Raw genomic sequence first — 57,671 nt, 5'->3', positions numbered from 1 at the left:
ACGGCGACTTAACTGCGTTCCAGCAACATGGCATCGCCATAGCTGAAAAAGCGGTATTCCTGCATCACCGCATGCGCATAAGCCGCCTTCATGCGCTCATGGCCCATAAAGGCCGACACCAGCATCAACAGGGTGGATTTGGGCAGATGGAAGTTGGTGATCAGTGCATCCACCGCCTTGAAGGCATAGCCCGGCGTGATGAAGATATCGGTATCCCCCTGCGGGGCCGCGAACAGACCTTGCTGGCAGGAAGCCTCAAGCGCACGCAGGCTGGTCGTGCCGACGGCAACGACGCGCCCACCATTGGCACGCGTGTTCTGGATCGCCGCCAGGGTTTCCGGCGGGATGACGTAACGCTCATGGTGCATGCGGTGCTCGGACAGGTCCTCCACCCGCACCGGCTGGAAGGTGCCCGCCCCCACATGCAGCGTCAGCCTGGCATGCTTCACGCCCCGGGCGGCAAGCGCCTCGAACATGGCATCGGTAAAGTGCAGGCCGGCGGTGGGTGCCGCCACGGCGCCCGGTTCACGCGCAAAGACAGTCTGGTAACGCTCGGCATCCTCGGCGTCAGGCTGGTGTTCTATATAGGGCGGCAGCGGCAAACGTCCGGCTTCTTCCAGTACCGTCATGACCGGCGCGTCAAAGCGAAGACGGAAAAACTCTCCCTGCCGCTCGACCATCTCGGCACGCCAACGCTCACCGAACAGCAAAAAGGTACCCGGCTTGGGCGATTTGCTCGCCCGCACCATGGCCAGCGCTTCGAATTCGCTCAGCACCCGCTCCACCATGGCCTCAATCTGCCCACCGCTGTCTTTCTGGCCCAGAAGACGCGCCTTGATGACGCGCGTATCGTTCAGGATCAACAAGTCCCCCTCGCGCAGCAGCTGCGGCAGGTCGGCAAATTGCCTATCCTGCAGGCCCCCATCTGCCGGCAGATGCAGCAAACGGCTGCCGCCGCGCGTGGCTGGCGGAAACTGGGCGATCAGGTGTTCAGGAAGGAAGTAATCGAAGTCGGTAAGTTGCATGAGCGAAAGAAAAGTCGGCATCGACCGGGAAAACACGCCATTATAACAGCCGGCCGACATGACCCCTCGTCGGTTCGTCGGTCAGAACCCTCACGGCGCCAAGCCGCATGCCACTTGCATTTTCGCAACATCCCGGACAAAAATTTCAAGCAGGCGCTTGACCGAATTTTCGGCGATCGGTAGACAACGTGCGCGCATCTGCGGCAAACTCGCCGCCATGACTCAGCCGACACCGCACAATTTGGCTGGACAGCCCCGCAGTATTTTGGTACTCCACGGCCCGAATCTGAACATGCTCGGACGCCGGGAACCGCAGTACTACGGCGCTGATTCCCTCGCCAGCATCGACGCTCGTCTCGTCGAGGCTGCGCGTGCGGCCGGCTATGCCTGCAATACTTTTCAAAGCAACAGCGAAGCCGGGCTCATTGAGCGCATCCATGCCGCCTTCGACGACGGCACCGGCTTCGTCATCATCAACCCGGCCGCTTACACGCACACCAGCGTCGCGCTGCGCGATGCGCTGGCAGCGGTCAAGTTGCCTTTCGTCGAAGTCCATCTGTCCAACGTCCACGCTCGCGAGCCTTTCAGGCACCACTCCTACTTTTCGGACCTCGCGGTGGGCGTTATCTGCGGACTGGGCGCAGCCGGCTACGGTTATGCGCTGCAGCACGCCATTGACTATCTGAGTCGCCAGAACTCGGCCTGACACTGTTCAGCCTGGCACATCGAAATACCAATACCTACATAAAAAGGGAACGGGCATGGATCTACGCAAGCTCAAAAAGCTGATCGACCTCGTTGAAGAGTCCGGCATCGCTGAAATCGAAGTCACCGAAGGTGAAGAAAAAGTTCGCATCACCCGCGTGTCGCAAAACGCACCAGTCATGTATGCGCAGGCACCCATGCAGCATTACATGCCAGCTGGCGCCCCCGCCGCTGCCGCGCCGGTTGCGACCGATGTCGCCGCCCCTGCCGCCAGCGGGCTGCCCGAAGGCACTATCCTCAAATCCCCCATGGTCGGTACCTTCTACCGCGCCTCGAGCCCAGGCGCCAAAGCCTTTGTCGAAGTCGGCCAGCAGGTCACCGCCGGTGACACGCTGTGCATCATCGAGGCCATGAAGCTGCTCAACGAGATCGAAGCCGAAACCAGCGGCGTAGTGAAGGCCATCCTGGTCGATAACGGCTCGCCGGTCGAATACGGCGAACCGCTGTTTGTCATTGGTTAAACCAGTGAACAAGTGAACGGGTGCACAGTGGGCCAGCGCCTTCCATGGCGGCTCGATCGCTGTCCGCCCGTTTGCTTTTCACTTGCTCACTAGGAACAACCATGTTCGAAAAAGTCCTGATCGCAAACCGCGGCGAGATCGCACTCAGAATCCAGCGCGCCTGCCGTGAGATGGGCATCAAAACCGTGGTCGTCCACTCCGAGGTCGACCGCGAAGCCAAATACGTCAAGCTGGCCGACGAGTCGGTCTGCATCGGCCCGGCACCCAGCCCCCTGTCCTACCTCAATATTCCGGCCATCATCGCCGCCGCGGAAGTCACCGACGCCCAGGCCATCCATCCTGGCTACGGCTTCCTGAGCGAAAACGCCGACTTCGCCGAACGCGTCGAACAAAGCGGTTTCGTCTTTATCGGCCCGCGCCCCGATTCGATCCGCATGATGGGTGACAAGGTAAGTGCCAAGGACGCCATGAAGGCCTCCGGCGTGCCTTGCGTACCCGGCTCCGACGGTGCATTGCCGGAAGATACCGATGAAATGCTGAAGATCGGCCGCAAGGTTGGCTACCCGGTCATCATCAAGGCTGCCGGCGGTGGCGGCGGCCGCGGCATGCGCGTAGTGCGCAGCGAAGAAGAGCTGATCAAGGCCGTGGAAATGACCCGGACCGAAGCCGGCGCCGCTTTCGGCAATCCCACGGTCTACATGGAGAAGTTCCTCGAGAACCCGCGCCATATCGAGATCCAGATCCTGGCCGACGAGTACGGCAACGCGGTCTACCTGGGTGAGCGCGACTGCTCCATGCAGCGCCGCCACCAGAAGGTGATCGAAGAGGCACCCGCTCCCGGCATTACCGACAAGCAGCGCAAGAAGGTCGGCGAAGCCTGCGCCGAAGCCTGCCGCCGCATCGGCTACCGCGGCGCCGGCACCTTCGAGTTCCTGTTCGAGAACGGTGAGTTCTATTTCATTGAAATGAACACGCGGGTCCAGGTGGAGCACCCCGTCACCGAGCAGATCACCGGCATTGATATTGTCCAGGAACAGATCCGCATCGCCGCAGGCGAGAAGCTGCGGTTCGCGCAGAAGGACATCGTGCTCAAGGGCCACGCGATGGAATGCCGCATCAACGCGGAAGACCCGTTCAAGTTCATCCCCAGCCCCGGCAAGATCACGACCTACCATCCGCCTGGCGGCCCCGGCATCCGGGTCGACTCGCACATCTACCAGGGCTACACCGTACCGCCCAACTACGACTCCATGGTTGGCAAGGTCATCGCCTTTGGCGACAGCCGTGAACAGGCCATGGCGCGCATGCGTATTGCGCTGTCCGAAATGGCGGTCGAAGGCATCAAGACCAACATCCCCTTGCACCAGGTCCTGTTCAACGACAAGGGCTTCATCAAGGGTGGCACCTCTATCCATTACCTCGAGCACCTGCTTGCGGAATCCAAGGGATAAAGCGCTTCGGTGCTAAACTATGCGGCGGCCGGGCTTTCCCGGCCGCCGTTTTTTCATGTTTTGGAGTCCGCCATGCCCTGGCAAGAACTGCGCATCCACGCTCAATCCACCCACGCCGAAGCTTTGTCCGACGCGCTGTTCGACCTGGGCGCGCTCAGCGTCAGCATCGAGGATGCCGCCGCCGGCACCGAAGCCGAGAAGCCGATCTTCGGTGAGCCTGGCATGCCGCTTGAGCAGCTTTGGGACGAAAGCGTGGTCGTGGTCCTGCTGGAAGAGGACAGTGACCCCGAACTGATGGTGACTGCCGCCGCCAACGTGGTCGGCATCCCGCAGCCCCGGCATAGCGTGAGCCGGGTCGAAGAGCAGGATTGGGTGCGGCTGACCCAGTCGCAGTTCGAGCCGATCCAGGTTTCGAACCGCCTGTGGATCACGCCGACCTGGCATGAGGCGACGCCGAACGCAATCAACATCGCGCTGGATCCGGGCCTCGCCTTCGGCACTGGCAGCCACCCCACCACCTGGCTTTGCCTGCAATGGCTCGATGGTGAGGTCAAGGCAGGCGAAAGCGTGCTCGACTATGGCTGCGGCTCCGGCATCCTTGCCATCGCGGCCAAGCTGCTGGGCGCCGGCGAAACCCATGGCGTCGATATCGACGAGCAGGCCATGACCGCCAGCCGCCAGAATGCCGAACAGAACCACGTCAGCGCCGACTTCTTCCTGCCCGATGCCGCGCCCGAGCGGACCTACGACCTTGTCGTCGCCAACATCCTGACCAACCCGCTGAAAATGCTGATGCCCCTGCTGGCCAGCCGCTGCCGCTCCGGTGGCCGCCTGGTACTGTCGGGCATCCTCGCCGAACAGGCCGAGGACATCATCGCCATCTATGGCCCGGAATTCGCCCTCGCCGTCTCGGCCGAGCGGGAAGGCTGGGTCCGTATCGCCGGTACCCGCCGCTGATCCACCGGGGCTTTGCCCCGGTGTGACCGCTTTTTTGCTGCAATCGCCCACTCAAGTCAGCGATTTGCAACGCCAGCGCGGATGAATTGGCAGAGAAACGCGATCCGCGACACAAAGTTTCGTAGAACCTAGCTAGAATCGCAGCCATGTACCACATCACGCGCTGCCCCAACTGCCGCACCAGCTTTCGCGTCACGGACGCCCACCTTGCCGCTTTCGAAGGCAAGGTGCGGTGCGGTCGCTGCGCCTTCGTCTTCGATGCCTTGCAGCATCTGCTAGGCGACGCGCCGGCTAACCTGGCCAACAAGCAGCCTGCCGCCGAACAGGTCACCACGACAGCAAGCAGCAGCGCAGCACCGGCAGCCCCCGCCTACACGGCGACCGTCGCCGAAGCAGCGCCCGCGCCCATTCCCTCCGCAGCAAGGACGAGCGACGCCACAGCCCAGCACCGTCGGGAAGAAAACCTGTACGGCCTGGACAGCATGGCGAGCCAGCTGGAAGCGGCGGCCGAAGCCGAACGGGATGATGCAGACGACACGCTGGCAAGCCAGAGCCTACAGCAACTGGCCAGTGCCCTGGCGCTGGCCGAACCCGCCAAGACACCGGCAGCCAGCGGCGGCATGCTCGAACTCGACCTGGACGAGATCCATCGCCGGCTCGAGCACGATGACCTGCCGCACACACCGCAGGCCAGCGAGATCGAAGTCATCGAGATTCCGCCTGTCGCCGACGATGGTGACCTGGCTCACGAGCACTTCGAAGCCTGGGCGCGTGAACAGGTTGAGGCCACGCCCAGTGAGCCCTTATTAGAGTACGCAGGCGAGACGCAACCCTCACCAGACGTCCATGAAACGCCTGCGGCCCGTGCGGTGGCAGAGGCCGGCACCGGCAGCTACCGGCCCATCCTGACGGCGCAGGACGAGGCCATGCTGCGCGTGCCTGACCGCCCTTCGCCATGGCGTTGGCTGTGGAGCATCCCTACCCTGCTGGCAGTGATTGCCCTGACCGGGCAGCTGACCTATCAGTACCGCACCGAGGTCGCCATACAGCTGCCCGGCATCGAACCCAAGCTGCAGCGCTTCTGTGCCATGGTCGGCTGCGAGTTGTCCCTGCCCGCTCGCGCCGGCTATCTGCGTACCGAATGGAACGAACTGGTTTCCCTGCCTGAGCACCCCAGCCTGATCCAGCTCAATGCCACGCTGCGCAACCAGGCAGGCTTCGCCCAGGCCCTGCCCTTGCTGGAACTGACCCTGACGGACGATGCCGACCGCGTGGTCGCCCGCAAGGTATTTGCCCCGCGTGATTACCTGGCACCGCTGGCGGACGGTACGGCCGCCCCGCTACCCAAGAGCCTGGCAGCCAACGGCGAGCTGCGGGCCTACCTGCAGATCGACCTGGGTGAACTGCATTCCAGCGGCTACTCGCTCAACTGGTTCTACCCCGAGAGCAACTGAGCCGGCCGAAGGGGGCCGACCCACTCAGGTCGGCTTGCTTTCAGTCTGGGTGCCGTCAATACTGAAGCTGCCACTATCAGGAGGACAACAGACATGGCCACGGTGCTACTCAATGGCGAGCCGATCGGTATCGGCGGACGCTTCCCACGTGTGGGAGACACTGCCCACAGCTTCATGCTGGTCGATACCAGCCTGGGCGACGTACCGCTCTCCAAGTTCATCGGCAAACGCAAGATCATCGCCGTGGTGCCGAGCGTCGATACGGAGATCGGCCTACGCATCACGCGCCGGCTGGAATCCATCGCCGATGGCTTTCCCAATACCAAGTCCTTTGTTGTATCGGTCGATACCCCCTACGCCATGGCCCGAACGGCCAACACCGAAGGCATACGCAAGGTACAGCTGCTTTCCACGCTGCGCGGCCGTGATTTCCACAAAGATTATGGCGTGATGATCACGGACGTACCGCTATCAGGCATGATGGCGACAGCCTTGTTCGGCCTCGACGAAGACGACAATATCGTGTTTGCCGAACTGGCCCAGGATATCAATGCGGAACCGAATTACGACAAGCTGGCCGAAGCCATGTTGGTCACCGAGTCCTGATCTGCCAGCAAGCAGGCCGCCATCGCTCGATACCGCTCCCGCTTAGGCGGGAGTGGCATTTCTGGGGCTTGCCATACCTGCTGCGAGCCCCTCACTTCCAAGACCTGTAAAGGAACAACCATGTCTACCGTTACCCTGCGTGGCAACCCCATCCCCGTCAATGGCACCTTCCCGGCAGTCGGCAGCACTGCACCTGCGTTCAAGCTGGTTGGCGTCGACCTGGCCGATGTAACGCTGGAAAACTACGCCGGCAAGCGCAAGGTGCTGAACATTTTCCCCAGCATCGACACCCCGACCTGTGCCATGTCCACCCGCCGCTTCAATAGCGAGGCCGACAAGGTCAGCAACACCGTCGTACTGTGCATCTCGGCCGACCTGCCCTTCGCCCAGAAGCGCTTCTGCGGTGCAGAAGGCCTGAGCAATGTCGTCACCCTGTCGACCATGCGCGGTCGCGAATTCATCAAGGACTACGGTGTCGAGATGGCCGGCGGCCCGCTGGCCGGCGTAACCGCCCGCGCGGTAGTCGTGCTGGATGAATCCAACAAGGTCATCCACGCCGAACTGGTGGGCGAGATCGCCGACGAGCCGAACTATGAGGCCGCACTGGCAGTCCTGAAGTAAGCACTCGCCGGGGATCAAACCCTCGGCAAGCGGACACAAGGCCGCCTTACTGGCGGCCTTGTGCTTTTTATCGCGACGCCGACAAGCGGATCAGCCGCTCGCCACTACTGCATAGCGGCCACTTTCGACGATCCGGTCCCGACCGGTCTGCTTGGCGTGATACAGCGCCGCATCAGCACTGGCCAGGAGTTGTGAGGCCAGCTCACTTCCGGCGCGGACCGCGATACCCGCACTGAAGGTACAGACAATGACCTGCGCCTCATACAGGCAGGGATGCGTCTGCAACTGCGCGCGAAGGCGCTGCAATACGCACTGCGCCGCATCGCGATCCGCGTGGCGCAGCAAGATGGCGAACTCCTCGCCCCCAAGGCGACCAAGGCTATCGCCATGGCGCAGCACGGCCTTGGCCTGGCTGGCGAACTGGCACAGCACGGCATCCCCTGCGGCATGTCCGTAGCGGTCATTGATACGCTTGAAGAAATCAATATCCAGGATCGCCACCGTCAATGGTGATCCGGCGCGAAGTTCGCCGTCGAGCGCCTGCATCCAGGCCCGGCGCGACAAGACGCCGGTCAGGAAGTCGTGATTGGCGATCCCCTCCAGGGCTGCCGCAATACGGTCATGCACCATCATGATCATGCCCACCGAGATCGCCGGTGTCAGCAGCGTGCCGATAACCAGGAAAACCATACTCGACACGGTAGCTTCGGCGACATCCCTATTGCTGGAGAGCATGAGCACATGCAGACCACCACGCAGCAGGTGAAGCATGGCGCAGAGCAGCGCCAGGCTGCCCGTAAAGACATAGCTGTACCGAGGCCGGCCCGCAGGGATGTGGCGCAGCACCGTCCAGCCTACGCAGGAACAGGTCAGGGCACAGAACACGGAGCCGATCAGGACACGGAACGGATAGTTCTCTTCACCGTAGTAGTAATAGCTCAGCAGCGTGCTGGCCAGGCCCCAAGGCAGCAACCACCAGCCTGCGTACAAGGGCAGACCAAAATAGCGGCGACACCCCAGCACCAGCAGCAGGTTGGCGACGAAATACAGCGTATTGGCCACGACAATGGAGACGAAGGCCGGGGCAGCCTGCCGAAGGCAATAACCAACAATGGCCAGCAGCAGTACGCCATTGGCGACCAGGAAATAGCGCACGCTCTCGTCTCGACGGATCAGTGAACCCAGGGTCAACAGATTGAGCAGGCTGAAAAGGCCGGTAATGCTGAGTAGTACCAATGGATCCGTCATGACTTGCTACACTTTGGCCTGTGCGTAGGCGCGGAGGGGCAGACAGTGAGGCGCGGTGGTTGGCATGTCGCCAGCCTCGTCAAGCCATGACGTTCGCCTAGGCCGCGCAAATTCCAGTACAAACAAACACTTGCCATCGCGATACCTAGGGTATCCCCCACCCCTGATCACCGCTTATCCATGCCTGATTGGCCCCTTCCCTACCTCCAGCAGTCCCCCTGGTTCCAGGCACTCCAACCCACCTTGCAGCAACTGGGCTGGCAACGATTCCCGGATGAAGCAGCTTGGGCAGACCTGCCCGGCAAGCTACGCCCGCAGACGGAGAGCGGGCTGGCGGTTCGCTTCTGCGCACCGCCGCCCGACGAGCTCGGTTACGAGGCGCGTATCGCCCATACGGGTCTCGTTGCGACCCGGCCCGACAACTGGCATGACGCCCTCAACGCCCTGTGCTGGCTCAGCTGGCCGCGCAGCAAGGCGGCGCTCAACGCCCTGCACCTGAGGGAGCTGGCCAACCAGACCAGCCGGCAACGCAGCCGCCGACGCGATCTGGCCACCTTGTTCGACGAGTCGGGGCTGGTCCTGGCCTGCGCGGACCCAAGCCTGGTCACCGCCCTGGTCACGCACGACTGGACTACCCTGTTTGTCGAGCGGGCTGCCGCCTGGGGGCAGCTGATACAGCCGTTCAGCTTTGGGCATGCCTTGCTGGAAAAAGGCCTGAGCCCCTTCATCGGCATCGTTGCCAAGATCATGGTCCTGGAGGTGGAGCCCGACTGGTTCCGGCAAGATCCCGAAACCCGGCTGGCAGAACTGGACCAGCGTGTCGCAGCCTTGATCAACAGCGGCGAGCAACCCGAACACGGGCAACTCTGGCCGCTGCCAGTACTGGGCATACCAGGCTGGTGGCCGCAGCAGCATGCGGCCTTCTATGCCGACCAGACCCACTTTCGCCCCAGGCGGGGCGTCATTCATCCTGGCTGAACGCGGTTCAACCCGCTACGCGACAACTCGTCGCACGGCCCTCACGCCGGGCGCGGCATACGGGTAAGTTACGCTCCGCCAACCGGTCATCCCGGTGCAAAGGGGAGAGAAAATGTTCAGTCCGTTTACCTTGGGTCGCCGCCAGCCTACCCAGCAACTTGCCAGCCCGGGCAAGCTCGTGCCCTTGCGTCCCCCTCAGCCCAGCCAGCCACCGCGTGACCCGTCGATACGAATCACCTAAGCTCGCGGCATGAACCCTGCCATACATGCCCCTCCCCCCGTCGGCCAGGTGAAACGAGCACTCTGGCGCAACCTGCTGGTGACGCTCTGCATCAGCACGCTCGCGGGTGCCTTCCTGTCCCTGGCCAGCCAATCTCCGCCATGGCGGGTGATGCTGACCATCCATACCGTCGGGCTCAGCGTTTTCGTGGCCATCACGCTGATCTTCAGCGTCATCAAGCCATCGCCACGGCGCGAACCCATCTATTTCATCGGTGCCATCACCATCGCCGCCGTCCTGGGGCTGGCACTGAACTGGTTGCTGCGTTTCCAGTTCGAAGAGCTGCTGAAGATCGTCCGGGAGTATCCCGCGGAGCTGCTGGCCAGCCTCTTGCTGATGATGCTGTCTGCCGCCGTGACCGCCAGCATCCTGTGGGGCCGCGAAAAGGCTGGTCGGCTGGAAGCGGCCTACCATGCGGAACAGGCCAAGCGCGGTGAGCAGGACAAGCAGCTCATGCAGGCGCAGCTGCGCATGTTGCAGGCACAGATCGAACCGCACTTCCTGTTCAATACGCTCGCCAGCGTGCAAAGCCTGATCGATGTCTCCCCTGGCATGGCCAAGCAGATGCTGGGGCTATTCAACGACTACCTGCGTGCCTCGCTGGCGCGCACGCGGCATGCCGATGGCACGGTCAGGCAGGAGCTGGACCTGCTGCGTGCCTACCTGGGTATTTTGCAGATACGCATGGGCGAGCGCCTGCGCTATCAGATCGACTGTCCCGAAAGCCTGCTCGACACCGCACTCCCGCCGATGCTGCTGCAACCGCTGGTCGAAAATGCGGTCCGGCACGGATTGGAGCCCAAGGTAGAGGGTGGTACGGTGCGCATACAATTAGCGGAGGTAGCGCATAGGCTGCAAGCCACCGTCTGCGACGACGGCCTGGGCCTGCCTGAAGGCGTGCACGGCCAAGGCGTGGGCCTTAACAACGTAAGGACACGCCTTGCCACGCTCTACGGCGATAGTGCGAAACTCACGCTCTGCGCCAATCCGGACGGCGGCGTCACCGCCCGAATAGAACTTCCGTTCCAGATACAACCATGATGACCCCGACCGCACTGATCGCCGACGACGAGCCGCTGCTCGCCGACTATCTGAAAGCCAAGCTGGCACTGCTGTGGCCGGAACTGGAAATCGTCGCGCAGGCACGCAATGGCCCGGAAGCCTCGGCAGCGCTGCATGAGTTCGAACCGGATGTCGCTTTTCTCGATATCAAGATGCCGGGCATGAGCGGCCTGGACGTTGCCCGTGGCGCCGAGCACTGCCATTGCGTCTTCGTAACGGCGTTTGACCAGTATGCGGTAGAGGCTTTCGAACGCGACGCGATCGACTACCTGCTCAAGCCCTTCAGCGACGAACGACTCAAGCGTGCCATCGACAAATTACGCGAGAAACTGGCCAGCCGCCAGCAGCCCAGCAGCAACGGCGCCTTGCTCGATACCCTGCGCGCAGCACTGGGCAATGGTCATCCGGCGCTGGCCGGCAGCCACCGCCTGACCTGGATACGCGCCGGCCAGGGCAATGAGGTCAAGCTGATCGCGGTCGACGACGTCTGCTACTTCCACGCCGCCGACAAGTACACCACGGTGCTGACCCGCGAAGGCGAATACCTGATCCGTACCTCGCTCAAGGAGTTACTCGAGCAGCTGGACAGCGACCAGTTCTGGCAGGTCCACCGCGCCACGCTCGTCAATGTGCGCGATATCGCCGAAGCAAGCCGCGACTTCACCGGCAAGGTCACCCTCAGCCTCAAGTCCCGGCCTGAGAAGGTGTCGGTCAGCCGCGCCTACGCGCACCTGTTCAAGCAGATGTGAACCTCCCGCCCAAACAAAAGGCCGCTCTTCGAAAAGCGGCCTTCTGCTGGGTGGTACTTGCCGGTATCAAACAGTCTGCGGCAAAGAGAATTGCTGCCGCAATGCAGCCAGCTGGCGATCCTTCTCCAGCCAGAGTTCATGCACCCAGGCCTGGACCCGCGCCCGAAATACCGCATCGCCGCTGTAGTCACCATGGACAAAATCGCGCGGGATCGGCAACTCGTTGACCTGCACCACCACCTGCCGGACACGTCCGGCCAGGAAGTCCCAGAAGCTGGGGATGCCTTCCGGATAGAAGATCGTGACATCCAGCAGGGACTGGAAGCGTTCCCCCATCGCGTTCATCGCCAGCGCGATACCACCTGCCTTGGGGCGCAACAAGTACTGGTAGGGTGAGCCCTGCTGGTCATGCTTGGCGCGCGTAAAACGGGTGCCTTCGAGGAAATTGATGACCGAGGTTGGCACCAGCGAGAATTTCTCACAGGCACGACGGGTCGTCGCCTGATCCTGACCACGCTTTTCCGGATGCTTCTTCAGGAAAGCCTCGGTATGGCGCTTCATGAAGGGGAAGTCCAGCGCCCACCACACCAGCCCGATGATCGGCACAAAGATCAGTTCCTTCTTGAGAAAGAACTTCAGGAAAGGAATACGACCACGCAGCGAGCGCTGCAGGACGATGATATCGACCCAGCTCTGGTGGTTGGACGCCACCAGATACCAGCCGCGCGGATTGAGCTTTTCCAGCCCCTCCACCTGCCAGCGCACACGCTGCGCCAGCGAGATCCACAAACTGTTGGCATGTACCCACGCCTGGCCGAAGGTATTGAGCAGGCTATCCAACGGCCGGCGCGCCGCCGTAAACGGCAGGATCAATTTGAGCACGGCAAAGGTCAGGATCAGGGCACCGAAAAACAGCACGTTCAGCACCAGGAACAGCATCGAAGCTACGCCCAGCAAGGGCGCAGGCAGGAAATTCAGCATGAAGTACTCATCGCGGCGGGGGAATTGGCCGGCATTGTATAGGCCGACCCGGGCTTTAACAGCATAGACGACGAACGGGCGGAACCGTCGGCTCAGCTCTCCTGATGGGCGCGCATGAGGCGGATATAGTGCTGCGCCGAGTAGGCGAAATGCGCGATCTCCTCCGCCGTCAGCGGCCGCACCTCCTTGACCGGCCGGCCAAGGTACAGATGGCCGGACTTGAGTACCTTGCCCGGCGGCACCAGGCTGCCGGCACCGATCATGACCTGCGACTCGATCACAGCCCGGTCCAGCACGATGGTGCCAATCCCGATCAGGCATTCGTCACCGATCGTACAGCCATGCAAGGTCACCTGATGACCGATCGTCACCCGCTCGCCGATGATCAGCGGCGCACCCAGCGGGTCCTCGGGGCGCTTGTGGCTGACATGCAGGCAAGCCAGATCCTGCACGTTGGAATCCTTGCCGATATGGATATGGTTGACGTCGCCACGCACGATGGCGCCGGGCCAGATCGAGGCATTCTCGCCCAGCACCACCTCACCCACCACCACGGCAGATTCATCGACATAGGCGGAAGCCGGCACCACGGGAGCAATGCCCTTGAAGGGACGAACAGCCATGCGGGAAACTCCATTGAAATCAGGCGGTCGAGTATAGCTGAGCTGCCCCAACTTGGCCCCAAACGCTAAACTGCCGTTATTGCACCACCACCGCCTTGCTTTGGCCCGTCCCGCCCCCCAGATTCAATGACAGGCCAGAACCACGCACTCAAGAAAGCGATCCCGATGAACAATCCCCTACTCGACTTCTCCGGCCTGCCACGTTTTGCCGAGATACAGCCAGAACACATCACCCCGGCCATCGACAGCCTGCTCGACATCGCCCGTGCGGCGGTCCGGGATGCCGAGACCGTCAACCCGGTCAGCTGGGCCAACTTCGTGCAGCTTCTGGACGATACCGGCGAGAAGCTGGGTCGGGCCTGGGGTCAGGTCAGCCACCTCAATGCCGTGGTCAATACGCCTGCCATTCGCGAGGCATACAACGCCAACCTGCCCAAGCTGAGCCAGTTCGGTGCAGAGGTCGGTCAGAACCTGAAGCTGTTTGAGCAATACAAGCGCCTGGCGCAAAGTGCCGAGTACGCAGGCTACGATGCAGCCCAGCAACGCGTCGTCGAGAATTCCCTACGTGATTTCCGCCTCGGCGGGGCAGAGCTGCCGGAATCACAAAAACCGCGCTTCAGCGCTATCAAGGAAGAACTAGCCAACCTGTCGGCCAAGTTCGAACAGAACCTGCTCGATGCCACCGATGCCTTTGCCCTCTATATCGAGGATGAAGCCGAACTCTCGGGTCTACCCGCCGATGTACTGGCCATGTGCCGCGCCCAGGCCGAGAAAGACGGCAAGGCCGGCTACAAGCTCAGCCTGCACATGCCGGTCTATCTGCCGGTGCAGAACTACGCCGACAACCGCGCGCTGCGTGAGCAACTGTACCGAGCCTACAGCACCCGGGCGGCCGAGTTCGGCCCTGCGGAGTGGGACAACACCGCCGCGATCGAACGTATCCTGGCCCTGCGCGGTGAACTGGCACAACTCCTGGGCTTTGCCAGCTACGCCGCCTATTCGGTCGAAACCAAGATGGCCGAAACGCCGGATGAGGTACTCACATTCCTGCGCGATCTGGCTCGGCGTGCCAAACCCCACGCGCAAAAAGACAGGGCAGAGCTGGAAGCCTATGCCCGCGAGCATTTGGCACTGCCCAGTGTCGAGAGCTGGGATCTCGCCTACGTCAGTGAGAAACTCAAGGAGGCTCGCTATAGCTTCTCCGAGCAGGTCGTGAAGCAATACTTCACCGAGCCGAAAGTCCTGAGCGGGCTGTTCAGCGTGATCGAGACGCTGTACGGGCTCAAGGCCGAACTCGACCAGGCGCCGCTGTGGCACCCGGATGTACGCTTCTACCGCCTGGTTAATGGCGCCGGCCAACTGGTCGGCCAGTTCTACCTCGACCTCTACGCGCGCGAAGGCAAGCGCGGCGGTGCCTGGATGGACGACTGCCGCAACCGCCGCGACAAGGCGGAGGGGGTGCAGACTCCGCTGGTCTACCTGACCTGCAACTTTGGCGCCGGCGTGGCGGGCAAGCCCGCGACCTTCAGCCACGATGAAGTCATCACCCTGTTCCACGAAATGGGCCACGGCCTGCATCAGTTACTGACCGAGGTCGGCGAACTTGGCGTCGCTGGCATCAATGGCGTGGAATGGGATGCAGTCGAGCTGCCCAGCCAGTTCATGGAGAACTTCTGCTGGGAGTGGGAACGCCTGCAGGCCATGACCGCCCATGTCGATAGCGGCGAACCGCTGCCACGGGCGCTGTTCGACAAGATGCTGGCCGCCAGGAACTACCAGGCGGGCATGATCACGGTGCGCCAGCTGGAGTTCGGCCTGTTCGACATGGAGCTGCACAGCCGCTACGACCCCAGCCAGGATACGGTGCTGCAACTGCTGGCCCGGGTGCGGGCCGAAGTCGCAGTCAACCAGCCGCCGGCCTGGAACCGCTTTCCCAACCTGTTCAGCCATATCTTTGCCGGTGGCTACGCCGCCGGCTACTACAGCTACAAGTGGGCCGAAGTCCTCAGCGCCGATGCTTACGCCGCGTTCGAGGAAGCACCGGAACAGATCAAGCTGACCGGCGAGCGTTTCCGCCGTGAAATCCTGGCCGTCGGCGGCAGCCGTCCTGCCATGGAGAGCTTCAAGGCCTTCCGTGGGCGCGCACCACAGATCGATGCCCTGCTACGGCATAGCGGCATGGCTGGCTGATTCCGTGCGACAGCGCAACAAAAAACCCGGCACTGGCCGGGTTTTTTGTTGCTGATCGACAAGCGACCGTTTTGCTTAGAAGGCGGCTTGCAGGCCTACCGAGACGGCGTCGCGCTTCTCGTCGCCAGCGCCGGTCACCTTGCTGTAGCTCAGGTAGGTGCTGAGCGTCTTGCTGACCTGGGCACGTGCACCGATGTTGAACACGGCGTAGCTGCTATCCGGCGTGTAGACCTCGGTGTCAAAGGTAGCGGCCTGACCGACCAGGGCAGCACGAACATGGCGATCCTTGTCCTTGCTGTCGTTGTAGAACATGACCGAGCCGAAAGGCTTGAACATGCCCAGGTCCGCATCCAGCTTGGCGCCTGCGCCAACCAGCAGCGAATCAACCCGCTGCTTTTCATAGCGCATGGAGGTGCTGCAGCTGGTCGCGCCCACGACATCGGCACAGTTTTCCGAGTAGCCGCCCACCTTGTTCTCACGATAGGCCAGGCTCACCGTCGGGGAGACGCTGAACTTGCCGAGCGAGACCAGGTAACTGCCGGCCACACGCAGACCAATCTGGTTACCACGTGCATCCGCGCTTTCGACGCGGTTCAGCGCGCCAAGTTGAACATTGCGATGTACATCGTTGAAACGAGTAGAACCGAAGAACACATCGCTGGCGACGGTGATCGCACCGATTTCATAGCGGCCGAACACCGACAGCAGGTGGTTATCCGCCTTGAAGCCGCCAACATTGCCGGAGAAATCGGTTTTGTTCTTGACGTAGGTGTAAGCCACGCCCAGCGAGGTATTGCCGTTGGCCTGGTAGTCCAGACCCACGGTGGCGGCGGTGTTGCTGCCATCGCTGGCCAGCGCGCCGACATTGGCGTCCTGGTCATTGTTCAAGCGACTGACGCGGGCAAAGCTGTCCAGCGTACCGACCGAACGTGCCTGACCGGAACGCTCATCGAGTGCAGCCTGGGCGGCATTGACGGCCAGCGGTTGGTTGTTGATCAGTTGGGCCGAGTAGTAAGGCGCGTCCAGCGTCTGGGTGATCAACTGAGCCACGATCGCGTGGGTCTGCGGGGTGGGGTGGAAACCATCGGCGAAGAAGAAGTTCTTGCTGCCATCGAAGCCCGCTGCGCCGGCGACACAGGCATTCGCGCCTGCCGGACAGGCAGTACCGGTCACGTTGTCATAGCCAAAAGCCTTAGGGTTGGCGAGCACTTCTGCCATCAACTTGTTCATGTCGATGGCAACCACGTCGCCGACCTGGCCGAGTGCACCGTTGAGTATGCTATTGAACACGGAGCTCGCCAAAGCCGAAGCCGAGGCCGAGGCGGGCGCCCAGGTACCGTAGACCTTGTCCTTGATACCGGCGGCCAGCGTCGGAGTGAGTGCGAGCGGAACACCCGCCTTCAACTGGGCTGCCTGGGTCGCATTGATCACGCCGGCGGCAACCAGCGCATCCACGGCGGCAATGGTGGCGGTTGTGGCGTAGCTCTTGGCAATGGCGTTCTCGGCACCGGTACCTGCTGCGACATAAGCGGCGGTCTGGGCGGCGGTATCAGCACCACCCGCGTTGAGCGCAGTGCGTACTGCGGCAGTACCGGCCGTCTTCATACTGTTCAAGGTGCTGGCCTGGCCGCTCGCGGTCTGGATCGCGCCGCTCATCAAACCGATCAAGGCGGCATTACTGCCTTGGCCGATCTGCTGGGCAATCGCACCTGCCACGGTATTGGCGGTCGTGGCGTTGTTCACGCCCGCATAGAAGGCCGTCGCCACACCGTCCGAAACGGTATTGAACAGCGTGGGAGTTCGGCCGATATCGACCGCATTGCCCACGATGATGTGCTTGGCACCAGCAGCCTTGAGCGCAGCCACCTGCTGTACAACCACACCTGCGGCCTGACCGGCTACAGCCTGGGCGGTCGCAGGGTTGGTCAAAGCGGCAGCCAGGTCGTTGTTACCGCCCCAGACCATGTACAGTGCATTAGGGTCGGCCTTGCCGGCATTCGCGCCGAGGTAGGTAGCGATCTGGTACGGGACCAGTTTGCCATTGCGCAGGGGATCGGCGGCGTCCAGGCTGCTCGAGAGCATAACACCACCACCCTCGGCGAAATCATTGGCGCCAGCGGTGACCTTACCAGCCAGCAGTTCGCCTGCCAGGGCCGGGGTAAGCTTGTAGCCATACTTGCGAGCCAGGATATCTGCGTACAGATCACTGACGGAGCCATCCGCCTTGCGCGTCGTCCAGCGATTACCCTGCGGTACACCCGGCAGGCCGAAAAAGGCGCCGCTGTCGGTCAGGCTATCGCCAAAGAAGTATACGTTCGAGTAAGCACCGGCAGCCTGGGCGACCGGCGCAAAAGCGGCTGCGACCAGCGCAGAGGTGATGATGGAGCGTGCAAGGCCAAAGCGTTTCATAAGATGTCTCTCTCCGGAGGGGGTTCAAGCTTTAGAATTTGTATTGCCCGAGGCAGCGCATTGGTCGAGCGCTTGGCCGGTTTGCCGGACACAGGTCGGGTTTCTGGCCGCAACCCGCATGGGGCTTGGTCTGGCGGGCAATGGACCGACGCCACTATATGCCATTTCAGAGTTATTACACTAGATGCAAAAACAAGACATAGACGTGGTCGTGATCGGTGCCGGCGCTGCCGGCATGATGGCTGCAGCGAGTGCAAGCCAGCGTGGACGCGGGGTTGCACTGATCGACCATAGCGAGCGCTTGGCCGAGAAAATTCGCATCTCCGGCGGCGGACGTTGCAATTTCACCAATACCCAGTGCGCAGCAGACCGCTACCTGTCGCGCAACCCGCACTTCAGCAAGTCGGCGCTGGCTCAGTACAGCCAGCACGATTTCATCGATCTGGTGAACCGCTACGGCATCGCCTGGCATGAAAAGAAGCTGGGTCAGCTGTTTTGCGACGATTCGGCCCAGGACATCATCGACATGCTCAAGGCCGAGTGCGACCTGATCGGCATCGAATGGCGGATGGGCACCCGGATCGAGCAGATTGAAGCGCTGGATACCGGTTTTCGGGTACAGACCAGTCGCGAGACCTGGCACTGCCAGAGCCTGGTCATCGCCACCGGCGGGCTGTCCATTCCCCCGATCGGTGCCACCGGCTTCGGCTATGACGTGGCCAAGCAATTCGATTTGCCGCTCACCCCGCTGGCCGCAGGCCTGGTACCGCTGACCTTCGAGCCCAAGGACCTGTATGGCGAGCTGGCCGGTGTCTCGCTCGATTGCGATGCGCATGGTGGTGACGGCCCGCACTTCCGCGAGAATGTGTTGTTCACCCATCGGGGCGTATCCGGACCGGCCATCCTGCAGATCTCGTCCTATTGGACGCCCGGCAAGGAGATCAGCCTGGACCTGCTGCCTGGACGCGACGCCGCACAGTTGTTCGAGGAAGCGCGCCGCTCCGACATGCTGCTGCCCAATGTCCTGGCAGACTGGCTGCCCAAGCGCTTTGCCCAGGCGTTTTGCGCCGCCCACGGCGAGATCAAGCCCATGAAGCAGTACAGCCCGGCCGAGCTGAACCAGATCGCCAGCCATCTGCATGGCTGGCGAGTCAAACCCAGCGGCAGCGAGGGTTACAAGAAGGCCGAAGTCACCCGTGGCGGGGTAGATACCGACGCGTTATCGAGCAAGACCATGATGGCCCGCAAGGTGCCAGGCCTGTATTTTGTCGGCGAAGTCGTCGACGTCACCGGCTGGCTGGGCGGCTACAACTTCCAGTGGGCCTGGGCCTCCGGCTGGGTTGCCGGCCAGAACGCCTGACCGGCCCCGTCACTGTTTGGGTACTCACCTAGTCCTTGGGTGCCGCCGGTGCTTTGGGCGGTGCAGGGGGTTCCGGTGGCTTGGGCAAGGACGCCAGCACATCGCGGACCTTGAAATCGGCCGGCACCTTGAACAGACTGGCATCCGGCTCACCCCGCTTGAGCTTGCCCAACTTGTAGGACGACACGCCGCTACGCGGATCGCGGGTGGTCGTCGACAGCACCAGCTTCAGGTCCGGGGAATACCAGCGTTCGGTCACGATCTGGATGGGTTTCTCATTGCCAACCTGACCCGCCGCGATGGTACGGGTCAACTGGGTGCCCTCGGCCTTGATGCCTTCGATATCCTTGCTGCCCAAGGACTGGTTGGCCACTGACCGGCTGGCCGTGCTGGTGTCCTTCACCTCCGCACCATCGACGACGATCACACGCTTTCCCTGAGCCTGAGCGCCATCCAGCTGGATGCGCTGCTCATGCGTACTGAGCTTGCCGTCCTTGTCGGTGGTAACGGTACGGTTGACGATCATCCGCTTGCCCTCCACCTTGCCAAACGGCAGCTTGGTCGCACTCTTGCGCACAGGATTGATCAGGTAGTGCACACCGGCGACCGGATCGAAGATAAACACGTTCTGCAAGCTGCCATCCTCCGCCAATATCTCCTGCCGGGTGCGGCCCTGCTCGTCACGATACAGGCGGGTCACCGACTTCTTGACCAGCCGGTTTCCATCCAGCAGCGTCTGCACCCGCTCACTCACGGCCTCGGCACTGTAGGGCGCGCCGCTGACCACGCCGCCATCGGCGGTGAATTCCTGGCCAATAAAGGCGTTGGCGCCATCCATCAGTCCGGAAAGATTGGGCAACTGCAGGTTGATCACCTCGGGCAGCGGCGGTAACGGTGGTAAGGGCGGAAGGGGCGGTAGCGGGGGCAAGGCAATCCCATCCTCGCCCACCCGGGTAATCACGATGCGCTTCTCGATCACATTGCTGCGTTCCACAGCCTTGGTCGCCTTGGGCGCCGGGCTCGACTCGGCGGCTACCTGGATGAGTGGCTCATTCCCCTGCCCTGCCAAGGCCGAGGTCGACAGACCCAGTGCCAGCAACAGGGGTAATGGTTTGACGGTGGAAATCATGGTGCGTCCTCTTACATCAGGTGATGATTGCTGCGCACGAAACGCAGCGCCAAGGTGGTGCCATCGTCGGCAACCAGCAGGTCGGCATCGATCGTCTGATCGGCCAACGCGGGATTCACAGGCAGGCCATAGCTGACCAGTGCGGCGCGCGGCAGGCTTACCCTGACCATGCGGGCGTGCTCGGCGAACTGGATACGAGCAGGGTCGCCGACCGGAAAGAACGCCGTCGCCAGCTCGTCGGTCCGCGCCTGTAGGGGAGCAGCTTCGATCGCGCTCGGCGCCAGGGGGCCGCGCTGCAGCAATACCGGGCGCAACCACAGCACGGCCGCGAGCGCCACCACGCATGCTCCCCCCAGTGGCAGCAGGAAGGATCGATCCTGCAGCACGCTGGCCAGCAGGCGGCGATGCCAGGACGGCGCAGCATGTTGCTCGCGGAACGCCGTGATCAGTGCGGCTTCCAGCGCCACAGGTGCCTGCTCGCGGGCCAAGGCCTGCCGTAAGGGTGAGTAGGCGGTGTCGAGATCGGTTTCGGGATAGTTCATGGGGTAGTCTCCAGGCCGGCGGGAGCATGCAGGGCCAGTGCCTCGGCCAGGCGGGCTCGTGCCCGGTTGAGCCGCGAACGGACAGTGCCGACAGGGCAGCCCACGATCACTGCCACGTCCAGATAAGGCAGTTCCTGCAGATCGCACAGCACCAGCGTCTCGCGGTAGGCAAAAGGCAGCGCCTGTATGGCGGCTTGCAACTGGGTCAACGTTTCGCCGGCCAGCAATAGCGACAAGGGCGTGATGTCATGCGCCGATGACGCCGCATCCTCGTCTTCGTCATCGGAACCGGAACTGCCCAGCGGTACATCCTGCTGGCCTCGCCGCACATGGTTGCGTGCCACCCCCATAAGGAAAGCAGACAGGCTGGCGCGCGCCGGGTCGTAACGATCCGGTTGGCGGATGAGGAAGAGGAAGGTTTCCTGAGTCGCATCGGCCGCCAGGCCGCTGGCCCCGGACAACATCAGGGCAAAACGGTAGACCGCGTCCTTGTGCCGACGATAGAGCACGGTGAACGCCGCCTCATCACCTTGCTTCAGGCGGGCATGCAACTCAGTGTCGGTAGGAAGTAAGGGCTGGGTCACGAACCGGGTCCAAGGGCGCCAGATGGCGCGATCAATTACCCGTATTCAGCCGAGCGAGGAAGAAAGTTCCAGCTACACCGAAAAAAACGGTGGATCAGCTTGCCGCCTCGGCCGTTCCCGGCTCCGGCGCGCCCATCTGCTTGGCCAGGCGCTGCGCCAGCATGTCATCGGCCGGTACCATGCGGGCGAGGCAGGACTCCGCCTGCGCCTTGAACGCCGGCTCCTTATGGGCCAGGAAAGCCTTGCAGGCCGCATTGGCTGCCGCTGCGAGCAGACGGTTGTTACGGGTGCGTTCGCCTTCCCGGGTCAGCCGCTCGACTGCCGCCCGGAAATTGCTGTCCACCACCATCTGCGCCGCCTGGTTGGTGATCTGCGAGACAAACTCGCTGGCCTTGCTGACCACCTCGGTCAGGCGGGTGCGGCGCGCCAGCGGCTGGATCAACAGTTCTTCCGCCTGCCGGCCGGTGACAAAGCGCACCGCGATAGGCTGCACCCACTCCACCAGCGTGCCGACGATATCCTCGGCATACAGCCTGTCCACCACCGTCAGGTAGTCCAGTGCAAAGGTAAAGGTGAAGTCCGGCGCGCTCCAGTGCGCCGCCAGATTGCGCAGGATATCGATGGCCGCCAGTGGCTCGCGCTTGGCGATCGCCTCCGTCGCCATGGCCAACTGGCCGTACCACTCCCCCTGATGATCATTGCCGTTGCCATCATCGTTCTTGTGCTTGGCCGCCAGTTGCTTGACCAGGCTGGCAGCATCGGGTGACTGACCCTTGTCGAACTGCAGCAGCACCAGATGGAAGATGCTCCGGTAATCGAGGTCGATAGCCTTTCCATTGATGCGTATGGCGCGGCCGAAATACTCGGCCGCCTTGGTCGGATCGCCAAGGCTATAGGCAAGCTGCCCGGCACGTTGCAACCGCTTGAGATTGTTGGGTGTGATCTTGATCGCCTGCTCGGTGATCTCCAACGCCTCGGCATAACGCTCATCGGCCAGGTAGAAATCCACCAGCTGGTTGTAGACCGGCAGATAGCGGAAATGCTGGTTCACGATATCCAGCATCGCGCTCTCAGCGGTCTCCTTGTCACCCTGCCGCAAGGCCACCTTGGCCAGACCCAGCTTGGCCCAGGCCGGATTACGCGTTTCGAGGATCCGCTTGTACATCGCAACGGATTCTTCGTAGCGCCCCAACTGATACAGGATATTGGCCGCCAGCCGCACGATGTCCGCCAGGTACGGCGTCTTCATCTGCATCATCTGCTGAGCCGTCTTCAGCGCCTTGTTATAGTGCTTCTCGTTGAGCGCCTCGTAGATCTCCATCAGGGCCTGCCGGCGCAGGAACGCCCGCTCTATCCGCTCAGCCAGCTCACCAGCCTGCACCGGCTTGAGCATGTAGTCGTCCGGCGTTTCCTCCGCCACATTGATCACCCGGCCATAGCTCGCCTCGGCGGTCACCATGATGAACAGCGTCGTCAGCGGCAAGGCCTTGCGCGCGCGCATGTCCTCCAGCAGGTCCTGTCCGGTGTCTTCAGAGTCGAAATGGTATTCGCACAGTACGACATCGTACTTGCCGTCGATCAGTCGCCGACGCGCCTCGCTCAGGGTGGAGGCCGTATCGATACGTCCGATGTCGCACCCCTGCAAGATGGCGCGCAGCGACAGGCGTACGGTGGAAGACGGGTCGGCAACCAGCGCCGAAAGCGTGCGTTGCTGCATGGTCTGGCCCAGGAAGCTGCAAATAACTGCAGCTTAGCAAAGATGCCGCCACCGGACCGGCTATATGCCGGTCCGGTCAGACAAATAAATCAGCGTTTGACGACCAGTACCCGGGCGTCGAGCGCCTGACCGAGCGAGAACTCGAACTTGCCTCCCGCCGGCAGACCCGCCAACGGCAAGCGGGCACTGCCACCCTTGAGACCCAGCGACAACACGGTACGTTCGCTACCCACATGGGTCACTGCGAGGCGTGGGAAGGCCGCAGCATTCCAGCTCAGTTGCAGCTCGCCGTCCACTTCACGCCAGTCGATGGAAGGCGCGCTATGACCGGTCGCTACCTGGTCGGCCTGCATCGGTGCGGTCTGCGGCAGTACACGGCCATCCTTGAGCACCTCCAGCTTGGCCAGTGCACCCGGATAAGGCAATGCGACGCGGAAAGTCACGATGCCGGTATCCGGTGCCGGCAAAGTGCGCATGATCTGTTCACGCACCGTACCGTCCGCCAGAGTCAGCCGCAGCACATGGCTGCCACCGGCATATAGCTCCGGCTGGCCACGACTGGCTTGCAATGGCGAGAAATGCACTGTGCCAGCGGCATCGATATAGCCGCGGATGCGCAGCAGGTCGGTTTCTGCCACGGCACCGGCGACCAGCGGATAGCCATTGCTCTCCAGCCAGGTCTGGGCGCCGCGGTAGTTGTAGTCGGAGAACCAGGTCCCGCTGCAATAACCCATCACATCGGTTTCACCGCTGGGGCTGGACAGCACGCCGGTATTGATGTCGTACAGCGGGGTACTACTCAGGGCGCCATTGGCATAGGGATAGCTGGTATCCACCGAGCTGGCACCACCGCATGGCGCATGGCCGCGACTGAAGTTGTGACCCAACTCATGCACCATGGTGCGCTCCCACTGCGGATAGCTCGTCTCCAGGCCCACCGCCGAGTCGGACCGGCTGTACTGGGGCGCATTCTGGTACCCCAGGCCCACGGTCTGGGCGCCCGTCAGTGACGGCCGCGGCACGAAGCCATAGTAATGACGCGTTGACGCTTCCTGGCTACGCAGGTCTTCCAACTCAGTCAGGATCGCGCTCCAGTCGGTACCGTCGAGCGGCGGCGCGGTGACCGAACTCAGCGTGTACTTGGCGCGCGTCTGAATCTGTATGCTGGCATCGGCAAACGGCAGGGTGCGCAGCAGGGCCTGACGCACCGTAGTGGTATTCGGCACGGCAGCGAGGCTGCTGCCGGCCTGCAGGGGAACCAGCACCAGCTTCAGGTTCGTGGCGGCACCCATCACCGGGGTTGCGTCCAGGCTGCCACCTGCGGCCTGGTTGATCTGTACCGAGACATTCAGGCCACTGACAACCTGGCTGCCAGTCAGCGTGGCATTGTAGGTCTGTGCCAGCGCGTAAGGTTGCTGCGTGCTGGGCAACTGAGCGGGCCCGCTCATGGGCAAACTGGCCACGACCGTGCTGCCGTTACGCACGACCAAGGTGACACCAGGTGCCGCGCCAGTGCCGAGAACGTAAGCGCGTACCACTGCAGGTTTGCCAGGTAGCAAGCGTTGATAGTTCTCACCGGCCTGCTGAGAATAGGTTTGTACGAAATCGATACGTCCTATGGTCGCAGGTACCGCGCTGGTCACCGCGAAAGTACCGGCAGATACCGCGGTCTGCGACGTCGACAGCAACTTGACCTCACCGCTGGCGGCGCCGGCCGGCACCGTGAACTGCAGTTGGGTATTGCTACGGCTGCTGATCGATACCGTCACGCCGCCCAAGGTAACGGTCGAAACCTCGGTAAAACCTGTACCGGACACGGTGACGGTACTACCCGCCAGGCCGGTCGTCGGACTCATGCCAGACACCGTGATCGTCGGCGCAACCTGGAAACTCTGACCGGTCGTGAAGTCACTATCGGATGCCACCAGGCGCAACGGACCGGATGTCGCCCCATTGGGCACCACCACCGTCAGCTGGTTGTTCTGCCGGCTGCTGGGCGCGGCCGTGGCATTGCCGAAGAACACCTGGTTGACGCGATCCAGGCCGTTGCCCGTCAAGGTCAGGGTCGTACCGACGATGCCCACAGCAGGGGCAATACTGCTGACCGCGAGCGGCTGCAACACCACCACCGCCACCGCACTCAGACGCTCGCTACCATCCGCCATCACCAGTACCGGAAAGCCACTGAGGGCAGTCGTCGGCACATCCACCACCAACGTGGCTGGCAGCTTGCTGACGATGGGCAGGTTGACCGTCGCCAGCCGTACGCTGCTGACGCGATCCAGGAAACTACCACTCAGCGTGATACGCCCACCCGGGGCAACGCTGCTGGGGGTGATGCTGCTGACGAGCGGCGCCTCGACGGTAATCGTCTGCGTCGACTGCACGGCAGAGCCGTTGCCGGACAATTCCAGCACGCCCGTGACCGCTGTCGCCGGAATCACTACCATCAGGCTGGTATCTGATTGCACGGTAAAGCTGGCGGTCGTACCACCCAGGCGCGCACTGGTCACCTTCGACAGGCCGCTACCCGTCACCGTCAGGCTTGCGCCCGGCGCCGCCGAAAGCGGGGTGATGCCGGTGATAACGATCGGGACGACTGGCGTCGTCGTGCCGCCCCCCCCACCTCCTCCGCCGCCACAACCAGACAAGAGGAAGACGAGACCCACCAGAACAAGGAAGATAGAGTAGAGGCGCCGCATAATCAGAACGTACCCGATAATTGATAAATTGGTTTCTTACTTCAGAGCTGCGGCGCTGCGCTGGCCTGAAGGCGACCCGGCCATCGCGCTGGATACCGGACAACCCCATGCCATCGCCGCCGACCGGCATGATTGAGCTTAGTTGATGAACCTGGTACGAACAGCCTGTCGTAGCCAGTTTACTAGGAGGAGCATCGGCATGCTTTACATTAGCCGAGATAACGGCGGACAGATTCAATCCATCTCCAGAGAGATGCGCCCGGGCGATGAACCCGCCGACCCGGATTCCCCCGAGGTAAGACGCTTTCTCGCCCAGCCTGAGCCTGCATTTGACCATCTCGATGCCGAATTCGTGCGCGTGATCGAAGACGTCATCGATACGCTGATCAAGAACAATGTCATAAAACTGACAGATTTACCAGCCCCGGCGCAGCGCAAGCTGATGGCGCGCAAGGGCATGCGGAACAAGCTGCAAGAGGCCCTGAACCTGCTGGGTGACGACCGGATGATCATCTGAGCCATCAGGCCACCATGTGGATAAGCCTGATGCGTGCCGCGAGCGCCGTCAACGACCGGAACGCAAAGCTTGGCAATGGCGGGCCGGGGCTATTACCCTTCGCATCATGATTGCCAAAACGCAGCGTCCCAGCGCGTTCCGACCAGTCCAGTCCAACAGGAAAACAGTTGCCGGTCATGCCGCCTACCCAGCCTAGTGATGCCGATGTGGCCGACTCCTTTGCCTGGCGAGTCGGCGAGCACCAGACCCGCTACGACCCCCTGCTCGATTGCGTCGTCATGGTCGCCCGTATCTTTGGCATCCATACCACCCACGAAGCGCTTTCCGCCGGCCTGCCGCTTGAAAACAACCTGCTGACCCCTGCCCTGCTGCCACGCGCGGCAGCCCGGGCCGGCTTGACCGCCCGCGTCGTCAGCCGCTCGCTCGACGAAATACGCCCCGGCCTGCTGCCGGCCGTACTGCTGCTCCGCGGCAAGCTCGCCTGCATCCTGCTGGAATGGCTACCTACCGGCGAAGCCCGCGTCCGCTACCCCGAGGGCGGCCAATCCGCCGACATACTGAGCCGCGAAGAACTGGAAGCGCTCTACACCGGCGTGGTGTTCTTCATCCGCCCGGTCTTTCACTTCGACCAGCGCACGCCCGAGACCGACCAAGTACGTAACCGACACTGGTTCTGGGGCGTCGTATTCCAGAACTGGCGGCTGTACCGCGACAGCCTGATCGCCGCCATGCTGATCAACCTGTTCGCGCTCGCCACTCCGCTGTTCTCCATGAATGTGTACGACCGGGTGGTGCCCAATCGCGCCGAGGAAACCCTATGGGTACTGGCCCTGGGCGTCTTCCTGATGATGGGTTTCGATCTGGCCCTGCGCATTCTGCGTGGCTACATCCTCGATACCGCTGGCAAGCGCATCGACGTCACGCTGTCTGCCCGCATCATGGAACGGGTGATGGGCCTTCGGCTGTCGGACCGTCCGGCCTCGGTCGGCTCCTTTGCCGCCAACCTGCGCGCCTTCGAATCGGTACGCGATTTCATCGCCTCGGCCACGGTCACCGCGCTGGTCGACCTGCCCTTCGTGCTGATCTTCATGCTGGTACTGGTGTGGATCTCCCCCTGGCTGCTGTTGCCGCCCCTGGTCGGCATCCTGCTGCTGATCGTGACCGCCATGGTGGCCCAGCAGAAGATGCATGAACTGGTCGACCTGACCGCCCGCGCCTCCGCCCAGCGCAACGCTACCCTGGTCGAGAGCCTGGTTGGCCTCGAAACCATCAAGTTCATGGTGGCCGAAGGCAGTTTCCAGCGTAAATGGGAGCGCGCCACAATCTTTCTGGCGCAGAAGGGCTCGCACCTCAAGCTGCTCTCCTCCAGCACGATCAACATCGTCAGCACCCTGCAGCAACTGGTGACCACCGTGGTCGTCATCACCGGCGTCTACCTGCTGTTCGACCGCCAGGTCAGCATGGGCGGCATCATTGCCGCCTCCATGCTGGCGGGTCGGGTCATGGGGCCGTTCGGCCAGGTCGCCGGCCTGATGATGCAGTACCAGGGTGCACGCAATGGTCTGGCCTCGATCGAAGAGCACATGAAGACGCCGACCGAACGGCCAGACGATTCCGCCTTCCTGCACCGCAGCGGCTTCCAGGGCCGGATAGAATTCAAGAACGTCAGCTTCAACTACCCGGGGCGCGAAGACCAGGCCCTGCGCGATGTCTCGTTCAAGATACGGGCCGGCGAGAAGGTCGGCATCATTGGCCGGGTCGGTTCCGGCAAGTCCACCGTGCAACGGCTGATGCTGGGTCTCTACCAACCCAGCGGCGGCGCCGTGCTGATCGATGGTATCGACGCCCGCCAGATCGATCCGGCCGAGTTGCGCCGGGCCATCGGCTTCGTCCCGCAGGACATCAACCTGTTCTACGGCTCGCTCAAGGAAAACATCGCCCTGGGCGCCCCGTTCGCCGACGACCAGAAAATCCTTGCCGCCGCAGAGATCGCCGGCGTCAGCGAATTTGCGGACCGCCACCCGCAAGGCTTCGACATGCCGATCGGCGAGCGCGGCGAGTCGCTGTCCGGTGGTCAGCGCCAGGCGGTCGGCATTGCCCGTGCCCTGCTCAACGACCCGCCCATGCTGCTGCTGGACGAACCCTCCAGCGCCATGGACTTCATGAGCGAAGACGCCCTCAAGGCCAGGCTGCGGCAGTACGCAACCGCCAAGACCCTGATCCTCGTGACCCACCGGACCTCGCTGCTCGACCTGGTGGACCGCCTGATCGTGATCGACAACGGCAAGATCATGGCCGACGGCCCCAAGGAACAAGTGGTCGAGGCCTTGCAGCATGGCCGCATAGGGAGGGCACCATGAGCCAGGGCTCCCGCTTCCGCGCCCGCTGGGACCGTTTCTATCAGCGCTGTTCCCGACTTCTGGACAAGATGTTCTCCGCCCTGGCGCCGGACCATTCCGAAGCCGATGCCGACTTCGACACCAACGCCCACTGGGCGATTGCCGAGCAGACGCCGCACGGTGCCCGCGTGGTGGTCTGGCTCAGCGCCGTCGCCTTCTTTGTCCTGCTGCTGTGGGCTGCGATCGCCCGGATCGACGAAACCACCCGCGGCGAAGGCAAAGTGATCCCCTCTCGCCAGGTCCAGGTCCTGCAGAGCCTGGATGGCGGCATGGTGTCGCAGATCCTGGTGCGTGAAGGGCAGTCGGTGAAAGCCGGCCAGTTGCTGCTCAAGGTCGACCCGACCCGCATGGAATCCTCACTACGGGAAAATCAGGTGCAATACTTGGCCCTGTTGGCCAAGGCCGCCCGGCTGCGGGCGCTTTCGGACGGCAGTCCCTTCATCACGCCACCCGAAGTCGAACGGGAGGCGCCGGAGATCGTCGCCCAGGAGCGCGCGCTGTACGAGTCGCGCCGGGCCGAGCTTGATGCCTCCGTCGGTGTCGCCCGCCAGCAGGCCACCCAGCGCAGCCAGGAACTGAACAGCGTCCGCGCGCGCAGCGAGCAGGCGGCCCGCAGCTACGACCTGACCCGCCAGGAACTGGAACTGACCCGCCCACTGACCAAGACCGGTGCCGTCTCCGATGTGGAACTGCTACGACTGGAACGCGATGTGGCCCGCTATCGCGGCGAACGCGACAGCGCCAACGCCGACATTCCCCGCCTGCAATCGGCCATTGCCGAGGCCAACCGCAAGATCCAGGAGGTGGAGCTCGCCTTCCGCAACCAGGGCAGCGCCGAACTCAGCGAGACCAATGCCAAGCTCAGCACGCTGTCGGAAGGCAGCCTGGCCCTGAAGGACAAGGTCAAGCAGACGGAGATACGCTCGCCGGTACGCGGCACGATCAAGCAGCTGCTGGTCAACACCGTCGGCGGCGTGGTGCAGCCCGGCAAGGACCTGGTCCAGGTGGTACCGACGGACGACGCCCTGTTGCTGGAGGCACGTATCCTGCCCAAGGACATTGCCTTCCTGCGGCCCGGCCAGCGTGCGCTGGTCAAGTTCACCGCCTACGATTTTTCCACCTATGGCGGCCTGGAAGCGACGCTGGAGCACATCAGCGCCGATACCGTCACCGACGAGAAAGGCAATGCCTTCTTCCTGGTCAGGGTGCGCACCGCCTCCAGCAATCTCGGCCCGCAAAAGTTGCCCATCATCCCCGGCATGGTGGCCGAGGTGGATATCCTGACCGGCAAGAAAACCATCCTGTCCTACCTGCTCAAACCCATACTGCGGGCGAAAGCCAATTCCCTGACCGAGCGATGAGTCCACCTGCCGTCCTTCTTGCCAGCCACGATACCGGACTGCTGCAGCATTGGCAGCACAGCCTGCCTGACACGCCCCTCCTCTCTACGGGGGCCTTTGCCGGTGTGCTGGCAGGCAACTGGCCTGTCGGCAGCCTGGTCTGGCTCGACGGTGTCCTGCCCGATCTGCCCGGCTGGGCCGATCCGTGCTGGAAAGCCCTGTCGGGTCGTTACCGGCTCATCTTCACCCACTCTCGCCCCGATCAGGCGCAGGCCAAACTGGCCTTCGAGGCCGGCTGCATGGCTTACTGTCATGCCTATGCCGACAGCCTGACCCTGCAGCAGGTGCAGGAAGTCGTCCTGGCCGGCAACGTCTGGGTCGGCCGGGAGCTGATGCAGCAGATGCTGGGTACGGTACAACGGGTTCCAGCCCCACCGTCGCCCCCGGATTGGGCTGTCTCGCTGACCGAACGGGAGCGGGAAGTCGCCCTGCTGGCAGCCAATGCCGCTTCCAATCGTGATATCGCCCTGCGCTGCGCGATCACCGAGCGCACCGTCAAGGCTCATCTGGCGGCGATCTTCCACAAGCTCAATGTCAGCGATCGCCTGCAACTGGCGCTGCGCGTCCACGGCATCAGCTAGTCTGCCCAACGCCTGCCGCCCGGCAGGTGGCCCTGCCCCACACCTGAAGAACCGCTACCTGTACTCAAGGACAATATCGGTGCGCCGGTGCGCTTGCTAGCATCCGCACCATTCCCCTTATTGCGTCCAGGAGCACCCCCATGGCTGACCAACAAAACACCGCCGCCGCACACGGTACCGTGACCTTGCTGCAAGGCCGTGCCTGGGTACTGGACGCACAGGGACAGCGCCGTGCGCTGCAGGTCGGCGATGAGGTACAGACCGGCCAGGTGGTGATCACCGAGCAGGGCAGCCAGCTCGAACTCGGCCTGCCCAACGGCCAGTCTCTGGATATCGCCGCGGGCCGCGAATTGCTGGTCGACGCCACCCTGCTGGGCCTGGCGCCAGTGGATGCCAGCGAAGCCGCACTGAAGCTGCTCGATGGCAGCCCGGACCAAGTCATCCAGGCCCTGAACCAAGGCCGCGACCTGTCGCTGGAGCTGGACCCCACCGCGGCGGGCCTGTCCGGTGGCGATGCCAGCGACGCCCATGGTTTTATCCGCCTGATGCGTATCAGCGAAGCCGTCGACAGCTCGGCCACGCCGAGCCAGTCGACCAGCCGTAGCGCCAGCGACGAGGTAACCCCGACCGCCGGCAACCAACTGGATCCACTCGAAGCCAGGGACGACAGCTACACGCTGTCCGAAGACCGGACCATCACGGTCGATGTCCGCAGCAATGACAGCAACCCCAATGGCGGCACGCTGACCATCGTAGGCCAGCCCATCGCCGAGCATGGCACCGTGCTGGTGAATGCCGATGGCACGCTGAGCTACACCCCGGACGCCGATTACAACGGCACCGATACCATCCGCTATACCGTACGGGACGCCTACGGCCAGACCTCGAATGCGACCGCCACGCTGACCATCACCCCGGTCAACGATGCACCGATCCGCGTGGATGGCAACGGCAATCCGCTGGGTAATACCCAGAACGTCCAGACACCCGAAGACACGCCCGTCAGCGGCACCGTGCTCGGCAAGGATGTGGATGGCGATACGCTCAGCTACAGCAAGGGCAGCGACCCGGCACACGGCAGCGTGGTCGTCGACGCGAACGGCAACTGGACCTATGTTCCCAAGACCGATTACAACGGCAACGACAGCTTCACCGTCGTGATCAGCGACGGTCAGGGCGGCACCACCACCGTCACCATCAATGTCGGCATCACGCCGGTGAACGACGCCCCCATCCTGGTGGACCAGAACGGGATACCGGTCGCGAATGACCAGCATGTCACGACGCCGGAGGACACGCCGGTCCAGGGCAAGCTCCACGCCAGCGACGTGGATGGCGACCCGCTGACCTTCAGCAAGGGCAGCAACCCGGCACACGGCAGCGTCAGCGTCGGTGCCGATGGCAGCTGGACCTATACCCCGGGCCAGGACTACAACGGCGAAGACAGCTTCCAGATCGTGGTTAGCGACGGCCAGGGGGGCACCACCACCGCCACCATCCATGTCGGCGTCACCCCGGTCAACGATGCGCCGATACTGATCGGCGGCAACGGCCAGCCTATCGCCGGCAACCAGAGCGTCACCACGGCGGAAGACACCCCTGTCAGCGGCAGCCTGACCGCGCACGATGTCGACGGCGACGCCCTGACGTTCAGCAAGGCGACAGATCCTAGCCATGGCACCGTGGTGGTCAACCCCAACGGCAGCTGGACCTACACGCCCGCCAGCAACTACAACGGCTCCGACAGCTTCCAGATCGTGGTCAGCGATGGGCACGGCGGCACCGCCACGGCCACCATCAATGTCGGCATCACGCCGGTCAATGATGCACCGGTGGGTATCGACCAGATCCTGTACACCCCGGAAGACACGCCGCTGACCGGCCAGTTGCTCGCTAACGATGCCGACGGCGACCCGCTCAGCTACAGCCTGGCAGGCGGACCAGCCCATGGCACGCTGGTGCTCAACGCCAACGGCAGCTGGACCTACACCCCGGACAACAACTACAACGGCGCCGATAGCTTCCAGGCCGTGGTCAGCGATGGCCAGGGCGGCACGGACACCATCACCATCAAGATTGGCGTCAACGCGGTGCCGGATTTCCCGACCGCCACCATCACCCTGGACGCCAACATCACCGCCGATGACATCATCGATGCGACCGAGGCGACCCAGAACATCGCGATTACCGGTACGGTCGGTGGCGATGTGCAGGTTGGCGATACCGTGACCCTCAGCGTCAACGGCCACAGCTATACCGGCACGGTCCAGGCCGGCAAGACCTTCAGCATCCTCGTCGCCGGCAGCGATCTGGCGGCCGATGCCAGCCACAGCATCAGCGCCTCGGTCACCACCACCAATAGCGAAGGCAACAGCGCAACCGCGACCGACACCGAAGGCTATACGGTCAGCAATGCCGCACCGGCCCCGACCATCAGCCTCAATGCCATCGCAGGCGACAATATTGTCAACGCTGCCGAGGCTGGCGGTACCGTCGCGGTATCGGGCGTGGTCGGTGGCGACGCCAAGGTCGGCGATACGATCACCTTGCTGATCAACGGCCAGTCCTATAGCACCACGGTACAAGCCGGCAATACGTTCAGCGTACCGGTAGCCGGTGCCGACCTAGCCGCAGCGGGCACGCACGCCGTCAGCGCCACCATCACGACGGTCGACGCCCTGGGCCATAGCTCGAGCGCCACGGCCAATGGCGCCTATACCGTCGACACCACGGCCCCCAGCAATGCCACGACCGCGATCACGGTCAACAGCATCACCGCCGACAACATCGTCAACGCGGCTGAAGCCGGCGGCAACATCACCGTCACCGGCAAGGTCACCGGCGAGTTCAAGGCCGGCGACGCCGTCACCCTGACCGTCAACGGCCATGACTACAGCACCACGGTTGCGGCCGACGGCTCCTACTCAACCGTCGTGGCCGGCAGCGACCTCGCCGCCGACACGTCTATCGACGCCAAAGTGCTGGCGCACGATGCCGCCGGTAATGTCGGCCTGGTCACCGGCACGCACAACCACAGCGTCGACACCTCGGCCAGCGCCAGCATCGCGCTCAATCCGATTACCGCCGACAACCTCGTGAACGCAAGCGAGGCTGCCGGCAACGTCGCCGTGACCGGCACGGTCGGCGGCGACGTGAAGATTGGCGATACCGTCACCCTCAGCGTCAACGGCCACAGCTATACCGGCACCGTCCAGGCAGGGCAGACCTTCAGCATCAACGTTGCCGGCAGCGATCTGGTCGCCGATGCCGGCCACAGCATTACCGCTTCGGTCACGACCGTCACCGCCGCCGGTAACAATGCCACCGCCAGCACGACCGGCAGCTATGGCGTCGATACCTCGCTGCCTGCAGCCACCATCACGCTCGACGCCAACATCACCGCCGATGACGTGATCAACAGCACCGAAGCGGGCCAGAACATTGCGATCACCGGCACCGTCGGTGGTGATGTGAAGGTTGGCGATACCGTCACCCTGAGCGTCAACGGCCATAGCTATACCGGCACCGTCCAGGCCGGGCTGACCTTCAGCATCAATGTCGCTGGGAGCGACCTGGCGGCCGATACCGGCCACAGCATCAGCGCCTCGGTCACCACGACCTCGGCCAATGGCAACAGCACGACAGCGACCGATACCGAGGGCTACTCGGTAGACACCGTCGCACCGAGCAATGCCACCACCACGATCACGGTCAATAGCATCACCGCCGACAACCTCGTCAACGCGGCAGAAGCCGCCGGCAACGTGACCGTCACCGGCAAGGTCACCGGCGAGTTCAAGGCTGGCGACACCGTCACCCTCACCGTCAACGGTCATGACTACAGCACCACCGTCGCTGCCGATGGCTCCTATACGACCAGCATTGCAGGCGCAGACTTGGCAGCCGATACGACCATCGATGCCAAGATCCTGGCCCATGACGCCGCCGGCAACGTCGGCACCGTCACCGGCAGCCACACCCACGCCGTCGATACCGGTGCCGCGGCCAGCATTGCGCTGGATGCCATCACCACCGACAATGTCATCAATAGCACGGAGGCAGGTCAGAACATTGCCGTCACCGGCACCGTCGGTGGTGATGTGAAGGTTGGTGATACCGTGACCCTGAGCGTCAACGGTCATAGCTATACCGGCACGGTCCAGGCCGGTAACACCTTCAGCATCAACGTCGCTGGCAGTGACTTGGCGGCCGATGCGAGTCGCAGCATCAGCGCCTCGGTCACCACGACCACGGCAGTGGGCAACACCGCCACCGCCAACACCGCTGGTAACTATGGCGTGGATCTGGTCGCGCCCAACAACGCCACCACAACGATCACCGTCAACAGTATCACCGCCGACAACGTCGTCAACGCCGCCGAAGCCGCTGGCAACGTCACGGTCACCGGCAAGGTCACCGGCGAATTCAAGGCCGGCGATGCCGTCACCCTGACCATCAACGGTCATGATTACAGCACCACGGTCGCCGCCGATGGTACCTACTCCACCGTGGTCGCCGGCAGCGATCTCGCCGCCGACACCACCATCGACGCCAAAGTATTGGCGCACGATGCCGCCGGCAACGTCGGCACCGTCACCGGCAGCCACACCCATGCCGTCGATACCGCCGCGCCTATCGCCACCATCACGCTCGACGCCAACATCACCGCCGATGACGTGATCAACAGCACCGAAGCGGGTCAGAACATTGCCGTCACCGGCACCGTCGGTGGTGACGTGAAGGTCGGCGACACCGTCACCCTGAGCGTCAACGGCCACAGCTATACCGGCACCGTCCAGGCCGGTAACACCTTCAGCATCATCGTCGCCGGTAGTGATCTGGCGGCCGATGCCGGTCACAGCATCAGCGCCTCGGTCACCACGACCAATGTCGCAGGCAATACCGCAACGGCAACCGATACCGAGGGCTACTCGGTAGATACCGTCGCACCGAGCAACGCCACCACAACGATCACGGTCGACAGCGTCACGGCTGACAACCTCGTCAATGCCGCCGAAGCGGCTGGCAACATCAACGTGACCGGTAAGGTCACCGGCGAGTTCAAGGCTGGCGACACCGTCACCCTGACCGTCAACGGTCATGACTACAGCACCACCGTCGCCGCCGATGGCACCTACTCCACCGTGGTCGCCGGCAGCGATCTCGCCGCCGACACCACCATCGACGCCAAGGTATTGGCGCACGATGCCGCCGGCAACGTCGGCACCGTCACCGGCAGCCACACCCATGCCGTCGATACCGCCGCGCCTATCGCCACCATCACGCTCGACGCCAACATCACCGCCGATGACGTGATCAACAGCACCGAAGCGGGTCAGAACATTGCCGTCACCGGCACCGTCGGTGGTGACGTGAAGGTCGGCGACACCGTCACCCTGAGCGTCAACGGCCACAGCTATACCGGCACCGTCCAGGCCGGTAACACCTTCAGCATCATCGTCGCCGGTAGTGATCTGGCGGCCGATGCCGGTCACAGCATCAGCGCTACGGTCACCACGACCTCGGCCAATGGCAACAGCACGACGGCCACCGATACCGAAACCTATGGTATCGACGTCATCGCGCCGAGCAATGCGACGACGACCATCACGGTCAACAACATCACAGCCGATAACATCGTCAACGCGGCCGAAGCCAATGGCAATGTCACCGTCACCGGCAAGGTCACTGGCGAATTCAAGGCGGGCGACACCGTCACCCTGACCGTCAACGGCCACGACTACAGCACCACCGTCGCCGCCGATGGTTCCTATACGACCAGCATCACGGGTACGGACCTCGCTGCTGACACCACCATCGACGCCAAGGTCCTGGCACACGATGTCGCCGGCAACGTCGGCAACGTCACCGGCAGCCACACCCACGCCGTCGATACCGGCGCAGCCGCCAGCATCGTCCTCAACACCGTCACGGCCGACAACATCGTCAATGCAGCGGAAGCCGCCGCCACGGTCGCCATCACCGGCAGCGTGGGCGGTGACGTCAAGGCAGGCGACATCGTCACACTGACCGTCGGCAGCCAGACCTACAGCGGCGCGGTGCTCGCCGGTAACACCTTCAGCATCAACGTCGCCGGTAGCGACCTGGTCGCCAACGCGGGTCACAGCATTACCGCCGCGGTCAGCACCACCACGGCGGCAGGCAACACGGCAAGCGCCAGCGATACCGGCAGCTACGGCGTGGATGTGATTGCACCAAACAATGCCACCACCAGCATCAGTGTCGACAACATCACCGCCGACAATATCCTCAATGCGGCCGAGGCCGCCGGTAACGTCACCGTGACCGGCAAGGTGACCGGTGAGTTCAAGACGGGTGATACGGTCACGCTGACGGTCAATGGCAAGGACTATGTCACCACCGTCGCCGCCGACGGCAGCTATACGACCTCGATCAAGGGGCTCGATCTGATGCTCGATACGAGTATCGACGCCAAGGTCGCAGCGACCGACGCCGCCGGCAATATCGGCAGCGCCACGACCGTACACAACCATGCGGTTGACGTGGAGGCACCCAACAACTCCACGACGGCCATCAACGTCGACAGCATCACCGCCGACAACATCGTCAATGCGGCCGAAGCAGGCGGCAATATCACCGTCACCGGTAAGGTCACCGGCGAGTTCAAGGCTGGCGACACCGTGACCCTGACCGTCAATGGCCACGGCTACAACACCACCGTCGCCGCCGACGGTTCCTACTCGACCGTGGTTGCTGGTTCAGACCTCGCGGCAGATACCACCGTCGATGCCAAGGTACTGGCGCACGATGCTGCCGGTAACGTCGGTACGATCACGAGCGTGCATACCCACGCCGTCGATGTCATCGCGCCAAGCAATGCCACGACGAGCATCAGCGTCGACAACATCACCGCCGACAACATCGTCAATGCCGCCGAATCCGCAGCCAACATCACGGTGACCGGCAAGGTCACCGGCGAATTCAAGGCTGGCGATGCAATCACGCTGTCGGTCAACGGTCACGACTACCACACGACCGCGGCAGCCGACGGCAGCTACTCGGTCGCCGTCGCCGGGGCCGACCTGGCGGCCGACACCAGCATCGATGCCACGGTGCTGGCCCACGACACCGCCGGCAATGTCGGCAGCGCCAACGCGGTCCATAACCATACGGTCGATACCACGGCGAGCGCCCGTATCGCCCTGGATGTGGTCACCAGCGACAACACCGTCAACGCCGCCGAAGCGGCCTCCAACGTCGCCATCACCGGTACGGTCAGCGGCGACGTGAAGGTAGGCGATACCGTCACCCTGACGGTGGGTAGCCAGACCTATAGCGGCACGGTGCAAGCCGGCAATGTGTTCAGCATCAATGTCGCCGGTAGCGATCTGGTCGCCAATGGCAGCCATAGCATTACCGCGTCGGTCACCACCACCACGGCGGCGGGCAATACCGCAACCGCGACCAGTACCGGCAACTACCTGGTCGACACGACCGCCCCGGACAGCGCGACCACCAGCATCACGGTAAACAGCATCACGGCCGACAATATCGTCAATGCGGCCGAGGCGGGTGGCAACATCACCGTCAGCGGCACGGTCACCGGCGAGTTCAAGATCGGCGATACCGTCACGCTGACCATCAACGGCCATGACTACAGCACCACCGTCGCGGCCGATGGTTCTTATTTGACCAGCGTTGCCGGTTCGGACCTGGCCGCCGACACCACGGTCGACGCCAAGGTATTGGCGCATGACGCCGCCGGGAATGTCGGAACAATCTCGACTGTCCATACCCATGCTGTCGATACCCTGGCGCCGAACAATGCCAGTACCGCCATCACGGTGGACAGCATCACGGCCGACAATATCGTCAACGCCGCCGAAGCTGCCGGCAACGTGACAGTCACCGGCAAGGTGACCGGCGAGTTCAAGGCCGGCGACGCCGTTACCCTGACCGTCAACGGTCATGACTACAGCACCACGGTTGCCGCCGATGGCAGCTACTCGACCTCGATCACGGGTAGCGATCTCGCCGCCGACACCACCATCGACGCCAAGGTCATCGCGCACGATACGGCTGGCAATGCCGGCACGATCAGCACCGTCCATACCCATGGCGTCGATGTCATGGCACCGAACAACGCCGGCACGACGATCACCGTCAACAGCATCACGGCCGACAACGTCGTCAACGCCGCCGAAGCCGCAGGCAACGTCACGGTCACCGGCAAGGTCACCGGCGAGTTCAAGGCCGGCGATGCCGTCACCCTGACCGTCAACGGTCATGACTACAGCACCACCGTCGCTGCCGATGGCTCCTATACGACCAGCATTGCAGGCGCAGACTTGGCAGCCGATACGACCATCGATGCCAAGATCCTGGCCCATGACGCTGCCGGCAACGTCGGCACCGTCACCGGCAGCCACACCCACACCGTCGATACCGCCGCCCCTATCGCCACCATCACGCTCGACGCCAACATCACCGCCGATGACGTGATCAACAGCACCGAAGCCGGTCAGAACATTGCCATCACCGGCACCGTCGGTGGCGACGTGAAGGTTGGCGATACCGTGACCCTGAGCGTCAACGGCCACAGCTATACCGGCACCGTCCAGGCCGGTAACACCTTCAGCATCAACGTCGCCGGCAGCGACCTGTCGGCCGATGCCGGTCACAGCATCAGTGCCTCGGTCACCACGACCTCGGCCAGTGGCAACTCGACCACCGCGACCGATAGCGAAGGCTATGGCGTTGACGTCACCCCGCCGAGCAATACAACCACCACCATCACGGTAGATGGCATCACCGCCGACAACGTCGTCAACGCCGCCGAAGCCGGCGGCAACGTCACCGTCACCGGCAAGGTCACCGGTGAGCTCAAGGCTGGCGATGCCGTCACCCTGACCGTCAACGGTCACGACTACAGCACCACCGTCGCCGCCGATGGCACCTACTCCACCGTGGTCGCCGGCAGCGATCTCGCCGCCGACACCACGATCGACGCCAAGGTATTGGCGCACGACGCCGCCGGCAACGTTGGCACCGTTACCGGCAGCCATACCCACGCCGTCGATACCGCAGCGCCGGCCAGCCCGACCACGACCCTCACCGTGGACAACATCACCGCCGACAACATCGTCAATGCGGCCGAAGCCGGGGGCAACATCACCGTCACCGGCAAGGTCACCGGTGAATTCAAGGCCGGTGATGCCGTCACCCTGACCGTCAACGGCCACGACTACAACACCACGGTTGCCGCCGATGGCAGCTACTCGACTTCCATCACGGGTAGCGACCTGGCCGCCGACACCACGATCGACGCCAAGGTGGTTGCCCATGACGCTGTCGGCAATGCCGGCACGATCAGCATCGTTCACACCCACGCTGTCGACGTGCTGGCACCGAACAACGCCACCACGGCGATCACGGTCGACAATGTCACCGCCGACAACATCCTCAACGCCGCAGAAGCCAGTGGCAACGTCACGGTCACCGGCAAGGTAACGGGCGAATTCAAGGCCGGCGATGTCGTCACCCTGACCGTCAATGGCCACGACTACAGCAGTGCCGTTGCCGCCGATGGTTCGTACTCGACCAGTATTACCGGTGCGGACCTCGCCGCCGATACGACCATCGACGCCAAGGTCATTGCGCATGACGCCGCCGGCAATGCCGGTACCGTCAGCACCTTGCATACCCACACCGTCGACACGGCAGCGCCAAGCAATGCGACCACCGCGATCGGTGTCGACAGCATCACCGCCGACAACATCGTCAACGCTGCAGAAGCCGCCGGCAACGTGACGGTTACCGGTAAGGTCACCGGCGAGTTCAAGGCCGGCGATGCCGTCACCCTGACCGTCAATGGTCGCGACTACGCCACCACGGTCGCCGCCGATGGCTCCTACTCGACCAGCATTGCGGGTGCGGACCTCGCGGCAGACACCACCATCGATGCCAAGGTGGTTGCGCACGACGCCGCCGGCAATGCCGGTACCGTCAGCACCGTGCATACCCATGCCGTCGATACGACAGCCCCAAGCAACGCGACCACTGCGATCAGTGTCGACAGCATTACCACCGACAACATCGTCAACGCCGCCGAAGCAGCCGGTAACATCACCGTCACCGGCAAGGTCACCGGCGAGTTCAAGGCGGGCGACGCTGTCACCCTGACCGTCAATGGCCACGACTACACCACTACGGTTGCGGCCGATGGCAGCTACTCGACCTCGGTCACCGGTAGTGACCTGGCAGCAGATACGACGATCGACGCCAAGATCGTCGCGCACGACGCTGCTGGCAATGCCGGCACCGTCAGCACCGTCCACACCCATGCAGTCGATGTGCTGGCACCGGCCAATCCGGGTACCAGCATCGCTGTCGACAGCATCACGACCGATAACGTCGTCAATGCGGCCGAGGCCGGTGGCAATGTCACCGTCACCGGCAAGGTGAGCGGCGAGTTCAAGGCCGGCGACGCCGTCACCCTGACCGTCAACGGCCATGACTACAGCACCACCGTGGCGGCCGATGGCAGCTACTCGACCTCGATCGCAGGTAGCGATCTCGTGGCCGATACCACCATCGACGCCAAGGTCATTGCGCACGATACGGCCGGCAATGCCGGCACGATCAGCACCGTCCATACCCATGGGGTGGACATCACGGCACCAAACGGTGCCACGACCAGCATTACCGTCGACAACATCACCGCCGACAACGTCCTTAACGCCGCAGAAGCGGCCGGCAATGTCACGGTCACCGGCAAGGTCACCGGCGAATTCAAGGCCGGCGATGCCGTCACCCTGACCGTCAACGGCCACGACTACGCCACCACGGTCGCCGCTGATGGCAGCTACTCGACCAGCATTACGGGTGCGGACCTCGCGGCCGATACCACCATCGATGCCAAGGTGGTCGCGCACGATGCCGCCGGCAACACCGGTACCGTCAGCACCGTCCACACTCACGCGGTCGACGTGACGGCACCGAGCACGGCTACCACCAGCATCACGGTCGATAACATCACGACCGACAACATCCTCAATGCCACCGAGGCCAGTGGCAACGTCACGGTGACCGGCAAGGTCACCGGTGAATTCAAGGCCGGCGACGCCGTCACCCTGACCGTCAATGGCCACGACTACAGCACCACCGTGGCCGCCGACGGCAGCTACTCGACCTCGGTCACCGGTAGCGACCTGGCGGCGGATACGACCATTGACGCCAAGGTCGTCGCCCATGATGCAGCCGGCAACGCCGGTACCGTCAGCACCGTACATACCCATGCCGTCGACGTCACGGCCCCGAGCGGTGCCACGACCGGCATCACGGTCGACAACATCACCACCGACAACATCCTCAATGCCGCCGAAGCCGCCGGCAACATCACCGTGACCGGCAAGGTCACCGGTGAGTTCAAGGTGGGCGATGCCGTCACCCTGACCGTCAATGGCCATGACTACAACGCCACGGTCGCGGCAGACGGCTCCTACTCGACCTCGGTTGCCGGTAGCGATCTGGCCGCCGACACCACCATCGACGCCAAGGTGGTCGCGCACGACGCTGCGGGCAACGCCGGCACCATCAGTACCGTCCACACTCATGCCGTGGATATCGTGGCGCCGAGTAATCCTGGCACCAGCATCGCCGTCGACAGCATTACCACCGACAACATCGTCAACGCTGCCGAAGCTGGCGGCAACATCACCGTGACCGGCAAGGTCACCGGTGAGTTCAAGGCTGGCGATGCCGTCACCCTGACCGTCAATGGCCACGACTACGGCACGGTGGTCGCGGCGGACGGCAGCTACTCGACCTCGGTCGCCGGTAGCGACCTGGCCGCCGATACCACCGTCGACGCCAAGGTGCTTGCCCACGATGCGGCCGGCAATGCCGGCACGATCAGCACCGTCCATACCCATGGTGTCGATACCACGGCACCGAGCGGTGTGACGACCGGCATCACGGTCGACAATGTCACCGCCGATAACATCCTCAATACCACCGAGGCCGCCGGCAATGTGACGGTGACCGGTAAGGTGACCGGCGAATTCAAGGCGGGCGATGCCGTCACCCTGACCGTCAATGGTCACGACTACAGCACCACGGTTGCGGCCGACGGCTCCTACTCGACCTCGATCACCGGCAGCGATCTGGCCGCCGATACCACCATCGACGCCAAGGTCGTCGCCCATGATGCCGTCGGTAACGTCGGCACCATCAGCACCGTCCATACCCATGCCGTCGATGTCACCGCACCGAGTGGTGCCACGACCGGTATCACGGTCGACAACATCACCGCCGACAATGTCCTTAACGCCGCAGAAGCGGCCGGCAATGTCACGGTCACCGGCAAGGTGACCGGGGAATTCAAGGCGGGCGATGCCGTCACCCTGACCGTCAACGGCCACGACTACAGCACCACCGTTGCAGCCGATGGCAGCTATTCGACCTCGATCACCGGTAGTGATCTGGCTGCCGACACCACGATCGACGCCAAGGTGGTCGCCCACGATGCGGCCGGCAATGTCGGCACCATCAGCACCGTCCACACCCACAGTGTCGATACCACGGCGCCGAACGGTGCGACGACCAGCATCGCGGTCGACAACATCACCGCCGACAACATCGTCAACGCCGCAGAAGCGAGTGGCAATGTCACCGTGACCGGCAAGGTGAGCGGGGAATTCAAGGCCGGCGACGCTGTCACCCTGACCGTCAACGGTCACGACTACACCACCACTGTGGCCGCCGATGGCAGCTATTCGGCTATCGTCGCGGGTAGCGATCTGGCCGTCGACACCACCATCGACGCCAAGGCGGTCGCCCACGATGCGGCCGGCAACACCGGCACCATCAGCACCGTGCATAGCCACGGCGTGGATACCAGTGCGCCGAACAGCGGCACGACCAGCATCGGCGTCAACAGCATTACGGCCGACAACGTACTCAATGCCGCAGAAGCCGCCGGCAATGTCATCGTCACCGGCAAGGTCACCGGCGAGTTCAAGGCTGGCGATACCGTCACCCTGACCGTCAACGGTGCCAACTACAGCACCACGGCCGCCGCCGACGGCAGCTACAGCGTCTCCATCAAGGGGGCGGACCTCGCAGCCGATACCACCATCGACGCCAAGGTCCTGGCCACCGATGTCGCCGGCAACGTCGGCAGCGCCACCTCGGTCCATACCCATGGCGTGGACGTGACTGCCCCAAGCAATGCCAGCACCGCCATCGCCGTCGACAACATCACGGCCGACAACGTGCTCAATGCCGCCGAGGCGGCAGGCAATGTCACCGTCACCGGCAAGGTCACTGGCGAGTTCAAGGTCGGTGATACCGTCACCCTGACGGTCAACGGTGCCAACTACAGCGCCACAGCCGCCGCCGACGGCAGCTACTCGGTCTCGATCAAGGGTTCGGATCTCGCAGCCGACACCACCATCGACGCCAAGGTACTGGCCACCGATGCCGCCGGCAACGTCGGCAGCGCGACCTCGGTCCACGCTCACACGGTCGACACCAGTGCGCCGAACAATGCCAGCACAACCATCGCCGTTGATAACATCACGGCCGACAATGTGCTCAATGCCGCGGAAGCGGCAGGCAATGTCACAGTCTCCGGCAAGGTGACCGGCGAGTTCAAGGCCGGCGATGCCGTCACCCTGACCGTCAATGGCGCCAACTACAACACCACGGCCGCCGCCGACGGCAGCTACTCGGTCTCGATCAAGGGCTCGGATCTCGCCGCCGATACCACCATCGACGCCAAGGTGCTGGCCACCGATGCCGCTGGCAACGTCGGCAGCGCGACATCGGTTCACGCCCATAGCGTGGACACCAGCGCACCGACCAACGCCACCACGGCCATCGCGGTCAACAACATCACCGCTGACAACATCGTCAACGCCGCCGAAGCCGCCGGCAATGTAGTCGTCACCGGCAAGGTGACCGGCGAATTCAAGGCTGGCGACGCCGTCACCCTGACAGTCAACGGTGCCAACTACAACACCACGGCCGCCGCCGACGGCAGCTACTCGGTCTCGATCAAGGGCTCGGACCTGGTGGCGGATACCACCATCGACGCCAAGGTGTTGGCGACCGATGCCGCCGGCAATACCGGCAGCGCCACCTCGGTCCACAGCCATACCGTGGACACCACGGCACCGAGCGCCGCCACCACGGCGATCACCGTCAATAACATCACCGCCGACAACATCGTCAATGCAGCGGAAGCCGGGGGCAACGTGATCGTCACCGGCAAGGTAACCGGCGAATTCAAGGCAGGCGACGCCGTCACCCTGACGGTCAATGGTGCCAGCTACAGCACAACGGCTGCCGCCGACGGCAGCTACTCGGTTTCGATCAAGGGTAGCGATCTCACCGCCGATACGTCGATCAACGCCAAGGTCGTGGCCAGCGATGCCGCCGGTAATACCGGCACCGTCACCAGCGTTCACAATCACACGGTCGATACCACGGCGACTGCCACGATCACGCTCAACTCGGTTACCGCCGACAATATCGTCAACGCCAGCGAAGCCGCCTCGACTGTGGCCATCACCGGCACGGTCGGTGGCGATGCACATGCCGGCGATACGGTGACCCTGACGGTCGGCAGCAAGAGCTACACGGGCACGGTGCTGGCCGGCAATACCTTCAGCATCAACGTTGCCGGCAGTGATCTGGTCGCCAACTCGTCCCACAACCTCACCGCCTCGGTCAGCACCGCCGATACCGCTGGCAATCCTGCCAGCGCCTCGACCACCGGTAGCTATGCCGTGAACGACGCCGCGCCGGTCTCGGCGCCGGTCGCCATCACCGGAACTGAAGACACCGCCTACGTCTTTAGTTGGACTAACTTCGGCACCACCGACGCCAACGGCAATACCGGTCTGTCGATCAAGATCAGCAGCCTGCCGGCCGACGGTGTCCTGCAGTACAACAACAACGGAACCTGGACCAGCGTTGCGCTGAACCAGACCTTCACTCAGACCGACATCAGCAGCGGCAAGCTGCGCTTCATGCCCGACGCCAACGAGTCCGGCATAGACAGCTACAGCACGACGGGCACCGGCGACCAGAAGCAGGACTACGCCCGCTTCAGCTTCACCGCGACCGACGGCCCGAACACCGGCAATAGCGCCACCATGGTGATCGATATCCGCCCGGTGGCCGATACGCCAACGGTTAGCAAGACCGGTGGCAGCCTGCCATCGACCGGGATCACTACACCGCCGGCAGGCAACGGCCTGACACTGGACTACTTCACCAAGATGCCCAACTACGACAACAACACTGCCAAGGACGTGTCGACACTCGAAGCGGCCATGAAGGCACTGACGCCGACGACGACCTCGGTCGTGACCAGCGTCAACTACGACAACGCCAACCACAACGCGGTAGGCACCGACGACGGTATCCGCGTCACCGGCCTGGTCTATCTCGAAGCCGGCAAGAGCTATGTCTTCAGCGGCTACCGGGACGATACCTTCCGCCTTGAGATTGGCGGTACGGTGGTCAGATCCGATAGCTGGGATAGCTATGGCAACTACACCAGCAACACCTACACGCCGACCACCAGCGGCTACTTCACGCTGGAAGCCTTCCAGTACAACGGTACGGGCATCGGCGCGCTGAGCATCCAGGTCTCGGTCAACGGCAGCACCGCCGCTGCGCTGGGCAGCCTGCCCATCTACACCGGCATCACGACCATCGACGCCGGCAGCGGCCAGCATGGCAGCTTCGTCACCGTAGGTGGCGGTGGCTACTATCCGGCGGTCTATGACCAGGGCAACGCCAATAGCTGGATCGCAATTTCCAAGCTGGTTCCCGCCACACCGGATACCGATGGCTCGGAAACGCTCAAGGTCTCGCTCAACGACCTGGCTGTCGGTCTCTCGCTCAAGGATGGCAGCGGCCACACCTTCACTGCGACCAGCGCCAACAAGTCCGTGAACATCACTGGCTGGGATCTCACCACCCTGCAGGTCAAGGCACCGACCGGCTTCACCGGCACGCTCAATATGAGCCTGCTCACCACCAGCACCGAGACCGCCAATGGCTCGACCGCCAGTGTCGGTACGACACTGACGGTGACCGTCAACAGCGCCACCGCCACGACACCCATGATGGTGGCCTCGGTCAGCAGCGTGGACAGCGATAGCCACGCCAGCACGCTCGCCCGCACAGCCAGCACGACCGATGCCAGCCACGCCGCGGCCGTCAGCAGCAATGACAGCCAGGCGCACGCGGCCAAGCCGCCGGCCGTTGCCCAGGAACACAACGTGACGGATGCAGCAGCCGCCCATGATCATGCGGCCGCTCAGCCGATTACGGTCGAAAGTGGCAAGCTGGCGGTGACGGCACTGACCGCTGCAGCGCCCGCCCATGCCGGCACGGACGACACTGGCACCCATGCCACGCCGGCCCACGCAGGAACGACCAGCAGTGCACTGAACCTTGGCGGCGACACCTTCAAGTGGTCGCTTGGCGACAGCCACGCCAACACCGTACCTGCCAAGGGTAGCGAAGCACCGGCTGCCAGCCATGATGACAAGCTGGACCTGCGTGACCTCTTGCAAGGCGCCCAGGGCTCGGACCGTGACCTGAGCCACCATCTGCCGGCCGATACGGCCGACAAGGCCGGCCTGGCCAGTGGCGCCGACAAGGCGGTGCAGGACAACGGCAACCCGCAGGTCAATGCGCATACTCAGGGCATCGAGCATGCGCCGCTGCAGGATGCCGATGCCGCCAGCCACGCCGCCCTGATCGCCGAACTCATGAAGAAAAGTGATTTGAACCACCACTGAGCAGGTATCGCCCAGCAGGAACGAAAAAGTCCCCGCTGGTTACCCGGAACACAGGGTAATCAGCGGGGACTTTTCACATCCATTCGCGATATATCGACGGTTAGTGCGCGTTCCTGGCCTGCAGGGTGGCGTAGGGACCGGTCATGCCGTGGATGCCCAGTTGTCGTAGAGACTGCCACTCCGCCTCGGTATGCACCGCCTCGGCAAGGACCACCAGGCCGGCACCGCCCGAGACGCCGACAATGGCCTTCAGCAGTTGTTGGTTACCCGCCTGCTGGTCGATATTGCGGATAAAGCTACCGTCGATCTTGAGGTAGTCCAGCCGCAGGTCATACAGGGCTGGGATGCGGCCAAACTGGCGACCGAAGTGCTCGATCCCGAGCTTGCCACCATGACTGCGCACCAGCGCGGCCAAGGCTTCCAGCCGCTCGTACTGGCCACCCAGCCCCAGCTCGTTCACCTCCAGCCAGAGCCGCTTGCTCACCGCCCCCTGCCGCGTCAGCAGGTCGGACAGCGCACTGAAGAAAGCCGGATCGGCAATCGAGATCGGCGCCAGATTGACCGCCAACTGCTCATCGCTGCCCTGCAGTCGCTGGCAGGCCAGCTCGATGGCGATCAGATCCAGTTGCGACAGCAAGCCCAGCCGGGCCGCCATGGGCATGAACTGCCCTGCGGTCAGCAGGCCGCCATCGGCCGCCTGTAGCCGCAGCAAGACCTCGTGATGCAGGATTGCACCGTCGCGATCCAGCACCGGGAAACTGGCCAGCGTGAACTGCTTTTTCGCCATCGCCTGCTCCAGCAGGCCGCGCCATTCGGCCGCGTTATCGGCCATGCCGGCTTCCGATCCTGCCAATACCAGCGCCTGCTTGCCTTCGGCCTCCGCCTGCGCCAGCGCCTGGTCGGCCATGGCCAGCAAGCGGCTTTCACTATCCTCGCGCACAAAAAAGGCAATGCCACCCTGGGCCTCGCCAGCACCATCCCCCATACCTGCCAGCTCGGCCAGCACTTGCAAGGCGCTCCGGCCGAACGCTTCCGCCTCGGTACGTCCCACCCCCGGTAGCAGGATGGCAAAGTCCGCCCCGTTCAGGCGGGCAAGCAGGGCATCGGGCTGTGGTTCCAGCAGCTTGCCTAAGGACGACGCGACAGCTTGCAGATACTGGTCCGCGGCAGCACGACCATGCAGGCGGTTGAACCCGGCCAGATCATGCAGGCGCAGCAACAGCAAGGCGCCGTGGACCGCCGCCTCCTCCTCGCTCAAGGTCTGCCGCAGACGACCCAGGAAATGGTCGCGGTTGGGCAGGCGCGTCAGCGCATCGCGATTGGCCTGCGTACGCAACTCGTCGATACGGTCGGCCTGCTCGGCAAACATCGCCCGCACCCTGTCCACCATGGCATTCATGGTCCGCACTACCAGGCGCAACTCGATCACATCGGGTTCACGCATGGTGATGAAGTTACGCTCGCCGATCGCCGCCGCCTGCTCCACCAGCTCTCGCAGCGGCTTGCGTACCCAGCGTATCAGCACCGTGACGGCCAGGCCGGATACCAGGCCGGTCAGGCTCATCACCAGCAAAAAGGTCAGTGCACCATTCCACAAGGATTGATAGGCAAAGCGCTCATGCGCCACGACCACGACGCGCCCCGCCTGGCTCCAGCCGCTGGAAACCTGGGCCACACCAGGCTTGACCTCCAGGGGTACCAGCCGAGGAAACCAGCCCGGCACCCGATCCGCCGCGGCATCGTTGCGCCGTTCGATGACTGTCTTGCCATGGACATCCTCATAGCGGATCAAGCGGAAGTGACCGGAATCGAACAAGGCGCTGACCATCAGCTCCACCATGGCTGGGTCCTTGCTCTGCTGTGACATGGACAGGGCCAGCGAGGCGGCATTGTCGGCACTCTGCGTCAGCAGTTGCTGCTCCAGATATTGCCGCGCGGTGACCAGGTTGACGGCAAACCCCCCAATAAAGGCGAGGGCCGTGGAGAGCAGGACAATCAGCCAAAGCTGTCGAAGCAAGGACATGGTTATTCCTTCCCGATGATTCGATAAAACATGCACTTCATTGTTCAAAACCCTCGCTATGCATACGCGCCAGCAATTCAGTCCAGCGTGACAGCCGCTCTACCGGTGAGCTGGCCTGCTTGCCCCCCCCGACCCACACGCCATTGCTATTGAAACTGAATACCGGCGTCAGATCGGGCCGGCGGGAAGCAGGTCGGATATCACCGATCAGATTATCCAGAACCAATGGTTCGGCATCGGCCTGGGCGTAATAGGTCAGTACCATATGGGCCTGACTGATGGAGCTCGAAGCGCCACCTATCTTTGCCTTGACGTAGGTCAGGCGTAATTTGTCGATGGGGACACCGAGGTAGCTGAGCGTGAAATACTTGGCAATAACAAAGTCCTCGCAATCGCCAGCGCCACGCCCCAATGTTTCAAGTGGCGTTGCCCAATAATCCACCTGCCCCCATATAGCCGGATCATCACCAAAAGCAATCTGCCGATTGAAGAAATCATTGACGGTCTTGAGCCGTTCCAGCTCGCTACCACCAGCACCATCGCGCATCAGGTCGCGCCAGGCCTGGAATCTCGGGGCCGGCGTGGCGCCCCAACGCTGTGAAAATGACTTGAACAGGATATCGAAATTCGGCAAGCCGAATGCCAATGTCATTGAGAAAACTATTACTATACTGCCAAGGCACCACCGCATCAGGCGGAGCCAAATCTTTGTCATGCTGGGATATTTGTATTGAATGCGCTGATTCAATGGCATCGAGCTATCAATCGCCGCTGCTGCTTATCCACAGGTTAATTAGCCTTAACTAATCAAAAGTCGTTGATTTATATGTGTTTTATATTTTATTCAGCCGATACAATAAGCATATTCAGCGGAGCGGCAGATAGTCATGCTGTCGCATTGTCGGCTCTGGCCGACGAGTACCCGAAAATACCTTACAGGAAAGACCGACGCAGATGAAGACGAATTACGGGTTTGCCTTGCTGGCCAGTGTGGCTTGCCTCTTGCCAGCCGTGGCGGGTGAACAACCCACGACGCTGAAAGCGGCCATTGAACAGGCCATCATGCAAAACCCGGACGTACTGCTGCGTTACCACTCCCTGAACGCAGCCGGTCATGAACAGCAGGCCGCCAAGGCAGGCTGGCTCCCCAAGCTGGACCTGCAGGCCAATACCGGCCGCATGCGCAGCGAATCCCCCATCCTGCCGCGTCAAAGCTATACCGATACCGCCACCACACTGCAGTTGCGCCAGACCCTGTTCGACGGCTTCGCCACTCAGAACGATGTACGCCGGCTGAGCCATGCTCGCCAGGCCCGCTATTACGACCTGCTGGCCACCACCGATGACACCGCCCTGGAAGCTGCCCGCGCCTATATCGACGTCCTGCGCTACCGAGAACTGTCCGACCTGGCCCGCCAGAACTACGCCAAGCATGTCGAGATCCACGCCCAGCTGACCGACAAGGTCAAGGCGGGTGTCGGCCGCCGCGTCGACCTGGAACAAGCCGCCGGCCGCATGGCACTGGCGGAATCCAACTGGTTGACCGAGCAAAGCAACCTGCAGGATGTTTCCGCCCGCTTCCAGCGCATGGTCGGCGACTACCCCGCAGGCCAACTGGCCGCCCTGCCCAATCTGGATACGTCCCTGCCGCAGCGCGAGGGCTTCCTGGCCGATACGATCGCCCGCAATCCGGGCTTCCGCTCCGCGATCGCCACCATCCGGGCCAGCCGGGCCGACGCCGAGCTACGCAAGTCCAGCCGCTGGCCCACGCTGGAACTACGCGCAGCCCAGAGCTACGAGAAGAATCGCAATGGCCTGAGCGGCGAGTACAAGGATAGCAGCGTGATGCTGGTACTGAACTACAACCTGTTCAACGGCGGGGCCGACAGCGCGCGCATCCGCCAGTACGCCGAGCAGCTCAATGGCGCCTACGACCTGCGTGACAAAGCCTGCCGCGATATCCGCCAACTGGCCCAGATCGCCTGGAACGACCTCAGCCGCATTCAAGAACAGATCCGCCTGCAAAGCCAGCACGAACTCTCCACCGCCAAGGCGCGCGACGCCTATCGCCAGCAGTTCGATATCGGCCAGCGCTCGCTGCTGGACCTTCTGGATACCGAGAACGAACTGTTCGAGGCCCGCCGTGCCCTGACCAATGCCGAAGAAGACCTGAACTTCGCCAAGGTGCGCGTCCTATCCTACTCCAGCCGCCTACTGCCCGCGCTGCAACTGCGCCCGGTGGTCGACCCGATCAGCGACGACAGCGGCGGCCTGGATGCCAAGGACGGCCAACTGACCTGCAGCACCGAACTGCCGCCGCCGGCCGTGCTCGACAAGCAGAACCTGCCCAAGACCATCATCGTGCCGTCAGTCCAGGCACCGGTGGAAAACAGTGACAAGGCTGCCGTACTCGACCTGGCCAAGCGCTGGGCTGCAAGCTGGAGTGCGAAGGACGTGCAGGCCTACCTGGCCCTGTATGCACCGGACTTCAAGCCTGCCAATGGCCAGAGCCGTGCCCAATGGGAAAGCCAGCGCAAGCAGCGGCTGGAGAAGAGCGGCGAGGTCAGCGTCAGCCTGCCCATGCTGGAAGTCGCCCGGCTCGACGGCAAGCAGGCACGCCTGCAACTGACGCAGCGCTACAGCTCCGCCACCTACAACGATGAAGTGGAAAAGACCCTGGAGCTACGCAAGCTCGATGCTGGCTGGCGCATCGTCGAGGAGAATGTGACCAAGGGCGTCAGCCAGTAGGCCGGTCAGGTCGATACGACATCGACACAAAGACCGTAAAAAAGGAGCCCTCGGCTCCTTTTTTCTTTGGCGTCTACTCCACCGGCTCGCAGGCGATCACCAGACCATCCTCATCGGCATAGAGCCAATGGCCAGGGGTAAAGCTCACCCCGGCAAAATGCAGGACCAGGTCGCGGCAGCCCTCACCGCGCTTGATGCTCTTGCGGGGGTGGGCCGCCAGTGCGCGGATACCGACATCCTGGGCATTGAGCTCGGCCGTATCGCGCACGCACCCCCACACCACGATGCCCGACCAGCCGTTCTGCACCGCCAGCTCACCCAACTGACCGCCAACCAGCGCACAACGCAGACTGCCGCCGCCATCGATCACCAGCACCCGGCCATGGCCTGGCGTTTCCAGCGCGGAGCGGACCAGGCTGTTGTCCTCGAACACCTTCAGCGTGGCGATGGGTCCGGCAAATTGCAGCCGTCCGCCATAAGGCTGGAAGATAGGATCGGCGACCTGTACCCGTTCGCCGTGATGATCACTGATATCGGTGGTATGGAAACTCATGCTCAAGGCTCCGTCGTTGGACTCTGCGAGCAGCCTAGCAAAAAGGGAAGCACCTGGCTTCCCGTTCATCGACAGCGGCGGACGAAACGCAACACCTGCTACTTGAGATTCAGCACGTCCTGCATGTCGTACAGCCCTACCGGCTTGCCACGCAGCCAGCCGGCAGCACGGACGGCACCCTGCGCAAAGGTGGCGCGCGAGCTGGCCTTGTGGCTGATCTCGACCCGTTCGCCATCGGCCATGAACATGACGGTATGGTCACCCACTACGTCGCCGCCACGCACGGTCGCAAAACCGATGGTGGAGGGATCACGCGCCCCGGTCACCCCTTCGCGGCCATAGACCGCGCATTCCTTGAGGTCGCGGCCCAGTGCACGGGCAACCGCTTCACCCATGCCCAGTGCCGTACCGGACGGGGCATCCACCTTGTGGCGGTGGTGCGCCTCGACGATCTCGATGTCGTAACCCTCGTTTAGCACCTTGGCGGCGATTTCCAGCAGCTTGAAGGTCAGGTTCACCCCCACGCTCATGTTCGGCGCGAACACGATACCGATATCGGCAGCCGCGGCCTTCAGCGCCGCCTTACCGGCATCGTCGAAACCGGTCGTCCCGACGATCAGGTTGACGCCCTGTCGCCGGCAGATGGCCAGATGCTCCAGCGTGCCCTCCGGACGGGTGAAGTCGATCAGCACGTCGGCATCCTGCAATGCCGCTTCGACATCACTACGGATCAGGACACCTGTCTGCTTGCCCAGCGGCAAGCCGGCATCCAGACCCAACCCGGCCGAACCGGCACGGCCCAGTGCCACGGTCAGCGCACAGTCCGGCGCCGCCAGCACCGCCTCGATCAGCACCTTGCCCATGCGGCCGGATGCCCCGGCGATGGCAACGCGCAGGACCGCACTCATTGACCGGCTTCCTTCTGCGCCGCCTGCGCAGCCTTGGCAGCAGCACGCGGATCTTCCGGCGCCTTCTCGGCGACGCTGGCACGGGCTTCCAGTGTTTCGCCACCCATGCTGATCACGCGGTCGCCGTCGAACAGCACGTTATAGCGCTTGTTGTTCTGCAACTTGCCGCCACGGCTGTCGTAATAGATGTAGTCCCAACGGTTGGGATGAAAGGCATCGACCAGAAGGGGCGAACCGAGCACGAAGCGCACCTGGGCCCGGGTCATGCCGAGCTTGAGCTTGGCCACCTGGTCCGCGGTCACGGCGTTGCCTTGCGGCATGTCCAGCTTGTAGGGAGTGAGGTAGCTGCAGGCAGACAAACCGGCGAGCATCAGGGCAATCAGCAGTGTACGCATGGAGTACTTGAAAAAAGGTAGGAGCGTTGGAGACTGCGGCAAGGCGCGGAAGTGCCGTATCATACCTAGGTTCTGTTGCCATGGGTCTTGTCGCGGCATGGATTCGGGCCGGATATACGCCTCCGCCAGCGGCCCTGGCCCGCAGGCCGCCCGCAAACCCAGCGCCCAGGCGGTCGCCACTTGGGCAGCCAGGACTGTGCAACAGCAGCTACACTTCCTATCAATACCCTTATTCATACCATTCTGGACGCGATGATGAGCAAAGCAAGCGACCTCAAGGATGCAGGCCTGAAAGCCACCGGCCCTCGTCTGAAGATCCTCAACCTGTTCGAAACCAGCGAGCAGCGCCACATGAGCGCCGAAGAGGTGTACCGGCTGCTGCTTGACGAACAGGACGACGTGGGCCTTGCCACCGTCTATCGGGTGCTGACCCAGTTCGAGCAGGCCGGCCTGCTGGTAAGGCATCATTTTGAATCCGGCAAAGCGGTGTTCGAACTGAACCAGGGCGGCCACCATGACCATCTGGTCTGCGTGAAATGCGGCAAGGTGGAAGAGTTCTATGACGCCGAAATCGAGAAGCGCCAGGATGCGATCGCCGAAAAGCACAACTTCCTGATCCAGGACCATGCTATGTACCTGTATGGCGTCTGCGCGGACTGCCAGACCCGACTGGCGGGCAAACTGAAAAGCAAATGATCCCCTGGCTAGGCCAAGCCCTCGCCTTCCCACCACTGGAAACCGCCTTGCAGGAACCGAACGGCCTGCTGGCGGCCGGTGGGGATCTCAGCCCCAAGCGGCTGCTGCTGGCCTATCAGCAGGGCATCTTTCCCTGGTTCTCGCCGGGCGACCCGATACTCTGGTGGAGTCCGGACCCGCGCATGATCCTGGTGCCTGCCGAGTTGCACGTGCCACGCTCACTCGCCAAGACCTTGCGCCACAAACCCTATGAGATCCGCTTCGACAGCGCCTTCCGCCAGGTGATCGAGGCCTGTTCGGCCAGCCCCCGTCCGGGCCAGGACGGTACCTGGATCGTGCCCGAGGTCGTCGATGCCTACTGCCACCTGCATGCGCTAGGCTGGGCCCATTCGGCGGAATGCTGGATGGACGGCGAACTGGTCGGTGGACTCTATGGTGTAGCCATCGGCAAGATGTTCTACGGTGAATCCATGTATGCCCATCGTCCGGATGCCTCGAAGCTTGCCTTTGTCCATCTGGTGCGCTGGCTACATGAAGCCGGCTTCGGCCTGATCGACTGTCAGATGCGCACCGCGCACCTGAGCCGCTTCGGCGGACGCGAAATCAGCCGGGATGCTTTCGTGCACAGCATGCGCCAGTTGATACTTGAACCAGGTATTGCCGGTGCCTGGCGTTACCGGCAAGCTATGCCTGTCGAGCGCTGAAGGAAGCTTCCAGACAAGCTGCCGAATGCGCCCCGACCAGCGATTGAACAAACCGGAGGTTCCAACGTGAGCCACCCCAGCGACAGCCGCCTGATTCGCCTGCAGTTCTATGCCACCGCACCTTACCCGTGCAGCTATCTGGACGACCGCATGGCCCGTTCGCAGGTCGCCATTCCGGCCGAGCTGATCGACGCCAATATCTACAGCCAGCTGGTGCGCAATGGCTTCCGGCGCAGCGGCCTGTTTACCTACCGCCCCTGGTGCGACCAGTGCCGCGCCTGCGTGCCGGTACGGCTGCGCGTGGCCGAATTCCAGGCAGACCGTACCCAGCGACGCATCTTCAAGCGCCTGACGGGCCTTGAGGTCGCCATCCTGCCGCTGGATTACCGTGACGAGCACTACCAACTCTATCATCGCTACCAGCAGAGCCGGCATAGCGGCGGCGGCATGGACGAGGACAATCGGGAACAGTACGAGAATTTCATCCTGAAAAGCCAGGTTGACAGCTTTCTGGCCGAATTCAAGCTCGACGGCCAGCTCAAGATGGTCAGCCTGGTGGACCGGCTCGACGACGGCCTGTCCTCGGTCTACACCTTTTTCGAACCGGAAGACACCCAGGCGAGCTATGGCACCTACAACATACTGTGGCAAGTCGAGATGGCCAAACGCATGGGTCTGCCCTACGTCTACCTGGGCTACTGGATCAGCGAATGCCGCAAGATGGCCTACAAGACCCGCTTCCGGCCCATAGAAGGCCTGCAGGATGGCGCCTGGCGCTTGCTGCCCGACGCCGCCTAGGTCTTACCACTAGCTCGCCACCACCTTGAAGTGAGACACATGCTGCTGCAGTTCGCGCACCACCGTACGTAACTGCTCGGCCCCGCTGTCGATGTCGCGGATGGCTCGCGCCGCTGATTCGATACGCTCGCCGATCTCGGCCATGCCGATGGCCGTCTCCTCCGCCGCAGCCGCCTGCCCCCGGGTTGTATCGGCAATCTCGGCAGCCAGCTCCCGCATCTCTCCCGTACCGCGGACGATGGCATCCTGCCCTGCCATCGCGCTACTGACATCGGCCACCCCTTCACTGACACCGGCACTCAGTTGCCGCACCGCTTCGGCAGCAGAACGGGTGGCACCGCTGATCTGCTGGGTCATGCGGGCGATATCGGCGGTCGACAGCGAGGTACGTTCGGCCAGCTTGCGGACCTCATCGGCCACCACCGCGAACCCCCGCCCCTGCTCGCCGGCCCGCGCCGCCTCGATGGCGGCATTGAGCGCCAGCAGATTGGTCTGCTCGGCAATCTCCTTGATTACGGCGGCGACCGAATCGATCTGCGCCGCCGCCTCACCCAACTGCTCGATCATGGAGGATGACTGCTGGCTGGCCAGCGTCAGCCGTTCGCTGGCCGCTTGCGAACGACCCATGGTCAGTTGCGCCTGGCGCGCCGTTTCAGCAGCCTCGTTCGCACGATCTGCCGTGAGCTGCACATTGCGGGTCACGTCCTGGACCGCCACTGACAATTCTTCTGCCGCCGCACCGATACGGGCGGCGCGCTCGCTCGCCTGGTCGGCTAACAGGCGGGTATCGCCAGCCCGTCCCTTCAGCTCGCCGGAGATCCCGTCGACGCTGCCGACGGCCCGCTGGATCAACTGGATGGTATGGGCCTGCTCCTCAATCAGACGATTCACCGACCGGGCGGTATCACCGATCTCGTTCCGGCCGAAATCCGGCAACCGCCGCGTGAGGTCGCCCTCGATGCGTTGCAGGAAATTGCGGATGTGCGCCAACGCCCCGGCGATGCCGCCCGCAATCCACCATACCGCCGCAAACAGCAGGATCGCCCCCACGACGATGACGCCGATGATGGTGTACTGCACCTGCCGGGTCGTCGCCGCCTCGTCCTCATTGTTACGCTTGGAGTCCGCCTCGATCAGCTCGCTGAACTTCTCCATGCTGCCCTCGAGCTTGGCAAAGCTCGCAGCAAAGGACTGATAGGCCGCGTCGGCGTCCGCCGCATGCGCCGCAAACTTGTCGAGCGCCACCTGCG

Annotated in this window: 38 protein-coding genes (1 of these 38 only partly in view); 22 read left to right on the top strand and 16 right to left on the bottom strand. The window is 63.1% G+C overall.

Features of this window, described 5'->3' with window-relative positions:
* Positions 1-8: 8 nt before the first annotated feature.
* Positions 9-1,025, bottom strand: coding sequence for an S-adenosylmethionine:tRNA ribosyltransferase-isomerase (gene queA, locus ACYVHK_RS00695; RefSeq protein WP_460526557.1), 1,017 nt, complete (start codon positions 1,023-1,025; stop codon positions 9-11).
* A 217-nt stretch (positions 1,026-1,242) separates the two neighbouring features.
* Between queA and aroQ the strand changes: the two genes are divergently transcribed.
* The 7 genes from aroQ to tpx (ACYVHK_RS00660) all read left to right on the top strand — a co-directional run bounded on the left by aroQ (position 1,243) and on the right by tpx (ACYVHK_RS00660) (position 7,340).
* Positions 1,243-1,731 carry a type II 3-dehydroquinate dehydratase gene (gene aroQ / locus ACYVHK_RS00690; RefSeq protein WP_460527164.1) on the top strand — a complete coding sequence of 163 codons (489 nt, stop codon included), beginning with the start codon at positions 1,243-1,245 and terminating at the stop codon, positions 1,729-1,731.
* Positions 1,732-1,786: 55 nt separating this feature from the next.
* Positions 1,787-2,251, top strand: a complete 465-nt coding sequence (gene accB, locus ACYVHK_RS00685) for an acetyl-CoA carboxylase biotin carboxyl carrier protein (RefSeq protein ID WP_460526555.1) — start codon at positions 1,787-1,789, stop codon at positions 2,249-2,251.
* 101 nt (positions 2,252-2,352) lie between these two features.
* Positions 2,353-3,702, top strand: coding sequence for an acetyl-CoA carboxylase biotin carboxylase subunit (gene accC / locus ACYVHK_RS00680; RefSeq protein ID WP_460526553.1), 1,350 nt, complete (start codon positions 2,353-2,355; stop codon positions 3,700-3,702).
* Positions 3,703-3,774: 72 nt separating this feature from the next.
* Positions 3,775-4,659: a 50S ribosomal protein L11 methyltransferase gene (gene prmA, locus ACYVHK_RS00675; RefSeq protein ID WP_460526551.1), complete on the top strand. Its 885-nt coding sequence runs from the start codon at positions 3,775-3,777 to the stop codon at positions 4,657-4,659.
* A 146-nt stretch (positions 4,660-4,805) separates the two neighbouring features.
* The gene (locus ACYVHK_RS00670) at positions 4,806-6,113 is read left to right on the top strand and encodes a DUF3426 domain-containing protein (protein WP_460526549.1); all 1,308 of its coding nucleotides are present in this window, start codon (positions 4,806-4,808) and stop codon (positions 6,111-6,113) included.
* A 93-nt stretch (positions 6,114-6,206) separates the two neighbouring features.
* Complete coding sequence (gene tpx, locus ACYVHK_RS00665) at positions 6,207-6,719, top strand: thiol peroxidase (protein ID WP_460526547.1); 513 nt, start codon at positions 6,207-6,209, stop codon at positions 6,717-6,719.
* A gap of 120 nt (positions 6,720-6,839) precedes the next feature.
* The gene (gene tpx / locus ACYVHK_RS00660; RefSeq protein WP_460526545.1) at positions 6,840-7,340 is read left to right on the top strand and encodes a thiol peroxidase; all 501 of its coding nucleotides are present in this window, start codon (positions 6,840-6,842) and stop codon (positions 7,338-7,340) included.
* A gap of 90 nt (positions 7,341-7,430) precedes the next feature.
* Here tpx (ACYVHK_RS00660) and ACYVHK_RS00655 read toward each other — a convergent pair whose 3' ends face one another.
* A complete protein-coding gene (locus ACYVHK_RS00655; RefSeq protein WP_460526543.1) occupies positions 7,431-8,588 on the bottom strand; it encodes a GGDEF domain-containing protein in 1,158 nt (385 codons plus the stop codon).
* 180 nt (positions 8,589-8,768) lie between these two features.
* On the opposite strand from ACYVHK_RS00655, the gene ACYVHK_RS00650 reads away from it, so the two are divergent.
* The 4 genes from ACYVHK_RS00650 to ACYVHK_RS00635 all read left to right on the top strand — a co-directional run bounded on the left by ACYVHK_RS00650 (position 8,769) and on the right by ACYVHK_RS00635 (position 11,657).
* Positions 8,769-9,566: a DUF3025 domain-containing protein gene (locus tag ACYVHK_RS00650; RefSeq protein WP_460526541.1), complete on the top strand. Its 798-nt coding sequence runs from the start codon at positions 8,769-8,771 to the stop codon at positions 9,564-9,566.
* 112 nt (positions 9,567-9,678) lie between these two features.
* Positions 9,679-9,807: a hypothetical protein gene (locus ACYVHK_RS00645; RefSeq protein WP_460526540.1), complete on the top strand. Its 129-nt coding sequence runs from the start codon at positions 9,679-9,681 to the stop codon at positions 9,805-9,807.
* Positions 9,808-9,816: 9 nt separating this feature from the next.
* A complete protein-coding gene (locus ACYVHK_RS00640; RefSeq protein ID WP_460526538.1) occupies positions 9,817-10,887 on the top strand; it encodes a sensor histidine kinase in 1,071 nt (356 codons plus the stop codon).
* Positions 10,884-11,657, top strand: a complete 774-nt coding sequence (locus ACYVHK_RS00635; protein ID WP_460526536.1) for a LytR/AlgR family response regulator transcription factor — start codon at positions 10,884-10,886, stop codon at positions 11,655-11,657. The genes ACYVHK_RS00640 and ACYVHK_RS00635 overlap by 4 nt, the downstream gene beginning before the upstream one ends.
* 66 nt (positions 11,658-11,723) lie before the next feature.
* Here ACYVHK_RS00635 and ACYVHK_RS00630 read toward each other — a convergent pair whose 3' ends face one another.
* Together ACYVHK_RS00630 and ACYVHK_RS00625 are read right to left on the bottom strand one after the other, a co-directional pair.
* Positions 11,724-12,638 carry an acyltransferase gene (locus tag ACYVHK_RS00630; protein ID WP_460526534.1) on the bottom strand — a complete coding sequence of 305 codons (915 nt, stop codon included), beginning with the start codon at positions 12,636-12,638 and terminating at the stop codon, positions 11,724-11,726.
* A gap of 92 nt (positions 12,639-12,730) precedes the next feature.
* Complete coding sequence (locus ACYVHK_RS00625) at positions 12,731-13,261, bottom strand: gamma carbonic anhydrase family protein (protein ID WP_460526532.1); 531 nt, start codon at positions 13,259-13,261, stop codon at positions 12,731-12,733.
* A gap of 165 nt (positions 13,262-13,426) precedes the next feature.
* Between ACYVHK_RS00625 and ACYVHK_RS00620 the strand changes: the two genes are divergently transcribed.
* The gene (locus ACYVHK_RS00620; RefSeq protein ID WP_460526529.1) at positions 13,427-15,451 is read left to right on the top strand and encodes a M3 family metallopeptidase; all 2,025 of its coding nucleotides are present in this window, start codon (positions 13,427-13,429) and stop codon (positions 15,449-15,451) included.
* Positions 15,452-15,526: 75 nt separating this feature from the next.
* Here ACYVHK_RS00620 and ACYVHK_RS00615 read toward each other — a convergent pair whose 3' ends face one another.
* Positions 15,527-17,860 carry an autotransporter domain-containing protein gene (locus ACYVHK_RS00615; protein WP_460526526.1) on the bottom strand — a complete coding sequence of 778 codons (2,334 nt, stop codon included), beginning with the start codon at positions 17,858-17,860 and terminating at the stop codon, positions 15,527-15,529.
* Positions 17,861-18,044: 184 nt separating this feature from the next.
* Here ACYVHK_RS00615 and ACYVHK_RS00610 point away from each other — a divergent pair, with 184 nt between their 5' ends.
* On the top strand, positions 18,045-19,220 hold the full coding sequence (locus tag ACYVHK_RS00610) for a BaiN/RdsA family NAD(P)/FAD-dependent oxidoreductase (RefSeq protein ID WP_460526524.1): 1,176 nt from the start codon (positions 18,045-18,047) through the stop codon (positions 19,218-19,220).
* Between the two features lie 28 nt (positions 19,221-19,248).
* Here the strand turns inward: ACYVHK_RS00610 and ACYVHK_RS00605 are convergent, their stop codons facing one another.
* From ACYVHK_RS00605 to ACYVHK_RS00585, 5 genes are all read right to left on the bottom strand, one after another.
* Complete coding sequence (locus ACYVHK_RS00605) at positions 19,249-20,349, bottom strand: hypothetical protein (protein WP_460526521.1); 1,101 nt, start codon at positions 20,347-20,349, stop codon at positions 19,249-19,251.
* Positions 20,350-20,360: 11 nt separating this feature from the next.
* The gene (locus tag ACYVHK_RS00600) at positions 20,361-20,891 is read right to left on the bottom strand and encodes a hypothetical protein (RefSeq protein WP_460526519.1); all 531 of its coding nucleotides are present in this window, start codon (positions 20,889-20,891) and stop codon (positions 20,361-20,363) included.
* Positions 20,888-21,475: an RNA polymerase sigma factor gene (locus tag ACYVHK_RS00595; protein WP_460526517.1), complete on the bottom strand. Its 588-nt coding sequence runs from the start codon at positions 21,473-21,475 to the stop codon at positions 20,888-20,890. Before ACYVHK_RS00595 ends, ACYVHK_RS00600 begins: the two co-directional genes overlap by 4 nt.
* A gap of 94 nt (positions 21,476-21,569) precedes the next feature.
* Positions 21,570-23,192 (bottom strand): response regulator, encoded by a 1,623-nt coding sequence (locus ACYVHK_RS00590; protein ID WP_460526515.1) that lies wholly within the window; start codon positions 23,190-23,192, stop codon positions 21,570-21,572.
* 89 nt (positions 23,193-23,281) lie between these two features.
* On the bottom strand, positions 23,282-25,894 hold the full coding sequence (locus ACYVHK_RS00585) for an IPT/TIG domain-containing protein (RefSeq protein WP_460526513.1): 2,613 nt from the start codon (positions 25,892-25,894) through the stop codon (positions 23,282-23,284).
* Between the two features lie 199 nt (positions 25,895-26,093).
* On the opposite strand from ACYVHK_RS00585, the gene ACYVHK_RS00580 reads away from it, so the two are divergent.
* From ACYVHK_RS00580 to ACYVHK_RS00560, 5 genes are all read left to right on the top strand, one after another.
* Positions 26,094-26,411: a hypothetical protein gene (locus tag ACYVHK_RS00580; protein WP_460526511.1), complete on the top strand. Its 318-nt coding sequence runs from the start codon at positions 26,094-26,096 to the stop codon at positions 26,409-26,411.
* A gap of 176 nt (positions 26,412-26,587) precedes the next feature.
* The gene (locus ACYVHK_RS00575) at positions 26,588-28,771 is read left to right on the top strand and encodes a type I secretion system permease/ATPase (protein WP_460526509.1); all 2,184 of its coding nucleotides are present in this window, start codon (positions 26,588-26,590) and stop codon (positions 28,769-28,771) included.
* Complete coding sequence (locus ACYVHK_RS00570; RefSeq protein ID WP_460526507.1) at positions 28,768-30,171, top strand: HlyD family type I secretion periplasmic adaptor subunit; 1,404 nt, start codon at positions 28,768-28,770, stop codon at positions 30,169-30,171. Before ACYVHK_RS00575 ends, ACYVHK_RS00570 begins: the two co-directional genes overlap by 4 nt.
* Complete coding sequence (locus tag ACYVHK_RS00565; protein WP_460526505.1) at positions 30,168-30,791, top strand: response regulator transcription factor; 624 nt, start codon at positions 30,168-30,170, stop codon at positions 30,789-30,791. Before ACYVHK_RS00570 ends, ACYVHK_RS00565 begins: the two co-directional genes overlap by 4 nt.
* A 140-nt stretch (positions 30,792-30,931) precedes the next feature.
* The gene (locus ACYVHK_RS00560; RefSeq protein WP_460526503.1) at positions 30,932-47,596 is read left to right on the top strand and encodes an Ig-like domain-containing protein; all 16,665 of its coding nucleotides are present in this window, start codon (positions 30,932-30,934) and stop codon (positions 47,594-47,596) included.
* Positions 47,597-47,696: 100 nt separating this feature from the next.
* On the opposite strand, the gene ACYVHK_RS00555 is transcribed toward ACYVHK_RS00560, so the two are convergent.
* Both ACYVHK_RS00555 and ACYVHK_RS00550 read right to left on the bottom strand, forming a co-directional pair.
* Complete coding sequence (locus ACYVHK_RS00555; protein WP_460526501.1) at positions 47,697-49,619, bottom strand: bifunctional diguanylate cyclase/phosphodiesterase; 1,923 nt, start codon at positions 49,617-49,619, stop codon at positions 47,697-47,699.
* A gap of 37 nt (positions 49,620-49,656) precedes the next feature.
* Positions 49,657-50,373: a transglutaminase-like cysteine peptidase gene (locus tag ACYVHK_RS00550; protein ID WP_460526499.1), complete on the bottom strand. Its 717-nt coding sequence runs from the start codon at positions 50,371-50,373 to the stop codon at positions 49,657-49,659.
* A gap of 200 nt (positions 50,374-50,573) precedes the next feature.
* Here ACYVHK_RS00550 and ACYVHK_RS00545 point away from each other — a divergent pair, with 200 nt between their 5' ends.
* Positions 50,574-52,367 carry a TolC family outer membrane protein gene (locus tag ACYVHK_RS00545; protein WP_460526497.1) on the top strand — a complete coding sequence of 598 codons (1,794 nt, stop codon included), beginning with the start codon at positions 50,574-50,576 and terminating at the stop codon, positions 52,365-52,367.
* 73 nt (positions 52,368-52,440) lie between these two features.
* Here ACYVHK_RS00545 and rraA read toward each other — a convergent pair whose 3' ends face one another.
* From rraA to ACYVHK_RS00530, 3 genes are all read right to left on the bottom strand, one after another.
* Positions 52,441-52,920: an RraA family protein gene (gene rraA, locus ACYVHK_RS00540; protein WP_460526495.1), complete on the bottom strand. Its 480-nt coding sequence runs from the start codon at positions 52,918-52,920 to the stop codon at positions 52,441-52,443.
* A gap of 98 nt (positions 52,921-53,018) precedes the next feature.
* Positions 53,019-53,828, bottom strand: a complete 810-nt coding sequence (gene dapB / locus ACYVHK_RS00535; protein ID WP_460526493.1) for a 4-hydroxy-tetrahydrodipicolinate reductase — start codon at positions 53,826-53,828, stop codon at positions 53,019-53,021.
* Positions 53,825-54,223, bottom strand: a complete 399-nt coding sequence (locus ACYVHK_RS00530) for an outer membrane protein assembly factor BamE (protein ID WP_460526491.1) — start codon at positions 54,221-54,223, stop codon at positions 53,825-53,827. The genes dapB and ACYVHK_RS00530 overlap by 4 nt, the downstream gene beginning before the upstream one ends.
* A gap of 255 nt (positions 54,224-54,478) precedes the next feature.
* Between ACYVHK_RS00530 and fur the strand changes: the two genes are divergently transcribed.
* The 3 genes from fur (at position 54,479) to ACYVHK_RS00515 (ending at position 56,421) form a co-directional block, all read left to right on the top strand.
* Positions 54,479-54,919 (top strand): ferric iron uptake transcriptional regulator, encoded by a 441-nt coding sequence (gene fur / locus ACYVHK_RS00525; protein WP_460526489.1) that lies wholly within the window; start codon positions 54,479-54,481, stop codon positions 54,917-54,919.
* The gene (gene aat, locus ACYVHK_RS00520) at positions 54,916-55,623 is read left to right on the top strand and encodes a leucyl/phenylalanyl-tRNA--protein transferase (protein WP_460526487.1); all 708 of its coding nucleotides are present in this window, start codon (positions 54,916-54,918) and stop codon (positions 55,621-55,623) included. The genes fur and aat overlap by 4 nt, the downstream gene beginning before the upstream one ends.
* A 66-nt stretch (positions 55,624-55,689) precedes the next feature.
* Positions 55,690-56,421 carry an aspartate/glutamate leucyltransferase gene (locus ACYVHK_RS00515; protein ID WP_460526485.1) on the top strand — a complete coding sequence of 244 codons (732 nt, stop codon included), beginning with the start codon at positions 55,690-55,692 and terminating at the stop codon, positions 56,419-56,421.
* 9 nt (positions 56,422-56,430) lie between these two features.
* On the opposite strand, the gene ACYVHK_RS00510 is transcribed toward ACYVHK_RS00515, so the two are convergent.
* On the bottom strand, positions 56,431-57,671 hold the 3' portion of the coding sequence (locus tag ACYVHK_RS00510; protein WP_460526483.1) for a methyl-accepting chemotaxis protein. It continues 391 nt past the right edge of the window; 1,241 of the gene's 1,632 nt are visible here — the last part of the coding sequence; the start codon falls outside the window, past its right edge; it ends in the stop codon at positions 56,431-56,433.

The organism is Chitinimonas naiadis (assembly GCF_054780835.1).
Note: the sequence above shows the minus strand (reverse complement) of the source record. Positions and strands in the feature narration are given on the sequence as shown.

Bases quoted from the DNA above. Each gene is read 5' to 3' on its own strand.
- queA (WP_460526557.1), bottom strand. From the start codon at position 1,025: ATGCAACTTACCGACTTCGATTACTTCCTTCCTGAACACCTGATCGCC.
- aroQ (WP_460527164.1), top strand. From the start codon at position 1,243: ATGACTCAGCCGACACCGCACAATTTGGCTGGACAGCCCCGCAGTATT.
- accB (WP_460526555.1), top strand. From the start codon at position 1,787: ATGGATCTACGCAAGCTCAAAAAGCTGATCGACCTCGTTGAAGAGTCC.
- accC (WP_460526553.1), top strand. From the start codon at position 2,353: ATGTTCGAAAAAGTCCTGATCGCAAACCGCGGCGAGATCGCACTCAGA.
- prmA (WP_460526551.1), top strand. From the start codon at position 3,775: ATGCCCTGGCAAGAACTGCGCATCCACGCTCAATCCACCCACGCCGAA.
- ACYVHK_RS00670 (WP_460526549.1), top strand. From the start codon at position 4,806: ATGTACCACATCACGCGCTGCCCCAACTGCCGCACCAGCTTTCGCGTC.
- tpx (WP_460526547.1), top strand. From the start codon at position 6,207: ATGGCCACGGTGCTACTCAATGGCGAGCCGATCGGTATCGGCGGACGC.
- tpx (WP_460526545.1), top strand. From the start codon at position 6,840: ATGTCTACCGTTACCCTGCGTGGCAACCCCATCCCCGTCAATGGCACC.
- ACYVHK_RS00655 (WP_460526543.1), bottom strand. From the start codon at position 8,588: ATGACGGATCCATTGGTACTACTCAGCATTACCGGCCTTTTCAGCCTG.
- ACYVHK_RS00650 (WP_460526541.1), top strand. From the start codon at position 8,769: ATGCCTGATTGGCCCCTTCCCTACCTCCAGCAGTCCCCCTGGTTCCAG.
- ACYVHK_RS00645 (WP_460526540.1), top strand. From the start codon at position 9,679: ATGTTCAGTCCGTTTACCTTGGGTCGCCGCCAGCCTACCCAGCAACTT.
- ACYVHK_RS00640 (WP_460526538.1), top strand. From the start codon at position 9,817: ATGAACCCTGCCATACATGCCCCTCCCCCCGTCGGCCAGGTGAAACGA.
- ACYVHK_RS00635 (WP_460526536.1), top strand. From the start codon at position 10,884: ATGATGACCCCGACCGCACTGATCGCCGACGACGAGCCGCTGCTCGCC.
- ACYVHK_RS00630 (WP_460526534.1), bottom strand. From the start codon at position 12,638: ATGCTGAATTTCCTGCCTGCGCCCTTGCTGGGCGTAGCTTCGATGCTG.
- ACYVHK_RS00625 (WP_460526532.1), bottom strand. From the start codon at position 13,261: ATGGCTGTTCGTCCCTTCAAGGGCATTGCTCCCGTGGTGCCGGCTTCC.
- ACYVHK_RS00620 (WP_460526529.1), top strand. From the start codon at position 13,427: ATGAACAATCCCCTACTCGACTTCTCCGGCCTGCCACGTTTTGCCGAG.
- ACYVHK_RS00615 (WP_460526526.1), bottom strand. From the start codon at position 17,860: ATGAAACGCTTTGGCCTTGCACGCTCCATCATCACCTCTGCGCTGGTC.
- ACYVHK_RS00610 (WP_460526524.1), top strand. From the start codon at position 18,045: ATGCAAAAACAAGACATAGACGTGGTCGTGATCGGTGCCGGCGCTGCC.
- ACYVHK_RS00605 (WP_460526521.1), bottom strand. From the start codon at position 20,349: ATGATTTCCACCGTCAAACCATTACCCCTGTTGCTGGCACTGGGTCTG.
- ACYVHK_RS00600 (WP_460526519.1), bottom strand. From the start codon at position 20,891: ATGAACTATCCCGAAACCGATCTCGACACCGCCTACTCACCCTTACGG.
- ACYVHK_RS00590 (WP_460526515.1), bottom strand. From the start codon at position 23,192: ATGCAGCAACGCACGCTTTCGGCGCTGGTTGCCGACCCGTCTTCCACC.
- ACYVHK_RS00585 (WP_460526513.1), bottom strand. From the start codon at position 25,894: ATGCGGCGCCTCTACTCTATCTTCCTTGTTCTGGTGGGTCTCGTCTTC.
- ACYVHK_RS00580 (WP_460526511.1), top strand. From the start codon at position 26,094: ATGCTTTACATTAGCCGAGATAACGGCGGACAGATTCAATCCATCTCC.
- ACYVHK_RS00575 (WP_460526509.1), top strand. From the start codon at position 26,588: ATGCCGCCTACCCAGCCTAGTGATGCCGATGTGGCCGACTCCTTTGCC.
- ACYVHK_RS00570 (WP_460526507.1), top strand. From the start codon at position 28,768: ATGAGCCAGGGCTCCCGCTTCCGCGCCCGCTGGGACCGTTTCTATCAG.
- ACYVHK_RS00565 (WP_460526505.1), top strand. From the start codon at position 30,168: ATGAGTCCACCTGCCGTCCTTCTTGCCAGCCACGATACCGGACTGCTG.
- ACYVHK_RS00560 (WP_460526503.1), top strand. From the start codon at position 30,932: ATGGCTGACCAACAAAACACCGCCGCCGCACACGGTACCGTGACCTTG.
- ACYVHK_RS00555 (WP_460526501.1), bottom strand. From the start codon at position 49,619: ATGTCCTTGCTTCGACAGCTTTGGCTGATTGTCCTGCTCTCCACGGCC.
- ACYVHK_RS00550 (WP_460526499.1), bottom strand. From the start codon at position 50,373: ATGCCATTGAATCAGCGCATTCAATACAAATATCCCAGCATGACAAAG.
- ACYVHK_RS00545 (WP_460526497.1), top strand. From the start codon at position 50,574: ATGAAGACGAATTACGGGTTTGCCTTGCTGGCCAGTGTGGCTTGCCTC.
- rraA (WP_460526495.1), bottom strand. From the start codon at position 52,920: ATGAGTTTCCATACCACCGATATCAGTGATCATCACGGCGAACGGGTA.
- dapB (WP_460526493.1), bottom strand. From the start codon at position 53,828: ATGAGTGCGGTCCTGCGCGTTGCCATCGCCGGGGCATCCGGCCGCATG.
- ACYVHK_RS00530 (WP_460526491.1), bottom strand. From the start codon at position 54,223: ATGCGTACACTGCTGATTGCCCTGATGCTCGCCGGTTTGTCTGCCTGC.
- fur (WP_460526489.1), top strand. From the start codon at position 54,479: ATGAGCAAAGCAAGCGACCTCAAGGATGCAGGCCTGAAAGCCACCGGC.
- aat (WP_460526487.1), top strand. From the start codon at position 54,916: ATGATCCCCTGGCTAGGCCAAGCCCTCGCCTTCCCACCACTGGAAACC.